The sequence below is a fragment of the Curtobacterium sp. 260 genome (genome assembly GCF_030803485.1).
Taxonomy (GTDB): domain Bacteria; phylum Actinomycetota; class Actinomycetes; order Actinomycetales; family Microbacteriaceae; genus Curtobacterium.
Window position 1 is genome coordinate 1 of record NZ_JAURUY010000018.1, and the last position, 47,918, is coordinate 47,918.

Annotated in this window: 50 protein-coding genes; 17 read left to right on the forward strand and 33 right to left on the reverse strand. The window is 72.7% G+C overall.

Features of this window, described 5'->3' with window-relative positions; all coding sequences use genetic code 11:
• Window positions 1-218: 218 nt before the first annotated feature.
• Window positions 219-1,178, forward strand: coding sequence for a helix-turn-helix transcriptional regulator (locus tag J2X59_RS14730; protein ID WP_326497161.1), 960 nt, complete (start codon window positions 219-221; stop codon window positions 1,176-1,178).
• 31 nt (window positions 1,179-1,209) lie between these two features.
• Here J2X59_RS14730 and J2X59_RS14735 read toward each other — a convergent pair whose 3' ends face one another.
• The 4 genes from J2X59_RS14735 to J2X59_RS14750 are packed head-to-tail and all read right to left on the reverse strand — an operon-like array spanning window position 1,210 to window position 5,193.
• Window positions 1,210-2,634, reverse strand: a complete 1,425-nt coding sequence (locus tag J2X59_RS14735) for a hypothetical protein (protein ID WP_326497162.1) — start codon at window positions 2,632-2,634, stop codon at window positions 1,210-1,212.
• Window positions 2,634-3,557 carry a TIGR03943 family putative permease subunit gene (locus J2X59_RS14740; protein ID WP_326497163.1) on the reverse strand — a complete coding sequence of 308 codons (924 nt, stop codon included), beginning with the start codon at window positions 3,555-3,557 and terminating at the stop codon, window positions 2,634-2,636. Before J2X59_RS14740 ends, J2X59_RS14735 begins: the two co-directional genes overlap by 1 nt.
• Window positions 3,544-4,557 (reverse strand): permease, encoded by a 1,014-nt coding sequence (locus J2X59_RS14745; protein WP_326497164.1) that lies wholly within the window; start codon window positions 4,555-4,557, stop codon window positions 3,544-3,546. The genes J2X59_RS14740 and J2X59_RS14745 overlap by 14 nt, the downstream gene beginning before the upstream one ends.
• A 57-nt stretch (window positions 4,558-4,614) precedes the next feature.
• A complete protein-coding gene (locus J2X59_RS14750; RefSeq protein WP_326497165.1) occupies window positions 4,615-5,193 on the reverse strand; it encodes a TetR/AcrR family transcriptional regulator in 579 nt (192 codons plus the stop codon).
• A 94-nt stretch (window positions 5,194-5,287) separates the two neighbouring features.
• Between J2X59_RS14750 and J2X59_RS14755 the strand changes: the two genes are divergently transcribed.
• Both J2X59_RS14755 and J2X59_RS14760 read left to right on the forward strand, forming a co-directional pair.
• Window positions 5,288-5,602, forward strand: a complete 315-nt coding sequence (locus tag J2X59_RS14755; protein WP_326497166.1) for a DMT family transporter — start codon at window positions 5,288-5,290, stop codon at window positions 5,600-5,602.
• Between the two features lies 1 nt (window position 5,603).
• Window positions 5,604-5,978, forward strand: a complete 375-nt coding sequence (locus tag J2X59_RS14760; RefSeq protein WP_326497167.1) for a DMT family transporter — start codon at window positions 5,604-5,606, stop codon at window positions 5,976-5,978.
• 194 nt (window positions 5,979-6,172) lie between these two features.
• On the opposite strand, the gene J2X59_RS14765 is transcribed toward J2X59_RS14760, so the two are convergent.
• Both J2X59_RS14765 and J2X59_RS14770 read right to left on the reverse strand, forming a co-directional pair.
• Window positions 6,173-7,312, reverse strand: coding sequence for a CE1758 family FMN-dependent luciferase-like monooxygenase (locus J2X59_RS14765; RefSeq protein WP_326497168.1), 1,140 nt, complete (start codon window positions 7,310-7,312; stop codon window positions 6,173-6,175).
• Window positions 7,313-7,555: 243 nt separating this feature from the next.
• A complete protein-coding gene (locus J2X59_RS14770; protein ID WP_326497169.1) occupies window positions 7,556-8,452 on the reverse strand; it encodes a phosphatase PAP2 family protein in 897 nt (298 codons plus the stop codon).
• Between the two features lie 238 nt (window positions 8,453-8,690).
• Between J2X59_RS14770 and J2X59_RS14775 the strand changes: the two genes are divergently transcribed.
• Window positions 8,691-9,140: a DUF4383 domain-containing protein gene (locus tag J2X59_RS14775; RefSeq protein ID WP_326497170.1), complete on the forward strand. Its 450-nt coding sequence runs from the start codon at window positions 8,691-8,693 to the stop codon at window positions 9,138-9,140.
• A 272-nt stretch (window positions 9,141-9,412) separates the two neighbouring features.
• On the opposite strand, the gene J2X59_RS14780 is transcribed toward J2X59_RS14775, so the two are convergent.
• The 12 genes from J2X59_RS14780 to J2X59_RS14835 all read right to left on the reverse strand — a co-directional run bounded on the left by J2X59_RS14780 (window position 9,413) and on the right by J2X59_RS14835 (window position 19,869).
• Window positions 9,413-10,720: an ATP-dependent DNA helicase gene (locus J2X59_RS14780; protein WP_326497171.1), complete on the reverse strand. Its 1,308-nt coding sequence runs from the start codon at window positions 10,718-10,720 to the stop codon at window positions 9,413-9,415.
• Window positions 10,717-12,681, reverse strand: coding sequence for a cytochrome c oxidase assembly protein (locus tag J2X59_RS14785; RefSeq protein ID WP_326497172.1), 1,965 nt, complete (start codon window positions 12,679-12,681; stop codon window positions 10,717-10,719). The genes J2X59_RS14780 and J2X59_RS14785 overlap by 4 nt, the downstream gene beginning before the upstream one ends.
• 177 nt (window positions 12,682-12,858) lie before the next feature.
• Window positions 12,859-13,146: an HU family DNA-binding protein gene (locus J2X59_RS14790; RefSeq protein WP_058727660.1), complete on the reverse strand. Its 288-nt coding sequence runs from the start codon at window positions 13,144-13,146 to the stop codon at window positions 12,859-12,861.
• Window positions 13,147-13,436: 290 nt separating this feature from the next.
• Window positions 13,437-13,742, reverse strand: coding sequence for a 30S ribosomal protein S14 (gene rpsN / locus J2X59_RS14795; RefSeq protein WP_022903745.1), 306 nt, complete (start codon window positions 13,740-13,742; stop codon window positions 13,437-13,439).
• Window positions 13,743-13,744: 2 nt separating this feature from the next.
• Window positions 13,745-13,915, reverse strand: a complete 171-nt coding sequence (gene rpmG, locus J2X59_RS14800; RefSeq protein WP_022908193.1) for a 50S ribosomal protein L33 — start codon at window positions 13,913-13,915, stop codon at window positions 13,745-13,747.
• Window positions 13,915-14,151, reverse strand: coding sequence for a 50S ribosomal protein L28 (gene rpmB / locus J2X59_RS14805; RefSeq protein ID WP_022903747.1), 237 nt, complete (start codon window positions 14,149-14,151; stop codon window positions 13,915-13,917). The genes rpmG and rpmB overlap by 1 nt, the downstream gene beginning before the upstream one ends.
• A gap of 477 nt (window positions 14,152-14,628) precedes the next feature.
• Window positions 14,629-15,324 carry an alpha/beta fold hydrolase gene (locus tag J2X59_RS14810; protein ID WP_209684232.1) on the reverse strand — a complete coding sequence of 232 codons (696 nt, stop codon included), beginning with the start codon at window positions 15,322-15,324 and terminating at the stop codon, window positions 14,629-14,631.
• 10 nt (window positions 15,325-15,334) lie between these two features.
• Entirely contained in the window at window positions 15,335-15,748 is a 414-nt protein-coding gene (locus J2X59_RS14815) for a Fur family transcriptional regulator (protein ID WP_081984565.1), read from the reverse strand.
• Entirely contained in the window at window positions 15,745-16,689 is a 945-nt protein-coding gene (locus tag J2X59_RS14820) for a metal ABC transporter permease (protein WP_066651805.1), read from the reverse strand. The genes J2X59_RS14815 and J2X59_RS14820 overlap by 4 nt, the downstream gene beginning before the upstream one ends.
• Complete coding sequence (locus tag J2X59_RS14825) at window positions 16,689-17,519, reverse strand: metal ABC transporter ATP-binding protein (protein ID WP_326497173.1); 831 nt, start codon at window positions 17,517-17,519, stop codon at window positions 16,689-16,691. Before J2X59_RS14825 ends, J2X59_RS14820 begins: the two co-directional genes overlap by 1 nt.
• A gap of 56 nt (window positions 17,520-17,575) precedes the next feature.
• On the reverse strand, window positions 17,576-18,490 hold the full coding sequence (locus J2X59_RS14830) for a metal ABC transporter solute-binding protein, Zn/Mn family (RefSeq protein WP_326497174.1): 915 nt from the start codon (window positions 18,488-18,490) through the stop codon (window positions 17,576-17,578).
• Window positions 18,491-18,603: 113 nt separating this feature from the next.
• A complete protein-coding gene (locus J2X59_RS14835) occupies window positions 18,604-19,869 on the reverse strand; it encodes a PTS transporter subunit EIIC (RefSeq protein ID WP_326497175.1) in 1,266 nt (421 codons plus the stop codon).
• Window positions 19,870-20,030: 161 nt separating this feature from the next.
• Here J2X59_RS14835 and J2X59_RS14840 point away from each other — a divergent pair, with 161 nt between their 5' ends.
• Together J2X59_RS14840 and J2X59_RS14845 are read left to right on the forward strand one after the other, a co-directional pair.
• The gene (locus J2X59_RS14840) at window positions 20,031-20,288 is read left to right on the forward strand and encodes a PTS transporter subunit EIIB (protein WP_268746776.1); all 258 of its coding nucleotides are present in this window, start codon (window positions 20,031-20,033) and stop codon (window positions 20,286-20,288) included.
• Window positions 20,285-20,737: a PTS sugar transporter subunit IIA gene (locus J2X59_RS14845; RefSeq protein WP_326497176.1), complete on the forward strand. Its 453-nt coding sequence runs from the start codon at window positions 20,285-20,287 to the stop codon at window positions 20,735-20,737. Before J2X59_RS14840 ends, J2X59_RS14845 begins: the two co-directional genes overlap by 4 nt.
• Window positions 20,738-20,854: 117 nt before the next feature.
• Here J2X59_RS14845 and J2X59_RS14850 read toward each other — a convergent pair whose 3' ends face one another.
• Window positions 20,855-21,589: a GntR family transcriptional regulator gene (locus J2X59_RS14850; RefSeq protein WP_066651794.1), complete on the reverse strand. Its 735-nt coding sequence runs from the start codon at window positions 21,587-21,589 to the stop codon at window positions 20,855-20,857.
• Between the two features lie 131 nt (window positions 21,590-21,720).
• Between J2X59_RS14850 and J2X59_RS14855 the strand changes: the two genes are divergently transcribed.
• The 4 genes from J2X59_RS14855 (at window position 21,721) to J2X59_RS14870 (ending at window position 26,981) form a co-directional block, all read left to right on the forward strand.
• The gene (locus J2X59_RS14855; RefSeq protein ID WP_326497177.1) at window positions 21,721-22,347 is read left to right on the forward strand and encodes a response regulator transcription factor; all 627 of its coding nucleotides are present in this window, start codon (window positions 21,721-21,723) and stop codon (window positions 22,345-22,347) included.
• Window positions 22,340-23,545, forward strand: a complete 1,206-nt coding sequence (locus J2X59_RS14860; protein ID WP_326497178.1) for a histidine kinase — start codon at window positions 22,340-22,342, stop codon at window positions 23,543-23,545. Before J2X59_RS14855 ends, J2X59_RS14860 begins: the two co-directional genes overlap by 8 nt.
• 128 nt (window positions 23,546-23,673) lie before the next feature.
• Window positions 23,674-25,707, forward strand: a complete 2,034-nt coding sequence (locus tag J2X59_RS14865; RefSeq protein WP_326497179.1) for a bifunctional lysylphosphatidylglycerol flippase/synthetase MprF — start codon at window positions 23,674-23,676, stop codon at window positions 25,705-25,707.
• Complete coding sequence (locus J2X59_RS14870) at window positions 25,704-26,981, forward strand: alpha/beta hydrolase (RefSeq protein WP_326497180.1); 1,278 nt, start codon at window positions 25,704-25,706, stop codon at window positions 26,979-26,981. The genes J2X59_RS14865 and J2X59_RS14870 overlap by 4 nt, the downstream gene beginning before the upstream one ends.
• A 12-nt stretch (window positions 26,982-26,993) precedes the next feature.
• Here the strand turns inward: J2X59_RS14870 and J2X59_RS14875 are convergent, their stop codons facing one another.
• The 5 genes from J2X59_RS14875 to J2X59_RS14895 all read right to left on the reverse strand — a co-directional run bounded on the left by J2X59_RS14875 (window position 26,994) and on the right by J2X59_RS14895 (window position 32,567).
• The gene (locus tag J2X59_RS14875; RefSeq protein ID WP_326497181.1) at window positions 26,994-27,566 is read right to left on the reverse strand and encodes a GNAT family N-acetyltransferase; all 573 of its coding nucleotides are present in this window, start codon (window positions 27,564-27,566) and stop codon (window positions 26,994-26,996) included.
• 120 nt (window positions 27,567-27,686) lie between these two features.
• Window positions 27,687-29,249 (reverse strand): dihydrolipoamide acetyltransferase family protein, encoded by a 1,563-nt coding sequence (locus tag J2X59_RS14880; protein ID WP_326497182.1) that lies wholly within the window; start codon window positions 29,247-29,249, stop codon window positions 27,687-27,689.
• Window positions 29,250-29,281: 32 nt separating this feature from the next.
• Complete coding sequence (locus tag J2X59_RS14885) at window positions 29,282-30,241, reverse strand: alpha-ketoacid dehydrogenase subunit beta (protein ID WP_066657646.1); 960 nt, start codon at window positions 30,239-30,241, stop codon at window positions 29,282-29,284.
• 89 nt (window positions 30,242-30,330) lie between these two features.
• Window positions 30,331-31,464, reverse strand: a complete 1,134-nt coding sequence (locus J2X59_RS14890; RefSeq protein WP_066651770.1) for a thiamine pyrophosphate-dependent enzyme — start codon at window positions 31,462-31,464, stop codon at window positions 30,331-30,333.
• A gap of 23 nt (window positions 31,465-31,487) precedes the next feature.
• Window positions 31,488-32,567 carry a histidinol-phosphate transaminase gene (locus J2X59_RS14895; RefSeq protein WP_326497183.1) on the reverse strand — a complete coding sequence of 360 codons (1,080 nt, stop codon included), beginning with the start codon at window positions 32,565-32,567 and terminating at the stop codon, window positions 31,488-31,490.
• A 50-nt stretch (window positions 32,568-32,617) separates the two neighbouring features.
• Between J2X59_RS14895 and J2X59_RS14900 the strand changes: the two genes are divergently transcribed.
• The 3 genes from J2X59_RS14900 (at window position 32,618) to purB (ending at window position 35,027) form a co-directional block, all read left to right on the forward strand.
• Window positions 32,618-33,016: a phage holin family protein gene (locus J2X59_RS14900; RefSeq protein WP_326497184.1), complete on the forward strand. Its 399-nt coding sequence runs from the start codon at window positions 32,618-32,620 to the stop codon at window positions 33,014-33,016.
• 116 nt (window positions 33,017-33,132) lie between these two features.
• The gene (locus J2X59_RS14905; protein ID WP_066657642.1) at window positions 33,133-33,645 is read left to right on the forward strand and encodes a low molecular weight protein-tyrosine-phosphatase; all 513 of its coding nucleotides are present in this window, start codon (window positions 33,133-33,135) and stop codon (window positions 33,643-33,645) included.
• Complete coding sequence (gene purB, locus J2X59_RS14910; protein WP_251154191.1) at window positions 33,642-35,027, forward strand: adenylosuccinate lyase; 1,386 nt, start codon at window positions 33,642-33,644, stop codon at window positions 35,025-35,027. Before J2X59_RS14905 ends, purB begins: the two co-directional genes overlap by 4 nt.
• 146 nt (window positions 35,028-35,173) lie before the next feature.
• On the opposite strand, the gene J2X59_RS14915 is transcribed toward purB, so the two are convergent.
• A complete protein-coding gene (locus J2X59_RS14915; RefSeq protein WP_326497185.1) occupies window positions 35,174-36,085 on the reverse strand; it encodes a LysR family transcriptional regulator in 912 nt (303 codons plus the stop codon).
• A gap of 71 nt (window positions 36,086-36,156) precedes the next feature.
• Between J2X59_RS14915 and J2X59_RS14920 the strand changes: the two genes are divergently transcribed.
• Window positions 36,157-37,092 (forward strand): EamA family transporter, encoded by a 936-nt coding sequence (locus tag J2X59_RS14920; protein ID WP_326497186.1) that lies wholly within the window; start codon window positions 36,157-36,159, stop codon window positions 37,090-37,092.
• Here the strand turns inward: J2X59_RS14920 and J2X59_RS14925 are convergent.
• Both J2X59_RS14925 and J2X59_RS14930 read right to left on the reverse strand, forming a co-directional pair.
• On the reverse strand, window positions 37,061-38,053 hold the full coding sequence (locus tag J2X59_RS14925) for an epimerase (protein WP_326497187.1): 993 nt from the start codon (window positions 38,051-38,053) through the stop codon (window positions 37,061-37,063). The two genes, J2X59_RS14920 and J2X59_RS14925, sit on opposite strands and share 32 nt — an antisense overlap.
• Window positions 38,050-38,253 (reverse strand): DUF4166 domain-containing protein, encoded by a 204-nt coding sequence (locus J2X59_RS14930; protein WP_326497188.1) that lies wholly within the window; start codon window positions 38,251-38,253, stop codon window positions 38,050-38,052. The genes J2X59_RS14925 and J2X59_RS14930 overlap by 4 nt, the downstream gene beginning before the upstream one ends.
• Window positions 38,254-38,335: 82 nt before the next feature.
• On the opposite strand from J2X59_RS14930, the gene J2X59_RS14935 reads away from it, so the two are divergent.
• Window positions 38,336-39,250, forward strand: coding sequence for a cation diffusion facilitator family transporter (locus J2X59_RS14935; protein ID WP_326497189.1), 915 nt, complete (start codon window positions 38,336-38,338; stop codon window positions 39,248-39,250).
• A gap of 66 nt (window positions 39,251-39,316) precedes the next feature.
• Here J2X59_RS14935 and J2X59_RS14940 read toward each other — a convergent pair whose 3' ends face one another.
• Window positions 39,317-39,928, reverse strand: coding sequence for a hypothetical protein (locus J2X59_RS14940; RefSeq protein ID WP_326497190.1), 612 nt, complete (start codon window positions 39,926-39,928; stop codon window positions 39,317-39,319).
• 58 nt (window positions 39,929-39,986) lie between these two features.
• Window positions 39,987-41,255: an MFS transporter gene (locus tag J2X59_RS14945; protein WP_311205800.1), complete on the reverse strand. Its 1,269-nt coding sequence runs from the start codon at window positions 41,253-41,255 to the stop codon at window positions 39,987-39,989.
• Between the two features lie 48 nt (window positions 41,256-41,303).
• Between J2X59_RS14945 and J2X59_RS14950 the strand changes: the two genes are divergently transcribed.
• Window positions 41,304-42,215, forward strand: coding sequence for a LysR family transcriptional regulator (locus tag J2X59_RS14950; RefSeq protein ID WP_326497191.1), 912 nt, complete (start codon window positions 41,304-41,306; stop codon window positions 42,213-42,215).
• Between the two features lie 236 nt (window positions 42,216-42,451).
• Here the strand turns inward: J2X59_RS14950 and J2X59_RS14955 are convergent, their stop codons facing one another.
• The 4 genes from J2X59_RS14955 to J2X59_RS14970 form a co-directional block, all read right to left on the reverse strand.
• Window positions 42,452-42,718 (reverse strand): hypothetical protein, encoded by a 267-nt coding sequence (locus tag J2X59_RS14955; RefSeq protein ID WP_326497192.1) that lies wholly within the window; start codon window positions 42,716-42,718, stop codon window positions 42,452-42,454.
• Window positions 42,715-43,356 carry a DUF308 domain-containing protein gene (locus tag J2X59_RS14960; protein ID WP_326497193.1) on the reverse strand — a complete coding sequence of 214 codons (642 nt, stop codon included), beginning with the start codon at window positions 43,354-43,356 and terminating at the stop codon, window positions 42,715-42,717. Before J2X59_RS14960 ends, J2X59_RS14955 begins: the two co-directional genes overlap by 4 nt.
• A gap of 138 nt (window positions 43,357-43,494) precedes the next feature.
• Window positions 43,495-45,357: a lectin-like domain-containing protein gene (locus tag J2X59_RS14965; protein ID WP_326497194.1), complete on the reverse strand. Its 1,863-nt coding sequence runs from the start codon at window positions 45,355-45,357 to the stop codon at window positions 43,495-43,497.
• A 92-nt stretch (window positions 45,358-45,449) separates the two neighbouring features.
• On the reverse strand, window positions 45,450-47,093 hold the full coding sequence (locus J2X59_RS14970; RefSeq protein ID WP_326497195.1) for a glycoside hydrolase family 13 protein: 1,644 nt from the start codon (window positions 47,091-47,093) through the stop codon (window positions 45,450-45,452).
• 123 nt (window positions 47,094-47,216) lie between these two features.
• Here J2X59_RS14970 and J2X59_RS14975 point away from each other — a divergent pair, with 123 nt between their 5' ends.
• Window positions 47,217-47,774, forward strand: coding sequence for an NADPH-dependent FMN reductase (locus J2X59_RS14975; RefSeq protein ID WP_209684271.1), 558 nt, complete (start codon window positions 47,217-47,219; stop codon window positions 47,772-47,774).
• Window positions 47,775-47,918: the final 144 nt, after the last annotated feature.

A 47,918-nucleotide genomic window follows, 5' to 3' on the forward strand; every position in this document is an offset into this window, starting at 1 on the left:
GGCCGGGGCCCCGCCCCCCCCCCCGCCGGGGCCGGGGGGGGGGGGGCCCGGGGGGGGGGGGGGGGGGGCCCGGGGGGGGGGGGGGGGGGGCGGCCCGCCCCCGCGCCTCCCGTCCGCCATCCGGAGTGGCGCCACCCTCCTTGTCCGCAGAACGCGAGCCAGCAGTCCGGGCTGCGCGACGCGCCCGCTGCGCCGACACGAGGAGGGAGGCTGGTTCGATGGACGACACGACGAACGAGGGACTCCGCTCCCTGGTGTCGGTGTCCGGCAGTGACACCGACGGCGCGATCGCCGACCTCGCCGGGATGTACGCCGGCAAGGCCTGGCACTCGGCGCACGTCGACGACGACTACTGGTACCGCTACGTCGCCGTCGGCGACGAGCGCATGAGCATCCGCCGGTCGCAGATGCACGGCTCACTGCGCGGCGACGTCGCCGTCGAGGGCGAGGTCGTCGTCCAGTGGCTCGACTCCGGCACCGCGACCGTCGACACCGGCCGGAACGCCGTCCGCATGCAGCCGGGCGTCCCCGTGCTCTTCCCGATCGAGCAGCGCTTCGAGATGGAGTACCGCGACTGGGACCAGCGACTGGTGCACCTCGACCGCGACCTCGTGCTCGACGTGGCCTCGGAGCGCCACCTCGTCGACGGCACGCTCGCCTTCGACCGGTTCACGCCACCCACGACGGCGGCCGTCGAGCGGTGGCGCGCGTCGGTCGCATCGGCGGTGCGGGCGCTGCGCGACGGGGGCGCGGGATCGCTCGCGTGGCACGAGTCCCAGCGCGAGGTCGTCCGCTCCCTGCTCGACCTGTACCGGTTCCACGGGGAGCCCGCTCCCGTCGGCTGGGGTGAGCACCGCAACGCCCGCGTCCGCTCCGCCGTCGACACCGTCCACGCACGGGCCCACGAGCCGCTGACGGTGTCCGACATCGCCATCGCTGCCGGTCTGAGCGTGCGCGGACTGCAGGAGTCCTTCCAGCGGACCCTCGACCGCACGCCGATGCAGTACCTGCGCGAGGTGCGGCTGCGTCGGGCGCACGACGACCTGCTCCGTGCCGAGCCCGGCTCCGTCGCCGTCGCCGCGATCGCGGCCCGCTGGGGCTTCACCCACATGGGACGGTTCTCGGGCGAGTACCTGCGGCGGTTCGGCGAGTACCCGAAGCAGACGCTGCGGCGCTGACCCCGGGCCGCTGCTCGTCGCTCGTCGCCGGTCAGCCGACCTCGTCGCCGGACGGCAGCGCGCCGCACCAGTCGACCGACGACGCCTGCACGCTGGCCTCGAGGGCGCCGGAGGAGGCGTCCACGACGCTCACCAGGTCCCCCGACGCGGACCGCGTGGTGACCGCGAGGAACTGACTGTTCGGGGACGGGCAGACCGCGGTGACGCTCGCGTCCTCCGGCACCGTCACGGGCAGCCGGGAGGCACGGCTGCCGTCCACGCGCACGATCCGCTGGGCGAGGGTGCCGTCGGCCCGCACCTCGCCCACCACGCGCACGTACGTGTCGTCCGTGAGCGGGGCGATCCGACCGAGGTACGGCGCATCGGTGCTGCCCCGCGGTGCAGGCAGCTCCTGGCGCTGCCCGTCGGTCAGGTCGAGCCGGACGATCCCCGTGCCGGTCTCGACGACCGCCGTGGTGCCGCTGCCGACGTAGCCGTGCAGGTACGTCGCGCTGCCGAGCCGGACCGGGTCGTTCCGCCCGCTCATGTCGACGAGCACCAGGTCGTCGGAGCCGGTCCGCACCAGGGCGCTCTCGGTGCGGGGCACGTACGCCCACTGCCCGACGGTCATCGGTTCGGCACCGGCGGTCGGCTTCCCGTCGGCCGCGATCGCCGTCGGCAGGTGCGTGCCGGTCATGTCGACCACGTACAGCCCGACGTCCCGCGACTGGCCGGTCGACGTGTCGGCGTACTCGAACCCGAAGGACGCCCCGTCGTCGGCGACGTGCAGCGCGGTCACCCGGCCCGCCGCGGTCGGGAGCGTCAGCCGCTCGACGGGGGTGCTGTCGTCCTGCACGCCGCCGGCCAGGGGCACGATCTCGACCGACGAGCGACCGTCGGCACCGCGGACGACCACGAGCGAGCGGCCGAGGCGGGCGTACTCGGTGATGCCCGTGGCCTCGAAGACCGTGGTGGCGCCGCCGGCGTCGAGGGAGCGCCGGACGATCCGGTCCTTCCCGCCGGACGGTGCGGGCACGAGGGCGAGCACGTCGGTGCTGCCCGTCGTGATCGTCGTGCGGAGCTCGGACGCGGCGGGCTGCCCCGGGGCGCGGACGTCACGCACGGCGATCTCGTACGTGCGGTCGTAGGCGAGCGGCCCGGCGAACTCGACCGCGATCGTGTTGCCGCTCGAGGTGACGGTGTGCGGGGCGGACGGGGTCACGGTGACGGCGTCGGCCGGCACCTGCTGCAGGGCCTGGTTCGCGGTGAGGATGACGCGCTGCGCCGGCCGGGACACGAGACCGGTGGCGTCGTAGGTGACGTCACGGAGCCGGGGGCCCTGCTGCGAGCCGACGACCGCGGCGACGGCGCCGACGAGCACGAACACCGTGATCGACGCCACCAGTCGGCGACGGAACCGGTCGCGCGGGCGGCGGCGGAGCGGTGCGGTGTCGTCGGTGTCGGTGCTCGTGCGCATCAGTACTCGTAGGGGTCCGTCGGCTGGTCGATGTCGCGGACCTCGGCGGCACGGATGACGATCCGTGCGTCGGCGGACTGGTCCGGGTTCGCCGCGAGCTTGCCCGTGACGCGCACCCACTGGTCGGCGTCGGGCACGGGGCCGTCGACGACCACGCCGAGGCCGACCGGCTGGGCGTCGACGGCGCAGCAGCTGATCACGAAGCGCGTCAGCGTGAAGGACCCGTCCGCGCCCGGGACGACGAAGCCGGAGAGCTCGACCGGCTTGCCGACCAGCGCGCTCGTGTCCGTGGTCTGACGGATGAGCGCCGCCCAGTCCTTCACGCCGTACTCCGAGGTGTCGACGCCCTCGCTGCCCAGCAGGGCGACGTCCTGCGTGCCGGTGGCGTTCGACAGGGTCGGGGTGTCGACGCTCCGCTGCTGGGCGGTGCGGGCGGACAGGGTGGTCGGCGGGAGCACGAGCATGGCGACCGTGACCCCGACGGTGGCAGCGGCCGCGATGCCGCCGAGGACACCGCGGGTGACCCGTGCGGCTCCGGGGGCGCGGCGGCGGACCGCCCGGGCGGCGTCGGAGCCGTGCTCGTAGGCGGTCCCGTCGTCGGGTGTGCGCGCGTGGCCGCCACCGTGCGCGTGGTCGCCCCCGTCGGCGTGGGCGGCGTGCGCGTGGTCGCCCCCGTCGGCGTGGGCGGCGTGCGCGTGGTCGTGCTCGTCGTCGTGGGCGTGCCCGTGCCCGCGCGCCACGGCGACGAGCCCCGCCACCGAGGCCGGCACGGCGACCGCGGCGAGGATGATCGTGAACAGGTCGTACCGCGGGTTGATGTACAGGTCGAGGTGTCCGACCAGGGCGAGCCACAGCGTGCACAGCGCCACCGCGAGCACCGACCCGAGCCCGAGGTACGCGGGAGCCTTCTCAGACGAGGACATTCATCACCAACCCGACCGCCGCGGTGAACAGGACGCAGACGACGGCGAGCAGCACCAGGAAGCGCGCGCGGAACGTCGTCCGGAGCAGGGCGATCATCTTGACGTCGATGATCGGCCCGATGAGCAGGAACGCCGTGATCGACCCCGGCAGGAACGTCGAGGCGAACGACAGCGCGAAGAACGCGTCGACGTTCGAGCAGAGCGAGATCGTCATCGCCAGGAGCATCATCGCGGCGACCGACAGCACCGGATTGGCGCCCACCGCGACGAGCGTCGACCGGGGCACCGCGACCTGGATCGCGGCCGCGAGCCCGGCACCGACGAAGAGCGCGGGCATCATCGTCGCGGTCTCGCCGCCGAACTGCGACGCGCTCTCGCGCCAGCGGTTGCGGGAACGCGGCGCCCCGACGGCCGCACGGCACCGGGCCTCGAACGCGGGCAGGAGCAGCTCGGCCGGGCAATGGTGCGCGGCGACGATCCACCCGACCAGGTTCGCCAGCACGAACCCCCCGACGATGCGGACGACGAGGATCCACCCGGACCACCCGAACGCCTGCGCGGTGCTGATGATCACGAGCGGGTTGAGGATCGGCGCGGCGACCAGGAACGTGACGGCCTCGGCGGGGGTGAACCCGCGCATCATGAGCCCCCGGGCGAGCGGCACGTTCCCGCACTCGCACACCGGGAAGAGCATCCCGATGAGCGAGATGACCGCCCGTCGGGGCAGCGGCCGCTCGGGCAGGATCCGCTCGAGCACGCCGGCGGGCACCCAGACCTCGACGACGATCGAGAGCACGATGCCGAGCACGACGAACGGCAGCGACTCGACGACGACGCTGATGGCGAGCGTCAGGAAGTCCTGCACGACGTCGGGCAGCCCGGCCGTGCCCACGCTCGGCGACACCACGCGCACGCCGAGCAGCACCACGACGGCGCCGAGCACCAGGCCGGGGCCGGTGAGCGTGCGGGTGGGGGCGGGGCGAGTGGGAGCGCTCGTCACCGGGACAGGATAGGCGAGGAGCGCGCCGGCTCCCTCCGAGCCGCGCGGGGACGGGTGTCAGTCGGAGGGGAGGCCGGCCAGGTGTCGGTCGAGCAGGTCGATCGCCCACTCGGCGGACTCCCCCGGGGCGAGGCGTGTGACGTGCACCGCGAGACCGTCGACGAGCGCGTGGAGTCGGCACGCCTCGTCGACCCGCTGGTCCTCCGGTACCCCGACGAGTGCGACGATCCGGTCGCACCACGTGCGCATCTCGGCGACCACCCGGTCCAGGGCCGGTCGGAGCGCAGCGTCGGTGAGCGCGGCGTTGCCGAGCGCCAGGTACACGTCGAGCTCGACCACCCGCTCGTCGTCCAGCGGCAGCAGCTCGAGCAGGATCCGGCGCGCGGTCTCGCGGTCGGGCAGCCTCTCGGGGATCGCGTCGATCCGTTCCCGGGTCCGGTCGAACACGAGCGTGATGGTGTGCTCGCGCATCGCGGCCTGCGTCGGGAACACGTAGCGCACGGTGCTCGGTGGCAACCCGGCCTCGGCGGCGACGCCGCGGACGCTCAGGGCGCCCAGTCCGTCGCGGGCGAGGACGCGGCACGCGGCGTCGGACACGTCGAGACGGCGCTGTTCGAGGTCCTCGCTGGTGGTCACCAGCACATCGTCGCACGCTCGTACGACTCGTGCTAGCGTCGGTCCGGCAGGAGTCGTACAGTCGTGCGACTCGTGACGAGGAAGGGAGACCGCCATGGCATGGGTCGTGCTCGTCCTGTCCGGTGTGCTCGAAGCGGTGTGGGCCACCGCGCTGAGCGCGTCGAACGGGTTCAAGAAGGTGGTGCCGACGATCGTGTTCGTCGCCGGCATGGTGCTCAGCATGGTGGGACTCGCGTTCGCCATGAAGGCGATCCCGGTCGGAACGGCCTACGCCGTGTGGGTCGGCATCGGGGCGTCGCTGACGGTCGTGGTCGCGATCCTCCGCCGTCAGGAGGCCGCTTCGGTCGCCCGTGTCGCCCTCGTCCTCGGCCTGGTCGCCTGCGTGGTCGGCCTCAAGGTGGTGAGCTGACGTGGCGTGGCTCGTCCTGTTCGTCAGCGCGGCGCTCGAGACCGTCTGGGCCACGGCCCTCGGCGCGAGCGACGGCTTCACCGTCCCCGGCCCGACCGCCCTCTTCGCGGTCACCATCGTCGTGAGCCTGGTCGCGTTCGGGTACGTGCTGCAGCACATCCCGATCAGCACCGCCTACGCGGTGTGGACGGGCACCGGCGCGGCCCTCACCGTCCTGTGGGGCATGGCGACCGGCGCCGAGCCCGTCACGTTCCTGCGCCTGCTCTTCATCGCCGGCATCGTCGGGTGCGTCGTCGGCCTCAAGCTGGTGCCCGCTCGCCCGGTCACCCCGGAGCCCGGGGTCAGCACCGCTCCGCAGCAGACGCCCCGCGCGTAGGAGACCGTTCCGCGCGTAGGAGACCTTTCCGCGCGCAGGAGGCCTTTCCGCGCGCAGCGGGTCGGAAGTTCCGACCTCCTTCGCGCGGAACGGCATCCCAGGTCGGGTGCGATGGGTCGGAACGCGCGTGGCGACGGACGGGAGGCGCGGTGCCAGCCGGCACCGCGCCTCCCGTCCGTCAGGGGGTCACGTGATCAGACGGACGCACCCGTCCACTCGTCCGCGGCCGCGACGTGGTCGCTCGTCGCGGTCCCCGCGGCGAGCGCCGCGGCCACGCGGTCGGCGTGCGAGGGCGGGTCGGACGGCACGTGCGCCGGACGGTCCGCCTCGTTGATCCTCCGGAGCTCGGGGACGATGTCCTCGGCCAGGATGTCGATCTGCTCGAGCACCGTCTTGAGCGGCAGCCCGGCGTGGTCGATGAGGAACATCTGGCGCTGGTAGTGCCCGACGTGGTCCTTCATCGTGGCGTAGCGGTCGATGACCTGCTGCGGCGAGCCGACGGTGAGCGGGGTCTGGGCAGTGAAGTCCTCCATCGACGGGCCGTGGCCGTACACCGGGGCGTTGTCGAAGTAGGGGCGGAACTCGTCCCAGGCGTCCTGCGAGTTCTTCCGGGCGAAGAACTGCCCGCCGAGGCCGACGATCGCCTGGTCGGCCGTGCCGTGCCCGTAGTGCTCGAAGCGCTGGCGGTACAGACCGACCATCTGCTCGGTGTGCTGGATCGGCCAGAAGATGTTGTTGTGCAGGAAGCCGTCGCCGTAGTACGCGGCCTGCTCGGCGATCTCCGGCGTGCGGATCGAGCCGTGCCACACGAAGGGCGCGACCCCGTCGAGCGGACGCGGGGTCGAGGTGAAGCCCTGCAGCGGGGTGCGGAACTTCCCCTGCCAGTTCACGACGTCGTTCTCCCACAGCTGGCGGATGAGCGCGTAGTTCTCGATCGCCAGGTTCACGCCCTGGCGGATGTCCTGCCCGAACCACGGGTACACCGGACCGGTGTTGCCGCGGCCCATCATGAGGTCCATGCGGCCGTCGCTGATGACCTGGAGCATCGCGTACTCCTCGGCGATGCGGACCGGGTCGTTCGTGGTGACGAGGGTCGTGCTCGTGGACAGGGTGATGTGCTCCGTCCGACCGGCCAGGTAGCCGAGCATCGTCGTCGGACTCGAGGCGACGAACGGCGGGTTGTGGTGCTCGCCGGTGGCGAAGACGTCGAGGCCGGCCTGGTCCGCGTGCTCGGCGATCGTCAGGATGTCCCGGACGCGCTGGGTGTCGTCCGGCGTGGTGCCGGTCGTGGGGTCCGTCGTGACGTCGCTGACGGTGAAGATCCCGAACTGCATGGTGCCCGCCTCCTGTTGCTGGCTGCTGGTGCTGCTTGTTCGATGCGTTTGCATCGACTTGCCGGGTACAACGTACCGCAGCCCCGGGCATTCCCGCCAGCGCCGGGTGCGTCCGGAGGCACACAGCGCAAGGTGCACCCGGAGGCGATCAGCGCCGGGTGTGCCCGGAGGCGTTCAGCGGCGACGCCTCCCGGTCGTCGAGGCGTCCACTCGTTCTGGGGGGCAGTCCGCCTGGACTGCAGCTCAGCGGCGGGGCGGCAGGGCGCGTTCGTCCGTCTGCGCGGCGTGGTGGAGCCCGTCCGCGAGCCACACGGCCGTGACGACCGCCAGCACGCTCACGCTCGACGCCATGCGGCCCGCGACCAGGACCGCATCGTGCAGGTCGGCGACCCCGGCCAGGCCCGCGACCACGGCGACCACCCCGACGAGCAGACCGACGCCCGTCGCGACCAGGAGCAACGCGGTCACCAGGCGACGGGGTCCCCGACGTCCGTCCCGGTCACCGCGCTCCCCGCGGTCGACCCGCGGTCCGACGGCACGGACGAGCCCGAGCCAGAACAGGGCGATCGCGCAGGCCCCGACGATGTCACTCACCCGGTGCCAGCCGTACACGACCGTCTGGTTCGCCACGAACACGGCATAGGCAGCCCCCACGATCGTCACCACCGGTCGCCAGCGCCGGGGCGTCACGAGGAGCACGGCGAACAGTGCCGCGAGCGCGATCGTCGCGTGTCCGGAAGGGTACGAGTTGGGCGTCTCCGACTGGGCGATCTCCGGGCGCTCGGCGATACGCTTCACGAGAGTCGAGGTGGCTGCCGACGCGAGCACCACGACGCCCGCTCCGAGTCCGACCGCGAGCCGGCGCCGGGCGAACGCGACGGCGGCGATCACGACCACCAGCAACAGGATGACCGGCACCGAGATGACGTTCAGTGCAGTGTCCGACCCGAACAGGTCGGACTCCCGGACCCCGCCGAGCGCGGCGTCCTCGACCCGCTGCCCGACCGGCGTCAGCACGGCGACGGCGTAGACGAGAGGCACGATCACGAACCCCAGAGCCGCCAGCAGCCCCCACCGCAAGCGCCGCGAGACCAACGGTCCGCGCGACTCGGGCGCGGTGCGTTCGGGCGTGCGGGTCACCGGCGTGGTCCTCCTCGGTGTGGCGATCATCGGTCTCCTCGTCCGGCTGGTGCCGCGCGTGCGATTCGGACGGTCGGGGTCCGACACGATACCGTTGGTCCGCCGGTCCGCGCCTGTGAACCAGGGGTCAGCCACCTCAGGATCCGACGGCCGCACCACCCGTGCACCGCGGGCAGGTGCTCCGGCTCCCGCCGCCGGTCCGTCCGGTGCGACCACCCTGTACCAGGAGGAGACCGAAGTGGCCATCAAGGAACCCAGCATCACGGCGTCGCCGAACCGGGGCCTCGCCCTGACGGTGGGGTCGCTCCTGGCGCTCTGGGGCTTCCTCGGCTTCTTCTTCGCCGCCGACGGCGACCCGGGCTTCTTCAGCCGCGAGGGCGGGATGCTCTGGAACGCGTTCGGCGTCAACCCGGCGATGTGCCTGCTCTGGATCCTGCTGGCCGTCGTGCTGCTCATCACGAGCCTCGGCACCACCATCGGTGCGCGGAACGGCAACCGTCTGGTCGGCGTCGTGCTCGTCGTCATGGCGGTGTACGGCTTCGCGCTCGGTGGCACCTCGGTGAACGTCTTCGCGCTGACCTTCGCGGACAACCTGTTCCACGCGATCATCGGCGTCGTCCTGCTCCTCACCGCCTTCGGTGCGGACCGCGAGAACGTCCGCGCGATCCGGGCGGCCCAGCGCGCCTGACGCGCCCGTCGTACGTCCTCGACGCCCCGTCCACCGGCTGGTGGGCGGGGCGTCGTCGTCGTCGGGGCTCGGCCGGGCTCGCCGAGCGGGCAGGGTCCACCACGGGTGCTCCACCGAGCGGGCAGGACCCACCACGGGTGCTCCACCGAGCGGGCAGGACACGCCAGGGCCGTCCGCCGAGCGGGCACGACTCGTCGACACTTCCTGCCGACCGTGACGGATCTGGCCCGACCGGCGGGCGTCCGACACCGGGGGGCGGAGGGGCCGGTGCGTCAGTCGCCGTCGGGGTCGGGCGCTGCCTCGAGCTCGGTCGCCACGACCCGCGGTGCCTCGGACATGAAGCGTCGGACGTCGAGGTCCACGATGATGTCCTGCGGCCGCAGCGGACGGGTCAGGTAGAGCCCCTCGAGCGACGTCAGCCGCGACAGCGCCACGTACGTCTGCCCGGCGCTGAAGACCCGGTTGCCGAGGTCGACCACCGCGCGGTCGTACGTCGAGCCCTGGGACTTGTGGATCGTCACGGCCCAGGCCAGGCGCAGGGGGAACTGCTGGAACTCCCCCACGGTGTCCTTCTTCAGTTCCTTCTTGTCCGGGTCGTAGGAGTACTTGAACTTCTCCCACACGGACGGCTGGACCTCGAAGGACTCCCCGTCGACGTCGACCCACACGGTGTCCCGGATGGTGGTCACGACGCCGAGCGTGCCGTTCACCCAGCGCTGGTCGGGGTCGTTGCGGAGGAACATGACGTGCGCGCCGGGCTTCAGCTCGAGCGCCTCGTCCGCCGGGAAGTTCCGCCCGCCGAAGTCGCCGTTGACGTCCGCCCTGGCGGTCTTCACCGTGCCCGGTAGCCGGTCGAGGGCCGCCTTGTTGATGCGCGAGACCGTGTCGTTCCGGGTCGCCAGGGTGATGGCGTCGTCGGGCGCCGGCCGGGCTCCGGCCGTGTTGAGCTGTCCGGCGATGTCGGCCGTGACCCGACCGTGCCGCACCGCGGTGAGCATCGCCGCGAAGGCGTCGTCTCGCTGCCGGTGCACGGTCGCGAGCTCGACGATGTGCAGCTCGGCCTCGAGCCAGACCTTCGCGTCGAAGAACCACATCGACCGGTAGTGGTCCGTGAAGTACGCCCGCTCGTCGCCGTCGCCCGGGACCGGCGGCAGCTGGTACGGGTCACCGAACATGACGACCTGCACCCCGCCGAACGCCTCGAACTGCCGTCCGCGGGCCTTGCGGAGCGACCGGTCCATCGCGTCCAGCAGGTCGGCGTTCACCATCGAGACCTCGTCGATGACCAGGGTGTCGATCGTGTTGAGGAGCTTCCGCGTCTCCGGCCCCTGGCGGAGCTCGGCGTCGGCGATGAGCCCGATCGGCAGCCGGAACAGCGAGTGGATCGTCTGCCCGCCGACGTTGAGCGCGGCGACCCCGGTCGGCGCGCAGATGACCACCTGCTTCTCGGTGTTCCACGACAGGTGGTTGAGGAGCGTCGACTTGCCCGTGCCCGCGCGTCCGGTGATGAAGACGTGGTCGCGGGTGTGCTCGATGTACTCGAACACCGCCCGCTGTTCGGCGCTGAGCTCGACGCTCACCGCTCGGCCGTCCCGGACGCCGGTGCCGGGTCCGGTGCCGTGCTCGCCGACCCGGTGGCGGGCGCACGGTCGGGCGCGGGTCGGTCGCCGCGTAGTCGGAGCACCGTGACGACGACGACCGTCACGAGCAGCGCGATCCCCGCGACGACGAGCACGACTCCGGCCCGGGCCTGGTCGTCGATCGGGGTCGGGCCCCACTCGCGGCCCATCGCGCCGAACCACGACGCCTGGAGCAGGCCGAGGGGCCCCTGCATCGCGATGCCGAGCGAGACGGTGCCCGCCGCCACGACGACCGCACCTGCGATCCGCACGAGCGCCGCGCCGGTGCTCGCAGCCCGGGCACCGGCGGCCACCGGAGTGAGGAGCGTGGGCACGGCGGACAGCCCGACGAGCAGGAGCCCGACGTCGACCAGGGTGCGGCCGGACGGGTCGCTCACCGACCAGCGCAGGACCTGGGTGGCGTAGAGCCCCCACCAGACCGCGGCGAGGAGCACGAAGGACGGGAACGGCTGCGCCAGGTACCGCACCACGCCGTTGTCGACGAGCAGGCCCGTCCACTCGCGGACGCCCGTCGAGCCGTCGTCGCGCGGGTGCACGGCGGACCGGATGAGCTGCACGGGAGCGGCCGCCCAGAGGAGTGCGGGGACGACCAGGCCGAGCAGCACGTGCGCGCCGACGTTGGCGGACACCAGGAAGCGGTCGTAGGTGTGCAGCGACCCCGACGTCGCCAGGACCAGCGTGACGACCGCGATCGCGGCGGCGACGGAGCGGCGCACCGGCCAGGAGACACCACGACGCCGCAGTCGGACCACGCCGGCGGTGTACGCGGCAGCGGCGAGCACGGCGGCCAGCAGCCAGAACAGGTCGATGTTCCAGGCGGTGAGCCAACCCCACGACCCCGGCGCCGCGGGGAGCGGGTCGTCGGTCAGCAGCTCGGCCGGGGTCGGGTTCGTCGTCTTGCTGAGGGCGACCTCGCCGGCCGGCGTCGCGGTCCGTCCGAGCGCTGCGGCGAACCCGCTCGCGATGCCCATCACGGCGAGTTCGACGAGCACGAGGGTCCAGAACGCACCGCGGCGCTCCGGGGCGTCGGAGAGCGACCGGATCGCACGACGACGTTGCACCGCGCCGAGCACGCCGATGCCGACGAGCGCGGCGGTCTTCACGAGCACGAGCACGCCGTACGGGCTGGCGAGGTTCGCCGGGGCGCCGATCCGGATGATCGCCGACGCCGTCCCCGACACCGCGACGAGCACGAAGCAGCCGAGCGCGATGCTCGAGTACCGCGCGACGACGAGCGGCAACCGGTCACCGGGCAGCACGTTCCGCAGGAGCACGACGAGCAGCAGGCCACCGACCCACAGGGCCGCGCCGACCAGGTGCAGTCCGAGCGCGGTCACCGCCGAGTCGTGGCTCGCGGTGCCCGCGGCGTGCCCCTGCTGCGCGAGCGGCACGAGCCCGACCATCGCGACGCCGGCGGTGAGCGCGACCATGCCCCGCCCGCGGACGGCGAAGCAGAGCACCGTCACGGCGGCGGCGATGAGCACGGAGACCAGCCACGCGGTGCCGAGGTCGGTGCCGGTGAGGAAGACCCCCATCGACTGGCCGAACTGCTCGTCGAGGCTGAGGGCCGACCCGGCGACGGACAGGAACGTGAAGAAGGTCGTGGCGGCGGCGGCGACGGTCCAGACCCCGGCGGCACCGGCGGCGACGTCGATCGCGCGGTTCCACTCGGGGCGGGTGCGGGAGAGTCCGACGACGGTGAGCGCGAGCCCGCCGATGGTCGCTGCCGCGGACAGGTCGACGACGAGCCGGGCGATCGGCAGCCCGAAGCGCACGACCGCGCCCGGGTCGGCGATGAGTGCGCGATCCGCCCCGCCGCCGATCACGAGGGCGACGAGGAGGGAGACGAACCCGACGAGCAGCAGCACGGCGGGGCCGGCGATGCGTGCGATCCGGTCCACCCGACAAGCCTAGGCGGTGCCCGACCGACCACGGCACGCCGGGTGGGTCGACCTGTGGGCGGTGCGCCGCGCCTCCAGGCCGTGCAGGACAGGCCGGGACACCGCGGACACGGGAGCCGCCCGGGAACGACGGAAGGGACGGCCGGAGCCGTCCCTTCCCGGTGGTGCTGAGCGGTCCTACTTGACGGCAGCCTTGAGCTTCGAGCCGGCGCTGACCTTGACCGAGTCGCTCGCGGCGATCTCGATGGCGTCACCCGTCTGCGGGTTGCGGCCGGTGCGCGCGGCGCGGTGGGTCTTCTCGAAGGCGATCCAGCCCGGGATCGTGACCTTCGTGCCGTCGGCGACCGACGACGAGACGACGCTGAACAGCGCGTCGACGACGCCGTTGACGGTGGCCTGGCTCTGGCCGGACTCCTGCGCGACGGCAGCGACGAGCTCGGTGCGGTTCAGTGACTTGTCAGCCATGGATGTCCTCCTCGGACTTCTTGCAGTGTCGGTGGGACGTCCGGGACGCCCGCCCGCCCGGAGCGGGGTGCCCTGGACGTGGTGGCCCCGCGGACGAGCACGCCCGGCGGAACCGTCAGCGAACCTACCAGCCGAGCGGGGTCCGGACGACCGACTCGCCCGGATTTCCGGGGTTGTGGAGGGTCTGGAGGGGTCCGAGTGGCGGATGTGACGCCGGTGTACCCCGCACAGCCGGGAACGACGAACGCCCCGTCCCTCTGCAGGGACGGGGCGTTCGGTGGTGCTGGTGCTTACCAGGAGCTCTTCGTGATGCCCGGCAGCTCGCCACGGTGGGCCATGTCGCGGAAGCGGACACGGCTGATGCCGTACTCACCGAGGTGGCCACGGGGGCGACCGTCGATGGCGTCGCGGTTGCGGTAGCGGACCGGCGACGCGTCGCGCGGGAGCTTCTGCAGGCCGACGCGGGCGGCCTCACGCGACTCGTCGGTGCCGTTCGGGTCCACGAGGGCCTTCTTCAGCTCGAGACGACGCTCGGCGTAGCGCGCGATGACCTCGGCGCGCTGGTTGTTCTTCGCGATCTTGCTCTTCTTCGCCATGCTTAGCGCTCCTCACGGAAGTCGACGTGCTTGCGGATCACCGGGTCGTACTTCTTGAGCACGAGGCGGTCCGGGTTGTTGCGACGGTTCTTCTTGGTCACGTAGGTGAACCCGGTCCCCGCGGTGGAGCGGAGCTTGATGATCGGACGGACGTCCTGACCCTTCTTGGCCATCAGATCTTCTCCCCACGGGCGAGGAGATCCTTGACGACGGACTCGATGCCGCGTGCGTCGATCACCTTGATGCCCTTAGCGCTGAGCGTGAGCGTGACGTTACGGCGAAGCGAGGGCACGTAGTACGTCTTCTTCTGCACGTTCGGGTCGAAGCGACGCTTCGTCCGGCGGTGCGAGTGCGAGATGTTGTGTCCGAAGCCGGGGGTGGCTCCGGTCACCTGGCACACTGCTGCCATGGTTTCCTCCTGAGGTACCGAGCGACCGGACGGCCGCTCCCAAGGTCACTTGCCTGGCACGCACGCGCTCGTCACCGTGAGGTGACCGCAGCGAGGGGGTTGTGCGCGCCGCCCAGGCCCGCTGACCCTGTCGAAGGACCCGCAGACACCGCGCGACCGCGGCGTACGCGACGGTCGGAGGGCTTGGAACAACTGGGTCTGCCACGCGGACGCGGCGGACCAGGGGTCAACGTTACGGGACGGCCGCGCGTGTCGCAAGCCGGGCCTCCCGTCCGGGTCGCACCGGTACCGGCCTGGAGGCGCGGCTCGGCCCCGTCACGCCGGTTCCGGTCCGGCCTGTCTCGGCACTTCCGGTCGCATGACTTGCCGTCGGGCGGCTCGGCAGACGGCATGTCGTGCGACCAGGACGGATGCGCGCGGCAAGTCGTGCGACGAGGACGGCCAGGAGGCCCGGACGCGCCCGGACGCGCCCGCGGCCTACGGTCCCGCGGTCGGCCGCGGCGCCAGCGCCTGCACCAGCAGCGCGCCGAGCTCCCGCGGAGCCGTGAACATCGGCCAGTGCCCGGTCTCGAGGCCCACGATCGTCAGGTCCTCGACGGCGACGAGCTCCGTCGTCCACGCGTGGTGCTCCGCCACCATCGCCGCGAGGTCCGTCGCCGGGACCTCGCACGACACCACCGTCGCCGGGATCGCGTGCCGCGCGGGGTCGGTGTAGTGGAAGGGGTCGGACGCCACGGCCGCGGGCTCCGGGACCGCCCGGCGCTCGAGGTCCTCGCGCACCGCGGGTGTCACGTCACGCACGGTCGCGGGCTCCCAGACGTCCCACGACGGCAGCGGTACGACCCCGTCGACCACAGGCAACTCGTCGTTGACGACGGCGCCGTCCGGCCCGGGGAACGTGTCGACGTAGAGCAGGTGCGCCACGAGCGACGGTCGTCGGTCGGCGGCCATGAGCACCATCGGACCCGCACCCGAGTGCCCGGCGAGCGCGACGGGCTCGTCCGGCGTGGCCACGGCGTCGAGGACCGCCACGATCCCGGCGACCTGCTCGTCGAGCGTGTCGCCCGTCCGTGTGATCGCCTGGACGGAGTGCCCGGCCTCCTGCAGCACGGGCGCCACCTCGTCCCACGCGCTCGCGTCGAGCCAGAACCCGGGCACCAGGATGACGTGCATGCGCGGGAGGTTACTCGCCGGTGCGCGCCGCGGTGCAGACCGCACACTCGCCGAAGATGTCGACGACGTGGCTGGCGTTCGTGAAGCCGTTCGCCGCCGCGACCTCCTGCGCCCACCGTTCGACCGGGTCCGCCTCGATCTCGACCGTGCGGCCGCAGTTCCGGCAGATCAGGTGGTGGTGGTGCGCGTCGGTCGTGCACGCGCGGTACAGCGACTCACCGTCCTGCTGCAGCGAGTCGGCGTCGCCCTCGGTCGCCAGGTCGGCGAGCGCCCGGTACACGGTCGCCAGCCCGATCGTGGAACCACCGTCCCGGAGGTGCTGGTGGAGTGCCTGCGCACTGACGAACCCCTCGGTGCCGGAGAGCGCGCTGCGCACGGCCTCCCGCTGCCAGGTGTTCCGCTTCGGCTTCTGCACGGCGTTCACGCGGTGACTCCTTCCCTGCGGGTCGCGTCGGTCGACGCGTCGGTCCCGGTCGGGAGGCGCGGCACGCCTCCGTCGGTCTGCTCACGGTCCGCGATGCGGTCGCGTCCGCGTCTGTCCCTGCGGCTGCCGACGATCCGGCAGACGACCCAGATCACGAACGAGATCGTCGTGACGTAGGGGCTGATCGGCAGTCCGCCGCCGAGTGCGAGCAGGATGCCGCCGACGACCGACACGACCGCGAACACCGTCGAGAGCACCGGGACGACCACGGGGTGCGAGGTCAGGCGGAGCGCGGCGGCAGCGGGGGTGACGAGCAGCGAGAGCACCAGCAGCGCGCCGACGATCTGCACCGACACCGCGGTCGCGAGCCCGAGCGCGAGCATGAACACGATCGCGAGGGTCCGCACGGGCACCCCGGCAGCGGCCGCGACGTCGGGGTCGACCGACGAGAACATCAGCGGGCGCCAGATCACCAGGAGCGTCACGACGACGATCGCGGAGACGACGACGAGCGAGGTCAGCTGCGGGTTGTCGACAGAGACGATCTGCCCGGTCAGCAGCCCGAACTTGTTCGCCGCCCGGCCCTTGTACAGCGCGAGGCAGAGGATACCGAGCCCGAGACCGAACGGCATGAGCACGGCGATGATCGAGTTGCGGTCGCGGGCCCGCGAGCCGAGCAGCCCGATGAGCAGCGCCGCGACGACGGAGCCGACGAGCGACCCGGTGACGACGTTGACGCCGAACAGCAGGGCGGCGCTGGCCCCGGCGAAGGACAGTTCCGAGATGCCGTGCACCGCGAAGGGCATGTTCCGCGCGACGACGAACGGGCCGATGAGCCCGCCGACGATGCCGAGCACGGCGCCGGCCCAGATCGAGTTCTGGACGAGGACCAGGAGCTCGCCGTAGTCCTGGAACGAGAAGACGGTCGACAGCACGTCCATCAGATGCGTCCTTCGTCCGGGGTGGTGGTGTGCGGGTCGGCATCGCAGTGGTGGTGCGCCCCGGTCTGGTCGTGGGCCTCGTTCGCGCCGACGATGACGATCCGTCCCATGGTGCGGACGACGTCGACCGGGGTGCCGTAGAGGTCGCTCAGCACGTCGGCACGCAGGACCTCGTCGGGGGCGCCGATGCGGAAGCGCCCGCCGGCGATGTAGAGGACCCGGTCGACGACGTCGAGGATCGGGTTGACGTCGTGGGTGACGAAGAGCACGGCGGCGTCCTGCTGCCGACGCTGCCGGTCGATGAGCTCGGTGACGCCCCGCTGGTGCCGGAGGTCGAGCGAGATGAGCGGCTCGTCGCAGAGGAGCAGTGCGGGGTCCGCGGCGATGGCCTGCCCGACGCGGGTGCGCTGCTGCTCACCGCCGGACAGCTCGGCCACCGGGGCGTCGGCGAACGCGGTCGCACCGACCTCGTCGAGGATGCGGTCGACCCGAGCGCGCTCGGCCCGGCTGGCGGGCAGGACACCCCACCGGGAGCCGGTGACCCCCTGGGCGATCATGTCCCGTGCGCGCAGGGGCGTGCCGGACTCCATGAGGCGCTGCTGCGGGATGTACCCGATCCTCCGGTGCCCGCGACGGACGGGCTGCCCGAGGAACGACATCGTCCCGCCCGTCAGTCGCTGCTGGCCGAGCACGGTGCGCAGGAGCGAGGTCTTGCCGGCACCGTTCGGCCCGAGCACGGCGACGAACTCGCCCGGCGCCAGGTCGAGGTCGAGGTGCGACCAGAGGGTCCGCGCCCCGTACGAGAGCGCCGCGTCACGGAGGGCGAGCACGGCGGAACCGCCACGGCCGGGGGCCGCAGCGGTTCGCGAGGGGGTCTGGACCGCGGTCACTTCGCGAGCGCCCCCGTGATCTCGTCGATGTTCGCCTGCTGCCACGAGACGTAATCCTCCCCCTTCGGGAGCGTCTCCGTGACACCGACGACCGGGATGTCCGCCTGCTCGGCGGCCTTCTGGACCTGCTCGGTCTCGGGGCTGGAGGTCTGCTCGTTCACGGCGAGGAGCCGCACCTGCTTGCCGGTGAACAGCTTGAGGGTGTCGTTGAGCGCGGCCGGCGGGACGTCGTCGCCCTCCTCGATGGCCTCGGCGAAGGCCTCGGGCGTCACGTTGTCGAGCCCCATCGCGTCGAAGAGGTACCCGGGGACGGGCTCGGTGTACGACACCTTCTCGCCGTCGACCTCCTCCTTGGCCGCGGCCGTCTGCGACTCGAGGTCGTCGAGCTTCGTGGTGAGGGTCTTCGCGTTGCGCTCGAAGGTGTCGGCGTGCGCGGAGTCGAGCTTCGTCAGACGCTGTTCGAGGTCGGCCACGAGCTTCACCATCGTCGGGTAGTCGTAGAACACGTGCTCGTTGAACTCCGCGTCGCCGCCCTGGTCGAGCCCGGAGAGCTCCACGACGTTGATCGTGTCGGCCTTCGTGTTCGAGGCCTTCGCCAGGGTGGTCATGAAGTCGTCGTACCCGCCGCCGTTCTCGATGAGCAGGTCGGCCTTCGACACGGCGAGCTGCGTCTTCGCGCTCGACTCGAACGAGTGCGGGTCCTGCGACGGGTCGTCGAGGATGCTCGTGACCTCGACGTCGTCGCCGCCGATCTCCTGCGCGATCGAGCCGTAGACGTTCGTCGAGGCGACGATCCGGACGGTGCCGTCACCCGAGGCGTCACCGGAGGCGGAGGACGTGGCGCAGCCGCTCAGCGCGAGGGCTGCGGCGCCGGCGACGAGCGGCAGGGCGAGGAGGCGACGGTTCTGCATGGTGCGAGCGTACGGCTTGCTGATAACGGTTGTCAAAATCAGCCGACCGACGGACGGAAGGCGCGGTGCCAGCCGGTACCGCGCCTCCCGTCCGGAGCAGGATCAGCGAGCGATCAGGGCCTGGTGGCCGCGTCGATCGTGTTCTCGGCGATCGTGTCGTCCTCGCGACCCGGTGTCCGCAGGTTCCACTTCCTGATCACGAACGAGAACAGGAAGTAGTAGACGACCGCGTACGCCAGGCCGATCGGGATGAGCCAGATCGCCCCGTCGGCCTTGCCGAAGTTCAGCACGTAGTCGATCGCGCCGGCCGAGAACGAGAAGCCGTCCCGGATCCCGAGCGCGTTGACCAGGGCCAGGGAGGTCCCGGTGAGGACCGCGTGGATGACGTAGAGCGGGAACGCCACGAACATGAACGAGTACTCGAGCGGCTCGGTGATGCCCGTCACGAACGAGGTGAGCGCGGCCGAGATCATGATGCCGCCGACGACCTTGCGGTTCTGCGGCTTGGCGTTCCGCCAGATCGCGAGCGCACCGGCGGGCAGCGCGAACATCATGATCGGGAAGAACCCGGTCTGGAAGATGCCGGCCGTCGGGTCTCCGTTGAGGAAGCGGGCGATGTCGCCGTGCCAGATCGTGGTGCCGTCGTTGAAGCTCCCGAGCTGGAACCACGGGAAGAAGTTGAGCAGCTGGTGCAGACCGATCGGGATGAGCATGCGGTTCGCGAAGCCGAAGATGCCGCCACCGATCACAGCATTGTCCGCGACGGCCTCACCCGCCGCCGTCAGGGCGATGTCGAAGTAGCGGTAGACGAAGGACATCAGGACCGCGATCACGAGACCGGCGGCGGCCGTGAGGATCGGCACCAGGCGGCGACCCGAGAAGAACCCGAGGAAGTCCGGCATCTTCGTCCGGTGGAAGCGCTGCCACATGGTTGCCGCGACCAGACCCATGACGATGCCGCCCAGGACGCCGTAGTTGATCATCTTCTGGTCGCCGTTCGCGTCCTCGACGCCCGCCAGGACGATCGGTGACATGACCTTCCAGACCTCGTACATGACCATGTAGCCGACGACCGCGGCGAGCGCCGTGGTGCCGTCCGACTTCTTCGCCCAGCCGATCGCGATGCCGACCGCGAAGAGCAGCGGTAGCCACGTGAAGATCGCGTTGCCCGCGGCGCCGATGACCGAGGCTCCCTGCTCGAAGCCGGGGATGGCGCCGAGCATGTCGCTCTGGCCGAGGCGGTTGAGGATGCCCGCGGCCGGCATGACCGCGATCGGCAGGAGCAGGCTCCGACCGAGGCGCTGGGCGTTCGCGAAGAGCCTGGACTGCTTCTTCAGGGTCTTCTCGTCCGGCACGTCCGTTGCAGCAGCGGTGCTCATCGGCGTTCCTCTCGTCATCGGGTGGAGCTGGGCGCAGGGGTGAGTTGAGTCATGCGAGGACCCCGGGTAGCCTCGGCGGTACCGCCGGGTCCGGTCCTGTCCGGTCATGACCAGTTCCGTAGTCTGAACCGGTGACCAGATGCGTGTCAACCCGGCACGGAATCCGCAACGAGGAGGAAACGATGGCCGACATCAAGGCAGCCGACATCATCGCCGCACTGGGTGGCGCGGACAACATCGACGAGGTCGAGGGCTGCATCACGCGCCTCCGCGTCGAGGTCGAGGACGGCGACCTCGTGGACAAGGCCGCCCTGCAGGCAGCGGGCGCGCAGGCCGTCGTCGGCGGCGGCACCGGGTGGCAGGTCATCGTCGGTCCGATCGCGGACAACCTCGCGCAGGACATCCAGGACGAACTGTGACCGCGGTCCGGACCCCGTTCGCGGGCCCGGTCGTCGCACTCGCCGACGTGCCCGACCCGGTGTTCGCCGGGCAGCTGGTCGGTGCGGGGGTCGCCGTCGACCCGACGGGTGTCGCGGGTCCGGTGACCGCGGTCGCCCCGGTGGACGGCACGATCGTCAAGCTCCACCCGCACGCCTTCGCCCTGCAGGGCTCCGCCGGGACGGACGTCCTGGTGCACGTCGGCATCGACACCGTGAAGCTGCGGGGCGAGGGCTTCGAGCTGCTCGCGGCCGAGGGTGACACCGTGCACGCCGGCGACCCGGTCGTGCGGTTCACCCCGAGCGTGATCGAGGCCGCCGGCTACTCCCCGGTCTGCCCCGTCGTGGTGCTCGGCAGTGCGCCGGACTCGGTCGAGCAGGGCTCGGTCGGCACCACGGCGCCCGAGGGCGCCACGCTCTACACGGTCTGACCGCGGGGGAACCCCGCCGAGTCTCGGCCCCGCGGACGTCTTCGCGGGCGCACGACCGCGAACCTGTCCGCGGAGCCGAGGCTCGGCTCCGGCCGCGGGGGCGGGCGGCAGCGCGCGCTACGCCCCCGGCCGTCGGGCGGTGACCTCCATCTGCACCCGGTAGCGGTCGGACCGGTACCAGGACCGCGCGTGCTCGACGGGGCGGTCCCCCGAGTACGACACCCGGTCGAACTCGAGCAGGGGCGCCCCGGTCCTGGTCCCGAGCAGCGTCGCGACGTCGTCGGCCGCGGGCTTCGCCGCCACCGTCTGCTGCGCCCGGTCGATCGGCACGCCGTACGTGTCCGCCGCGAGCGAGTACACCGACCCGGACAGGTCCTGGTCGAGCAGACCCGGGTACGCCGTCGCCGAGAGCCAGGCGTCGTCGACGGACACCGGTGCGCCGTCCGCCATCCGCAGGCGCTTCAGGTGGTGGGCCGTGTCGCCCTCGTCGAGGCGCAGCGCCGCCGCGGTGTCGGCCGGCGGGACCCGCTCCTCGCGCACGAGCACGACGGTCGTCGGGACGTGGCCGAGCGCGCGCATCTCCTCGGTGAAGGACGCCAGGTGCAGTGTCGACTGCACGGGACGGTGCGCCACGAAGGTGCCCTTGCCGCGCACGCGCTCCAGGTAGCCCTCGTTGACGAGCTGTCCGAGGGCCTCGCGTACCGTGATCCGGGACACCCCGTACTCGGCGATGAGCTGCCGCTCCGAGGGGATCGCCGCGCCGGGCGCGAGTCGGGCGGTCGCGAGGTCGAGCAGGATCCGCCGCAGCTGCTGGTGCTTCGGCTCGGCCCCCTCGGTGATGCGGCTCGTCATGCGGTCCTCGTGCTCCGGTGCTCGTCGACTCCGGGCGGTCCTCGCCCAGCTGGTCCTGTGCGGACATGACCAGTCGTCCTCACAGTAGCGATCAGGATGCGAGAAGCCAACGCCGTGACAAGATGACGCCCGTGACCTCGGTGGTGATCGTGGACGACGAGACGCTCGTCCGGTACGGCTTCGAACTCATCCTCGGCGCAGCGGCGGACATCGACGTCGTCGCCACGAGCGGTGACGTCGACGCGGTCGAGACCGTGCGCCGGCACGCCCCCGACGTGGTCCTGCTCGACGTGCGCATGCCCCGGGTGAACGGGCTCGAGGTGCTCGCTGCACTCCGGCAGCTGCCCGAGCCCCCGGCCGTCGCGATGCTCACCACGTTCGACACCGACACCCAGGTGGTCGCCCGGGCGATGGAGTCCGGGGCGGCCGGCTTCCTGCTCAAGGACACCGACCCCGAGTCGCTCGCGGAGTACGTCCGGGCGCTCGCCCGCGGCGGCATCGTCCTGGCGCCGGGCGTGGACCGGACCCGGCTCTTCGCCCACCGGCCGACGACGCCGGCACCGGAGCTGTCCGACCGGGAGCACGCCGTGGTGCGGCTCGTCGCCGAGGGCGCCAGCAACCCCGAGATCGGCCAGCGCATCGGCGTCAGCACCGGCACCGTCAAGGAGGACGTCCGCGCCCTCCTCGCCGCGTTCGGTGTCACCACCCGCGTCCAGCTCGCGCTCCGCGCGGCGGAGGCCGGGCTGCTCGATGGCTGAGCCCGCTCCGTCCGGCCGCGTCCGACGACTGCTGGCGCGGACGGACGGGAGGCTCGACGCACTCGTCGACGTCGGCCTCCGTCGTGCGCGCGCCCACCCGGCCCCGTGGTGGCTGGTCGACGCGCTCTTCCTCGCGGCCGCCGTCGTCGACGCCGTGCTCGACATCGCGGGCGCCACGACGACCGAGATCACCCTGTCGCTCGTCGCGGCGGGTGCGCTCGTCCTCCGTCGGCGACTCCCCGTCCTGACCTTCGCGCTCACGATGCCCGGGCTCTTCATCGGATCCGGTGTCGTCGCGGCGAGCATCGCCCTCTTCACGCTCGGTGAGCGGACGGACCGCCGGTGGCTCATGCTCCTCGCCGCCGTCGTGCAGTTCGTCGGGTTCAGCGGGTTCGTCGTCGGCCCGCCGCAGCAGCTCGACGAGATCGTGGTGTCGATCGTGTACGCGCTCATCTTCGCGCTCGGCCCGCTCTCGATCGGCCTGCTCGTGCGGACCCGCGCGGACCTGGTGGACCGCATCGCCGAGCTCGGGGCCTCCCGCGCCGAGGAACGGCGTCGCGCCGCCGAGGTCGCCCTCTCCCGCGAACGGGCCCTGCTCGCGCGCGAGATGCACGACGTCGTCTCGCACCAGGTGACCCTCATCGCGGTGCAGGCCGGCGGCGTGCAGATGGCCGGGCGCGACGAGCAGGAGCGGGCGTTCGCGCGGACGATCCGGCAGCTGTGCGTCGTGACCCTGCAGGAGCTGCGCGAGATGGTCCAGGTGCTCCGGGCGTCCGGCGGCACCGACCGGGAGATCGCCCCGCAGCCCGTGCTCGCCGACCTGCCCCGGCTCGTCGCCGCGAGCGGGCTCGAGACCGACGCGGCCGTCGACCTGCCCGCGACCCTGCCCCTGCCCGTGCAGCGCGCGGTCTACCGCTTCGTGCAGGAGGGCCTGACGAACGTCCGGAAGCACGCCCCCGGCGCCGTGGTCCGGATCAGCGGCCGTCTGCACGGCGACCAGGTGCTCGTCGACCTCGTGAACGGGCCCGCACGTGCCGACCGGCTCGAACTGCCCGGGTCCGGCCTGGGGCTCATCGGGCTCGGCGAACGCGCGTCGCTCCTCGGCGGCCGCCTCGACTCGGGACCGCAGCCCGGCGACGGGTTCGCGCTGCACCTGCGCCTGCCCGTCGAGCACCGACCGAGCGTTCCCGCCCCCTGACGGCCGGGCGAGCGAGCGGCGGACGACGGGTGACCAGCCCTCCGAGGGACGGTCGGTGGCCGATCGGCCACCCGTGTTCACGCCACCGCCCGATGCGCCGACCCGGCAGGGTCGGCTGTGATGGCAGCGTGGTCCAGTCAGCGCTCGTCGCCAGCATCCGTCGACACCCCGTCTCCGTGGGCGTCGGCGTCGCCTCCGTCCTGCTCGCCGTCACGGCACGCGTCGCGCACGCCGAGCCGGACTTCCCGCACCACCCGCCGGTCGCCTGGGCAGCCCTCGCGGTCGTCGTGGCCGTCACGGTGCTCGCGGAACGCACGCTCGGATCGCTGCGCACCGTCCTGGTCGGCGTCGGCGCCCCGCTCGCGGCCGTCGCCGTCACCTTCCTGGCGGTGACGGTCGGATCGGCGATGGGCGAGGCCCACGCGGAGGCCGCCGCGGGTGAGCCGCTGTTCGCCCCGTCCGCCGTCGCGACCGCCCTGCTCGCCGCGGCCTCCGCCACGATGCCGCCGGCCCGCCGACGTCGTGTCCGCGCCGTCCTGTGGACGGTCGTGCTCACCCTGGTGCTGTTCGCCGGCCACGGTTCCGACACCGCGCGTGCCCTGGCGACTCTGTTCGGGACCGCCGCCGGCGAGCTCGTGGTGCGCCGCGCCTCCCGGCCGGCACCGACCGCGCCGCGCGCCGACCGGACCGTCGTCGCCCACCCGCGCTCGATCGTCGTCGCCACGCTCGTCGCCCTCGGCTCGGGCACCCTGGTGACGCTCGTCGTGCCCGAGCCGGACGGCGTCCTGTCGCCGTTCGCCGATGCCATGAGCGACCGGGCGACCGTGCTCGTCGGGGTGCTCCTGATCGGGGCCGCCTGGCTCGTCCAGCGCGGCCGTCGCACCGGGCTCGTCCTGGCGGCGGGCCTGCTGGTGACGCTGTCCGCCGTGCTCGCCGACGTGTTCCTCATCGAACCACTGCAGGACGGCTTCGTGCAGTGGCAGGGCCTGACGACCGACGAGGTCGAGTGGCAGGTCACGCTGCTCGGGGCCTGGGCCGTCCCCGCCGCCGTGCTCCTGGCGATCGTGGTGCTCCGCGGCCAGCTGGTGCGCGCTCGCTTCCGCGCGACGCCGACCTGCGGCGAGGACTACCTCGGCATGCTCCGCGAGGGGGACGCGGGCACGCTCGGGCACATGGGCACCTGGCGGGGCAACGCGACCTGGACGCACCCGGACGGGCTCGGTGCCGTCGCCTACCGCGTGCACGGCGACGTCGCCCTGACCGTGTCGGACCCGGCGTGCGCCGCCGCGGACCGGGCCGAGGTGGTCGCCGCGTTCGCCCGCGCCTGCGAGCGGAACGGCTGGACCCCCGCGTTCACGAGCGTGCACGAACCGGTGCGGGCGATCCTCGCGGCCGAGGGGTGGGCGTCCTTCCCCGTGGGCGTGGAGTCCGTGCTCGACGTGACGACGTTCGACCTGCGCGGCAAGAAGCGCCAGGACCTGCGCACCGCGTCCAACCGCGCCGACCGCGAGGGGCTCCGCGACGAGTGGACCACGCTCGCCGCCCTCGACGCCGACCAGCGCGCGCAGGTCGAGGCGATCTGCACCCGCTGGGCAGCAGACCGTCGTCTGCCGGAGATGGGCTTCACGCTCGGTGGGTTCCGCGAGCTCGAGGACCCGGACGTCCGACTGCTGCTCGCCGTGACCGCCGAGGGTCGGGTGACCGCGGTCACGAGCTGGCTGCCCGTCTACGAGCACGGTGCCCTGACCGGGTACACGCTCGACGTCATGCGACGCGGCGAGGACGGGATGCCCGGGGTGATGGAGTTCCTGATCGCCCGGACCGCCCTGCGCGCCCGCGAGGCCGGCCTCACCACGATCAGCCTCTCGGGCACGCCGCTCGCACCGCACACCGACGCCGGGTCCTGGGTGGCCCGCGGGTCGGCGCTCCTCGCCCGGGCGCTCGAGCCCGTCTACGGCTTCCGGTCGCTGCAGCGCTTCAAGGAGAAGTTCGGCGCGCGCCACGAGCCGCTCTGGCTCGTCGTCCCGAGCGCGCTGCAGGCCCCCCGGGTGGCTCGAGCGCTCACCAGCGCGTACGTGCCCGGGCTCCGTCCCAAGCACCTGTGGGCGCTCCGCCAGGCCCACGTCGCACCGGTGGCGAAGCAGCCGGCCACCCGCTCGTGAGTCCCTCCGAGTGGCTGCTCGCGACGCAGCTGCAGGCACCCGACAAGCTCGTGCCGGCCGACCTGGCGTTCGCCGTGCTCGCGACCGCCGTCCTGCTGCCCGCCGTGCGGCAGTGGCGATCGCGGCAGGCCTGGCGCCGAGCGGCCCTCCGCGCCGGTATCGCTGCCGCTGCCGCGCTCGTCGTGCTCGCCGCCTGCTGGTTCACCACGCAGGTCGTCGACCTGTTCGGCGTCGCGCTGAGCCCGATCACGCAGATGTGGAGCGCCTTCGCCGGCGCGGCACTCGCCCTCGCGGTCACCGGTCTGGTGCAGGGCGGCGGATGGCGTCGCGCGCTCGCGATCGTCCTGGTGCCGGCGGCGCTCGTCGTGCCCGCGCTCGGCATCAACGTCGAGTTCGCCAAGTACCCGACGCTCGGCACCGTCGTGCAGAGCGACCCGTGGCCCGCCTACGACCGTGACGCCGCTCCCCTCGACACGATGCCCACCGCCGGGATCGTCCGGACCGCGACCATCCCCGGCACGCGCTCGCACTTCGACGCGCGGCCGGCCGTCGTCTGGCTGCCGCCGGCGGCCCTGGTGCGGGACCCGCGACCACTGCCCGTCGTCATCGCCTTCTCGGGGCAGCCGGGTGCGCCCGGGGACCTGTTCACCGCCGGTCGTCTGGCGGAACCCCTGGACGCCTACGCCCGCGCGCACGACGGTCGGGCGCCCATCGTCGTGAGCATCGACCAGCTCTCCGCGCCGGGGAGGAACACGATGTGCGTCGACTCCCGGCTCGGGAACGTCGCGACCTACGTGACGCAGGACGTGCCGACCTGGATCCACGCGAACCTGCCCGCGACGACCGATCGGAAGGCCTGGGGGCTGACCGGGTTCTCGCAGGGCGGCACGTGCACGATGCAGTTCCTCACCGTGCACCCGTCCGCCTTCGGTGCGGCGCTGGCGGTGTCGAGCGAGCTCCAGCCGATCGACCAGGGCCCGCAGCACAGCGCCGACCAGGCGTTCGGCGGATCCGTGGCGGCCTGGCAGGCGGCGGCACCGATCGCGCAGATGCGGGAGCACGGGCTGGACGGCCACGCCCTCTGGCTGACCGCCGGGTCGTCCGACCGGGAGTTCAGCGAGAACGCACGGGAGCTCGGTGCGGCCGCGCGGGAGGCCGGGGCCCGGGTCGAGATCGGGTCAGCGCCGGGCAGCGGTCACGACTGGAACACCGTGCAGTGGTCGTTCCGGACGTACGTCGGGCCGTTCGCGGCCGCGTTGTCCGCAGCGGGGTGACGGGAGCACGCCTCAGGCGTTGCGGACGAGCCAGGCGAACTGGTCGTCGGTGAGTTCGCGGTCGGTCCACACCTGACCGAGCACGCCGTCCGGAGCAGCGACCGACGCCGACCCCTGCCAGACGAGCGACAGCCCCACCTTCCGCAGCACAGCGGCCGACGCCGGGTTGTTCGTCAGCACCCGGCCGGTCACCGGTGCGCACGGAGCTGCGCGGTGCGCTTCGGCCACGGCTGCGCGCGCGAGCTCGCCGGCGTACCCGTTCCCCCAGGCCGCGGGAGCCAACCGGTAGCCGAGGTTCCAGACCCCCGACGTCGTCATGTCGACGCCGCCGACCCCGACGAACGCTCCGTCCGTCGTGCGGACCGTCCACGAACCGAGGCCGTACCGGGCCCGACCGCCGATCTTGCGCTGCACGAGGTCGACCGTCGTCGCACGGTCGGTGTGCCGCCCGGAGGGCAGGTGTCCCCAGGTCCGCGCGTCGGAGAACACCGCGTGCACGTCGTCGATGTCGGCGGGCGTGAGCGGTGTCAGCACCAGGCGATCCGTCCGGATCTCCTGCTGTGGGGTCAGGAGCTGGTGGGCCATGGTCCGATCATCACCCCGACCCCCGACAAGTGGGTGGACACCACGCGACGTCCGCGCGATCCGGCCCCGGACTGCGGCTTCGCGCAGCCCGGGGCCGGACCGGTGACGGGCGTGCAGGCGTCAGTCGAGCAGCAGCGCCGGCTCCTCGAGCACCGAAGCGATGTCGTGCACGAAGCGCGAGGCCACGTCGCCGTCGACGACCCGGTGGTCGAACGATGCACCGATCGTGGTCACCATGCGCGAGCGGACCTCGCCGTCGACGACCCACGGCTTCGGCTTGATCGTGCCCATCGCGACGATGGCGACCTCGCCCGGGTTCAGGATCGGTGTGCCGGTGTCCATGCCGAAGACACCGATGTTCGTGATCGTCACGGTGCCGTCGGCCATCTGCTGCGGCGTGGTCTTGCCGTCGCGGGCGGTGAGCGTCAGGTCCTCGAGCGCCTTCGCGAGCTCGAACAGGGACATGTCCTGCGCGTCCTTGATGTTCGGCACGATGAGCCCACGCGGGGTCGCCGCGGCGATGCCGAGGTTCACGAAGTGGTGGACGATGATCTCCTGGTCGGTCCAGGTCGAGTTCACCGACCGGTTCCGACGGACGGCCCAGATGACCGCCTTGGCGAAGACGAGCAGCGGCGAGACCTTGACGCCGGCGAACGTCGGCGAGGACTTCAGGCGCTTGACGAACTCCATGGTGCGGGTCGCGTCGACGTCGACGAACAGGGACACGTGCGGCGCCGTGAACTTCGACGTGGTCATCGCCTTCGCGATGGCCTTCCGCACGCCCTTGACCGGGATGGTCTCGCGGCGGACGTCGCCCCACTCGGGCGTCTCGATGTTGCGGAAGACGCCGGCCTGCTTCGCGTGCCGGATGACGTCGTCGCGCGTGACCTCGCCGGCGAGACCCGTCGGCACGACCTCGGTCAGGTCGACGTCCAGGTCCTTCGCGAGCTTCCGGATCGGCGGCTTCGCCAGGACGATGCCCGACACGACGGCCTTGCGCGGTCGGGAGCCCTGCTCCCCGACGGCCTGCGAGATGCTGTCCTCGCCCGGGTCCGAGGCGGCCTCGGCCGCGGCGACGGCGTCCGCACTGGAGGCACGGCTCGCCTCGGCGGCGAGCGCTGCGGCCCGGCGGGCGCCCGGCTTCCGGCGGGACGGGGACGTGGTCGCGGAGCCGTAACCGACCAGGACGGCGCCGGACGACTCGTCGGAGCCGACGACGGTCGCGTGGTCAGCGACCGGCTGCGACGGAGCCGCTGCGGGGGCCGGTGCCGGCGGGGCCTGCTGCACGGAGACCTGCTGCACGGGCGCCGGCGGCGTCTGCGCGACGGGAGCCGGAGCGGCCGCTGCGGCAGGCGGGGTGACGGCGACGTCCGGCGAGGCCGGGGCACTGTCGGCGACGGTGGACGGGCCTCCCGGCTGGGCGGACGTCGACGCGACCTGCACGTCCGAGTCGACCCGGATGATCGGCTTGCCGACCTCGACGGTGTCACCCTCGGAGACGAGCAGCCCGGTGACGGTCCCGGCGAACGGCGACGGCAGCTCGACGAGCGACTTCGCGGTCTCGATCTCGACCAGGACCTGGTCGACGGCGACCTCGTCCCCGATCGCGACGCGCCACTGCACGATCTCGGCCTCGGTCAGGCCTTCGCCCACGTCGGGCAGGGGGAATTCGGCGGCGGGCACTGCGGCTCCTTCGAACGTTCTGGTCGGCTCGGTCAGTATGCGAGGGCGCGGTCGACGGCCTCGAGGACACGGTCCGCGTCCGGCAGGTGGAGGTGTTCGAGCTTCGACACCGGGAAGGGGACGTCGAACCCGGAGACCCGGATCGGCGGCGCCTGCATCGTGTAGAAGCACTGCTCCGCGACGGTCGCGGCGATCTCGCTGCCGACGCTGACGAAGCCGGAGGCCTCCTGCGCGATGACCACCCGGCCGGTCTTGCGGACCGAGGTCAGCAGCGGCTCCCAGTCGATCGGCGAGATCGATCGGAGGTCGATGACCTCGCAGCTGGTGCCCTCGGCCTCGGCGATGTCCGCAGCCTGCATGAGGGTCGCCACCATCGCACCGTGGCCGACGAGGGTGACCTCGGTGCCGGTCCGGGCGACGCGCGTGGTGTGCATCGGGACGTGGCCGTCGACGAGGTCGACCTCGCCCTTCGGCCAGTAGCGCGACTTCGGCTCGAGGAACACGACCGGGTCCTTCGACGCGATCGCCTCCTGGATCATCCAGTACGCGTCGTTCGGCGTGCTCGGGCTGACCACGCGCAGGCCCGGGGTGTGCGCGAAGTACGCCTCCGGGGACTCCTGGTGGTGCTCCACGGCGCCGATGTGCCCGCCGTAGGGGATGCGGATGACGACCGGCAGCGACATGTGCTGCGGCAGGCGGTTCTGCATCTTGGCGAGCTGCGAGGTGATCTGGTCGAAGCCCGGCCAGACGAAGCCGTCGAACTGGATCTCGACCACCGGGCGGTAGCCGCGCAGTGCCAGGCCGATCGCGGTGCCGATGATGCCGGCCTCGGCGAGCGGGGTGTCACGGACGCGCTCGGCACCGAACCGCTCCTGCAGGCCCTCGGTGATGCGGAAGACGCCGCCCAGCTGGCCGATGTCCTCGCCCATGAGCAGGACCTTGTCGTCCGCGGCCATCGCGGCGGCGAGGCCGGCGTTGAGCGCCTTGGCCATCGGCAGGGTCTGCACGGGCTCGCTGGGGACCTCGCCCGCACCGGGGTGGGCGCGGAGCGTGTAGTCGAAGAGCTGCTCGGTCGTGCTCATCAGTGGGAGCCCCCTTCGTACCCGGCCTCGTACTGCTCGAGCCAGGCCTTCTGCGCGGTGGTGACCGGGTGCGGCTCGCGGTACACGTTGTCGAACATGACGTCCACCGACGGCGGGGTCAGGGCCACGGTCGCCCGTCGGACGTCGGCGGCGATGTCCTCGCCCTCCTCGTCGAAGCGCGCGAGCTGCTCGTCGGTGACCCCGCGGCTGCGCAGGTACGCGGCCGAACGGGCGATCGGGTCGCGCTCCACCCACGAGGTCAGCTCGTCGTCGAGGCGGTAGCGGGTCGGGTCGTCGGAGCTCGTGTGCGCACCGATGCGGTAGGTCTCGGCCTCGACGAACGCCGGCCCCTGCCCGGAGCGGGCGTGGTCGGTCGCGACGAGGGACGCCGTGTACGACGCCAGGACGTCGTTGCCGTCGACGCGGACGCTCGGGATCCCGAAGCCGCGCGGGCGGTCGACGAGCGGGGTCGGCGACTGCACCGACACCGGCACCGAGATCGCCCAGTGGTTGTTCTGCAGGAAGAAGACGACGGGGGCCTTCGTCGACGCGGCGAAGACGTACGCCTCGTTCACGTCGCCCTGGCTGGTCGCGCCGTCACCGAAGTAGACGATGGTGCAGGCGTCGCGGTCGGGGTCACCGGTGCCCACGTCGCCGTCGAGCTGCTGACCGAGCGCGTAGCCCGTCGCGTGCAGCGTCTGTGACCCGATCACCAGCGTCGAGATGTGCGTGTTGCCGCGCTCGTCCGGGTCCCAGCCGCCGTGCGTCTGGCCGCGGTACATCGCGATGATCTCCATCGGCTCGACACCGCGGTGCATCGTGACGGCGTGCTCGCGGTACGACGGGAAGACGTGGTCCTGTGCACGGAGGGCGAAGACGGAGCCGACCTGCGCGGCCTCCTGTCCGTGGCTCGGGACCCAGAGGCCGAGCTGACCGGTGCGCTGGAGGTTGTGGCCCGCGTGGTCGAACCGACGCGTGAGCACCATGCGGCGGTGCATCGCCAGCAGGGTCTCGTCCGGGATCGTCCGCGCGACAGCGGCGTACTCGGCGTTCTCGTCGGTCTCCACGAACCGGCCCTCGGGGTCGAGGATCCGGACGGTGGCCGTCGCGGGGGCCGCGGCGTGGAATGACATGTCGGTCAGCGTAACGCCAGGGCCTACCGGGCCGCCTGGAGGTCCCCCACAAGCGACCCCGCCGTTTCGAGGAGCGTTTCCACAGCCTCGTGCTCCCCGACCGACACCCGGATGCCCTCGTTCCCGAAGGCCCGCACGATGATGCCGGCAGCCTCGAAGCGCTCGGCCGCGTGGGCCGTCAGCTCCCCGGTCGGCAGCCACACGAAGTTGCCCTGGGCGTCCGGGACGTCCCAGCCCTGGCCGCGCAACGCGGCGACGATGCGGTCACGACTCGCCGCGAGCTCGGCGACGCGGTCGAGCAGCTCGGTCTCGCGTTCGAGGCTCGCGAGCGCCGCCGCCTGGCCCTGCGCCGTCACCGACAACGGGATCGCGCAGGTACGGACGGCGTCGAGCACGTACGCCGGACCGAACGCGTACCCGACGCGCAGGCCCGCGAGTCCGTACGCCTTGGAGAACGTGCGGAGGACGACGAGGTTCGGGTACCGCTCGAGCAGCGGCGTGCCACGGACCGCGGTGGGCTCCGTGACGAACTCCGTGTAGGCCTCGTCGAGCACGACGAGCACGGTCGACGGCACGCGCGCCATGAACGTCTCGAACTCCGCGCCCGTGACGACGGGACCGGTCGGGTTGTTGGGCGAGCAGACGATGACCATGCGGGTGCGGTCGGTCACGGCGTCGGCCATGGCGTCGAGGTCGTGGCCGCCGTCCGGGCGGTTCGGCACCTGCACGCTCGTGGCACCGGCGACCGTGACGACACCCGGGTAGGCCTCGAAGGAGCGCCACGCGTAGACGACCTCGTCGCCGGGGCCGCTCGTCGCCCGGGCCAGCTCGTGCAGGATCGCGACGCTGCCGGGCGCGACGTGGACCTCGTCGACGGTGAGTCCGGCGCGGTTCGCGAGCACGGCGCGGACGGCCAGGGCGGTGGCGTCCGGGTAGCGGTTGTAGGCCGTCTGCGCCTGCACGGCCTCGACGACGCCCGGCAGCGGCGGGAACGGGTTCTCGTTGCTCGACAGCTTGAAGGCGTCGGGCGCTGCCTGGCGCCCCTGCTTGTACGCGGGGAGGACGGCCACCTCGGGCCGGATGTGCACGCGCTCGTCAGTCACGCGCTCAGGCTACCGGGGACCGTCCGGGGCGCGACGGGCATCATGAGGGCATGCGATTCCTCGTCCGCCTCGTCGTCAACGCCGTTGCGCTCTGGCTCACCACCCTCATCGTGAGCGGCGTCACCGTCACCCCGTTCGGCGACGGGGACACCACCGCCGTGGTGCTCACGTTCCTGCTCGTGGCGTTCGTGTTCGGGCTCGTGAACGCGGTCATCGGCACGATCATCCGGATCGTCGCGTTCCCGCTCTACGTCCTGACGCTCGGCCTGATCTCGCTGATCGTGAACGCCGTGCTGCTGCTCATCGTCGCCGGCATCTCGGACGCGATCGGCTTCGGGCTCGACGTCGAGTCCTTCGGCTGGGGCATCGTCGGCGCCTTCGTGCTCGCCGTGTTCTCGTGGCTGATCGGGCTGTTCGTGCGGCCGGTGCTGAACCGCCCGCGTCCGTGACCGCGGGCCGCACCGAGCCGGCCGCCCGCGCGACGCGTGCCGACGACGAGGGCCGTGCCGCGCCTCCCGGTCGGACCGCCGTCGCGGACGGCACGTCCGTGCGCCATGATGTGCACATGAGCCCGGACGCCGACGCCCCGTTCCGCGTCTCGTTCGTCTGCAGCGGCAACATCTGCCGCTCCCCCATGGCCGGCATCGTCTTCGCACAGGTCGCCGCCGACGCCGGCATGGCCGACCGCTTCGTCGTCGAGTCGGCGGGCACCGGTGACTGGCACGTCGGCGAGCCCGCGGACGAGCGCACGATCGCGGCACTCGCAGCACGCGGATACGATGGCAGCAGGCATCGCGCCCGCCAGTTCGACCCGGACCGGTTCCCGGACCTCGACCTGGTGGTCGCACTCGACCGCTCCCACGAACGCGTCCTGCGCTCGTGGGCACCGACCATGGACGACGCCGCCAAGGTGACGCTCCTGCTGCGGTACGACGACGCCTGGCCCCAGCAGGCCGACGTGCCGGACCCGTACTACGCGGACCGGCACGAGTTCGACCGAGTGCTCTCGACCGTCGAGCGTGCCTGCCGGGCGCTCTTCCGCCAACTCGAACCGGCAGTCCGTCAGGGAGCCCCATGACCCCCCTTCCCCCGCAGCCGATCAGCCCGCTCGACGGGCGGTACTACCCGGTCGTGCACACGGTGGGCGAGCACCTCTCCGAGGCCGGCCTCAACCGCGCACGCATCGTGGTCGAGGTCGAGTGGCTCATCTTCCTGACCGACCACGCGATGTTCACCACCTCGCCGCTGAGCATCGACGACAAGGCAGCGCTGCGCCGGGTCGTCGAGACCTTCGGCCACGACCAGATCGCGGAGCTCGCCGAGATCGAGGCCACGACGCGGCACGACGTCAAGGCCGTCGAGTACTTCGTCCGTCGCCGCCTGTCCGAGCTCGGGCTCGACGCCATCGCCGAGCTGACGCACTTCGCCTGCACCAGCGAGGACGTCAACAACCTGTCGTACGCACTGACGGTGCGGGACACCGTCGACCAGGTGTGGCTGCCCGCCTACCGCTCGGTCCTGGCGACGCTCCGCACCATGGCGGAGCAGCTCCGCGCCGTGCCGATGCTCTCGCACACGCACGGGCAGCCCGCGACGCCGACGACCCTCGGCAAGGAGCTCGCGGTGGTCGTCTACCGCCTCGAGCGCGTCCTGACGCAGATCGAGCACGGCGAGTACCTCGGCAAGTTCTCCGGCGCCACCGGGACCTTCTCGGCGCACCTCGCCGCCGACCCCGAGGCCGACTGGCCCGCGCTGTCGAAGGAGTTCGTCGAGGGCCTCGGCCTGACGTGGAACCCGCTGACGACGCAGATCGAGTCGCACGACTGGCAGGCCGAGCTGTACGACCGGGTGCGCCACGCGAACCGGATCCTGCACAACCTGGCGACCGACGTGTGGACCTACATCTCGATGGGGTACTTCACGCAGATCCCGGTGGCGGGTGCCACGGGGTCGTCGACGATGCCGCACAAGATCAACCCGATCCGGTTCGAGAACGCCGAGGCGAACCTCGAGATCTCGTCGGCGCTGTTCTCGACGCTGTCCGAGACCCTCGTGACGAGCCGCCTGCAGCGTGACCTGACCGACTCGACCACGCAACGGAACATCGGCGTCGCGTTCGGGCACTCGCTGCTCGCGCTCGACAACCTGCGTCGTGGGCTCGGCGAGATCGCGGTGAACGAGACCCGGCTGGCCGAGGACCTCGACCACAACTGGGAGGTGCTCGGCGAGGCGATCCAGACGGTCATCCGCGCCGAGGTCACCGCCGGGCAGTCGAACATCGAGGACCCCTACGCGATGCTCAAGGAGCTCACGCGGGGCAAGCGCATCGGCCAGGACGAGCTCGTCGCGTTCGTGAACGGCCTCGACATCTCGTCGGGTGCCAAGGCACGGCTGACGAACCTCACGCCCGGCACCTACACGGGCCTGGCCGACGAGCTCGTCGACCGCCTGGACGTCTAGTCCGACCCCTTCCGCAAGGCGCAACGACGGCGGTTCCTCGCAGCGGCACACCCCTGCGAGCAGCCGCCGTCGTTGCGTTCCGCGAGACCGCGAGCAGGCGCACCGGACGGGAGGCGCGGGGCGGCCCCGCCGCGCACGTCACCACCTCAGGAGGTGACGGCCCGTGCCTCGGCGACCAACGCCTCCAGGACGGTGCGGACCGCGGGACGGACCGCGCGGTCCGGACGGGTGAGCGCCTCGATCCGCCGGCCCGCCCGCACGTCGGCGAGCGTCGCCAACCGGAACCGTCCCGCCGCACGCGTGCCCGACGTGTACCGGGGCACGAGCGCGATGCCGTGCCCCGCGGCCACCAGGTTCTCGATGACGGGCAGGTGGATCGTGCGGAACGCCACCGACGGCGGGGTGTCGGACGCCGCGGCCATCGCGATCAGCACGCGGTCGATCGGGTAGTCCTCGGGCACGCCGATCCAGGTCTCGTCGACGACGTCCTCGATGCCGACGCGCTCCCGGTCGGCGAGCGGGTGGTCGAGCGGCAGGGCGACGTCGAGCGGTTCCCGGAGCAGCGCGACCGTCTCGACGGCGCCGTCGGGGCGGCGGGCACCGTCCGGGCGGTGCCCGATGACGACGTCGTGGTCGGCGGTGAGCGGCGCGAACTCCCCCTCGCTGACGTCGACGTCCGAGAGCTCGAGGACGATGCCCGGGTGCTCGCGCATGCGGGTGAGGAGCCCCGGCAGCAGCAGCTCGGCCGCCGAGGGGAACACCGCGAGGTCGACCGTCCCGCTCACCCCCGAGAGGTGCTCCGACCACGCCGACTCCACCGTGGCGAGCGCGGTCGCGACACCGGTGGCCATGTCGGCGAGCGCCCGGCCGTCCGCGGTGAGGCGCACGCCGCGTCCGACGCGCTCGACCAGGGGCACGCCGGCCTGGCGCTGCAGCGTGCGGAGCTGTTGCGACACGGCGCTCGGGGTGCGGTGCGTGGCTGCTGCGACCGCGGTGACGGTCCCTCGTTCCGCGAGCTCGCGGAGGACCGGCAGCAGGGCGATGTCGAAGCCGACCATGCAGGGACCCTACAACGATGCTGTCGCACCGTGCGCTGGTGCTACCGCTTCTCGTGCGGGACGATCGACCCGTGCTCTTCCGCGACCGCATCCTGGCCCTCGTCGTCGCCGTGGCGTGGGGTCTGAACTTCCCGGCGACGACGATCGCCCTCGACCACTGGCCCCCGTTCCTGCTCGCCGCCGTCCGGTTCAGCCTGCTGGCCGTCCCGACGCTCCTGTTCGTCCCGCGGCCGAGGGTCCCGTTCCGGTGGATCGTGCTCGTCGGTGCGACGCTCGGCGTCCTGCAGTTCGCGTTCCTGTACCTCGGCATGGCGGCCGGGATGCCGACCGGGCTCGCGTCGCTGGTGATCCAGGCGTCCGCGCCGTTCACGGTCGTGCTCGCCGGGGTCCTGCTGCGCGAGAAGCTCACCGCCCGTCAGGTCGTCGGGGTGTCCGTCGCCGTCGCGGCCCTCGGCGTCATCGCGGTGCACCGGGCGCAGACCGCGGCGCTGCTGCCGGTCGTGCTCGTGCTGTGCGGGGCGCTGGGTTGGGCGCTCGGCAACGTCGCGACACGGCGGACCGGTCCGGTGAACCCGCTGCACCTGACCCTGTGGTGGGCGGTCGTCCCGCCGGTACCGATGTTCGCACTGTCGCTGCTCGTCGAGGGGCCGGAGCGGGTCGGTCGGGCGTTCGGCACGGCGTTCACCGCGTCGGCGTTGCCGGCCGACCTCGGCCTGCTCTACATCGTCGTCGCGGGGAGCCTGGTCGGGTACGGGATCTGGTCGCGCCTGATGGGGAAGTACCCGTCGAGCACCGTCGCACCGTTCTCGATGCTCGTCCCCGTGATCGGGGTGCTCGCGTCGTGGGCGGCGTTCGGCGAGGTGCCGGACGTGGTCGAGGTCGTGGCGGGCGCCGTGGTGGTGGTCGCCGTGCTGTGGTCGTCGCGGACCTCGAGGCTGGTGCCGGCCGCGGCGGTGCCGGCGGTGGCGGTGCCGGTCAGCCCCGGTGCTGCCGGCGCTCGGCGATGATGCCGGCGAGCGCGCCGCGCAGGTGCGGGTACCGGAACTCGTAGCCCGCCTCGAGCAGTCGTGTCGGCACGACCCACCGACTCTTCAGCACGAGCTCGGTCTCCGTGCGGATCGCGAACGACCCGATCTCGAGCATCCACCGCCAGGTCGGCAGTCCGAAGCGCCGTCCGACCGCGTCGCGGATGGTGGCCATCACGGTCAGGTTGTCCGACGGCTCCGGGCTCGAGACGTTCACGGGCCCGTCGATGTCCTCGTGGTCGCGCACGAACCGGATCACCCCGAGGACGTCGGCGATGTGCACCCAGCTGAACCGCTGCCGCCCACGCGTGTGCCGGTCGTGGTGGTACGTACCCGCGCGGAGCCGTGCACGCGTCGGGAACCACGGCCCGTCGAACTGCGGGCCGCCGAGGCCGGCCTGGGCCAGTCGGAGCAGCGGGACGAGCGCACTGCCGTCGCCGAACACGATCGCCATCCGCAGCGCGACCCGACGGGTGTGCGGCAGGTCCGCGCTGAACAGGGCGTCCTCCCACGCCTTCGCGACCGAGACCGAGAAGCCCTCGCCGAGCTCCCCCGTCACCTCGTCCTGCGGTCGGTCGTCGGCGTGCCGGTAGATCGTCGCGGTCGAGGCGTTCAGCCACAGCGGCGGCGGGTGCTCGGCGGTGCGGATCGCCTCGGCCAGCTCGAGCGTGGTGTCCACCCGGGAGCGCACGATCTCCGCCCGGTTCCGACGCCCGTAGCGGCAGTTCACGCTCTTCCCCGCCATGTTCACGACGATCGCGGCACCGTCGACGAGCTCGCGGATGCGGAGCGTGTTGCCCCACACCGCATCGCCGGTGCGTCCGACCGTGACGACCTCGTACCCCTCGTCGAGGAAGGCACGCTGCAGGTACCGTCCGACGAAGCCGCCCGCTCCCGCGATCACGGCGCGGCCCCTCGGCGCGCGGGTAGTGTCGTCGCTCATGGTGTCCCCCGTCCGGTGTCGGGCTCGATCCGGTAGCGGAAGGCGCCCTCGTACCGGTACAGCGTGCCGATCAGCGGCGCCGAGAGCCGCAGGGACACGCGCTGCACGTCGGCATCGTCATCGAATCGTTCCACGAGCGTGACACGCGGAGCGGCGAGGGCCGGGAGGCTCCGGGCACGTCCCAGCACACGGACCGTCACCCGGGTGGAGACCAGAAGCTGGGTGACGGGGTCACGATGCCGATCGTGGCACGGTGTCGGCCTCGTTGCCTACGATCGAGGCATGGGACACGACCACGCGCACGGGCACGCCGTCGCCTCGGAGCGCGCGCTGCTCGTCGCGTTCTGCATCTCGGCGGGCATCCTGCTCGCCGAGGTCGTCGGCGCGATCGTCACCGGCTCCCTCGCGCTGCTCGTCGACGCGGGGCACATGGTCGTCGACACCGGCGGCCTCGGCATCGGGCTGGTCGCCACCCGGCTCGCGCGCCGCTCCCCGACGGCCCAACGGACGTGGGGCTACCAGCGTGCCGAGGTGCTCGGCGCCACGGCGCAGGCAGCCATCCTGCTCGCGGTCGGCGTCTTCGTCGTCGTCTCGGCGATCCAGCGGCTGTTCGTCCCCGCCGAGGTCCACGCCGGCCCGCTGCTCGTGTTCGGTGTGGTCGGACTCGTCGGCAACCTCGTCGCCTACGCGGTGCTCGCCCGGGCGTCGGGCGAGGGCTTCACCTCGCGGGCGGCTCGGCTCGAGGTGCTGAACGACACCCTCGGGTCCGTCGCGGTGATCGCCGCCGCCGTCGTCCTCGCGCTCACCGGGTGGGAGCGGGCCGACTCGATCGCCGCGATCCTGATCGGGCTGCTCATCCTGCCGCGGGCCGTCCGGCTGCTCCGCGAGACCGCGAACGTGCTGCTCGAGTCCACGCCGCCCGGGCTCGACCTCGACGACGTGCGCGCGCACATCCTCGAGCTCGACCACGTGATCGAGGTGCACGACCTGCACGCGACGCTCGTCGCCACCGGCGTGCCGAACCTGACGGCGCACGTCGTCGTCGACGACCACTGCTTCTCGACCGCGCACGCGCCCCGGATCCTCGACGCGCTGCAGCAGTGCGTCGCAGAGCACTTCGACGTCCCCGTCGAGCACTCGACCTTCCAGCTCGAACCGGTCTCGCACCGGCGGCACGAGCACGAGGTGCACGCGTAGGCACGAGGTGCACGCGTCGGGACGGGTTGGTCGGCCGGGCCTGCGCACCGGCCCGGTGCGGTGCGGTCAGCAGCCGCCGTCGTCGGTGGGGAACGCCGTGATCACCCGGTCGGTCGTCTCCGACACGATCACCCGCACGTTCGGCTCCGCCGAGGGACGCGAGCCGTCGTCAAAGCGGACGGGCGCGGCGTAGCAGACCTTGCCGTCCCCGGCGTCCTGCGGGTAGCCGGCGGGCGGTGCCTCGAGCACGGACCGGACGGCGGTGAGCATCGCGTCGTCCCAGTCCCGTGAGCCGTGGCCCCGGACGACGTCCTGCCAGTCGGCGGTGTGCCGGACGCGGATGTGCTCGTAGCCCTGGCCGGACGTGCCGCACTGCAGCTCGACCCGTCCGAGCGCGGCGGTCTCGTACCGGGCGACCACGGCCCGGCGGTCGGCGTCGCAGCGGTCGAGCACGTCGCCGCCGGGCAGGTCAGGGCCCGTCCGCTCGATGGTGACGGTGCCGTCGCGCGTCGCTCCGTCGGCGGCGGTCGCGCTGGGCGTGACGGTGGACGCTCCGCCGCCGATCACCGGGTCCTCGCCGCTGCGCTGCGCCGTCAGGGCGAAGCCGCCGGCGACCAGGCCGGCCGCGATGACCGCGGCGACGACGGTGACGGCCGGACGTCGGCGCTGCTGGGGCATGCGCTCCAGTATGCCGGGAGACGAACGGCTGTCCGCGTGGTCGGCTGGTCGCGGCGGACTACGCCGCGCGGGCGGCCAGGCGCAGGCCGGCGACCAGTGCGAGTGCGACGACGAAGGCCACGTACGCGAGCAGCACCGGGAGCGTCGGCACGACGAGGAGCGCGGCGCCGACCGCCACGACGGGCACGGTCAGTCCCGCGTACGCGACGAGGAACGTCGCCGCGAGCACCCCGCCGCGCTGCTCCGGCCCGACGAGCGACCCCGCGCGGGCGATCGCGGCCCGGAAGAGCAGCCCGACGCCGGCACCCGCCACGACACCGCCGCCGATGAAGCCCGCGACCTGCAGGAGCACGGCGGCGACCGCGAGCACGACGAGACCACCGACGAGCAGCACCAGACCGAGCCGGATCTGCCGACGCTGGGACAGCCTGGCGAAGACGATCTGCGACACCGCACTCGCGGCGAAGACCCCGAACGTCGTGGCGCCCGCGGCGAGCCGGTCGGTGACGTGGAACGTGGTGCCGAGGAAGGTCGGAGCGACCGAGGTGAAGAGTCCCTGCACGGCCAGGGCGGCGAAGGCCGCGGCACCGGCGGCCCAGAACACGCCGGCCTGCCCCTCAGGGGCGGCCATCCGCTGCGGTCGGTACGGCACCGGCTGCTCCGGACGGTCGACGGTCTCCGGCGCGGCGAGGACGACGACGAACGCGACCGCCAGGGCGACGACGAAGACGACGTACGGCACGACGAGCGGCTGCCCGACGAACTCCGCGAGCGCGCCCCCGACGAGGGCGCCGAGCGACAGACCGCCGAGGTTCACGGCGCCGGCCGCGACGCTCGCACCCTGCGCGGACGCGGACGAGCCGGTCGCCCGGACCCGCAGTTCACCGAGGTGCGCGGTCGCCGTCGCGGTGAGGAGCCCGACGCCGAGGCCGGTGACGAACCGCGCAACGACGAGGCCGGCGACGTCGGACCACAGCAGGAACAGCACGGCCGCGACGAGTTCGAGGGCGATCGACACCAGGATCAACGGGCGTCGTCCGTGCACGTCGCTGAGGTGTCCCGCCAGGAAGAGCGAGGCGACGACCCCGACACCGTAGGCGGCGAAGACGACCGTGGTCGTGAACGTCGGGAAGCCGTCGCGCGCCTGGTAGATCACGTAGAGGGGTGCCGGGACGGTCGCGAACGCCATCACCGCCAGGAACGCGAAGGCCACGGCCCAGAAGCCGAAACCGTGCCGGCGACGGGAGTGCGTGCGCCGCCCACGCGGAGCGGGGACGGGACGGGAGCCGGTCGTCGGGGCCGGAGCCGCGTCGGTGGTCGAGGTCATGGTCCGATGGTGCCCCGGCGGCGTCATCGAGTCCAACGGGTGGTCTTGATGGGTGTCATCGATCTGGTCGATACTCGGATGATGGAGACCCGCCTGCTCGAACAGTTCGTGGCGGTCGCCGCCGAGGGGACCGTGACACGCGCCGCGGAACGCCTGTGGGCCGCCCAGTCGACCGTCTCCGCCGGGATCGCCTCCCTCGAACGCTCGCTCGGGGTGCGGTTGTTCGACCGCACCGGTCGGCGATTCGTGCTGACCGCAGCGGGCGAGGACCTCCTCCCGCACGCCCGCGCCGTGCTCGGTTCCCTGGAGCGGATGCGGGACCTGGCGACCGTCGACGACGTCGACCTCCGCGGCCGGGTACGGCTGGGCATCTTCACGAGCATGGACGTCGTCGACCTGACGGGGGTGCTGCGGCGGTTCCGGCGGCGGCACCCGCTCGTGGCCGTCGAGCTGATGACCTCTCCCTCGGGCACCACCGGCCTGGTGCAGGACCTGGTCGCCGGGCGGCTCGACCTGGCGTACACGGGCCTGCCGTCCGTCCCGCCCGGGGTCGTCGTCGAACCGCTGCGCGAGCTGCCCTTCCGCGTCTACACCGCCGCGGACCACCCGCTCGCTGCCCGCCCGTCGGCGTCCCTGGCCGAACTCGCCGGGGAGCCCTTCGTCGACACCGCGCACGGCTTCGGCAACCGCCTGATCCTCGACGCCGCGTTCGAGCGCCTCGGCCTCCGACGCCGGGTCGTGGCGGAGATGAACGACATGCCTGCGGTGATCCGGTTCGCCTCGGCCGGGCTCGGCGTCGGTGTCGTCCCGGACCCGGGCGTCCGGTACGACGGCGCCGTGCTCGAGCTCGAGGACGAGGTCGAGCCGCTCCGCATCGGGCTCGCGATGCGGTCGGACACCGAACCGAACCGCGCCACGCGCACGCTCGCTCGCGACGTCGTGGCCGCACGGGTGGGGTGAGGTCCGGAGGGCCGTGCGGGACGTGTCCCACCGGCGGACGGGAGGCGCGGGACGGTCCCGCACCGCGCCTCCCGGCCGTCAGCCCCCCCCCCCCAGATCTCCCCGACGGCGTTCAGCTGGCCGTGGGGTGGTCACGACGCAGGCGGGTGTCGCGACCGGCGTCGGTGTCGGCGTGATCGGCGCGCGGACCGCTCCGCCCGGACGTGTCGCCAGGGACGACGGTCGCCGGAGCGGGGTCAGTGGAAGTCGTCGCCCTCGGACCGATCGCCCGGAGACCTGTGGCCGCCGAGCATGTCGTTGTCGTCCTGGTCGCTCGACGCCGCGAGCTGGAGCATCGCGAGGACCACCACGACGACGATGAACGCGACACCGAGGAACACCAGGGCGAGTTCGAACTCACGCGTCGAGAAGAGCACGACCGCTCCGGTGAACACCGCGACGACCGCCGAGATCACGAGGAGCTCGGCGGGGCGCAGACGGTCGCGACGGCTGGGGGTGCTCATGCGTGTGGTGCTCCGTCCGGGGCTGCGGCAGGCGCCGTGGTGCCCCACTTGTGCGAGAGTCCGGCGATCACGTGGAAGACCGCCGCGATGGCGAGGTAGGCGCCGAGCAGTCCGACCAGGACGACGGCGGCGTCCAGGGTGCCGGTGACCTGCTCCACGCCCCCGAGCTGCTGGGAGTAGTCCGGCGGTGTCAGCAGGAACGCGACGGCGAGCAGCAGGGTGAGCCCACCGATCGTGGTCCAGTCACGGGCGAACGGCGACCGGCCGCGCGCTCGGAGTCCCTGTGCGAGTTCGAGGGCTCCCGTCAGCACGGCCCACCCGACGACCACCGTGATGAACGCGCCGAGCCCGACGCCGTTGGTCACCAGGGCGGCGACACCGGCGACGAGGGAGACGACCGCCTGCACGAACGTGGTCGGACGCGAGCGCTCGTCGGAGGGCATGCGGCGCAGGGCGGCCCACCCGAGCACGAGGGCGTCGACGATCACGAACCCGCCGAAGAGCAGCAGGCCGTAGCCGGCGGCGTGGTTGGACGAGAAGGTGATGACGAGGGCCACGACCGCGGCTGGGACGGCCCGGAGGACGGGGATCGGCCAGTACCGCGCGCGCTGGCCGGCGTCGTCCACGGAGTCGGACACGGGACCTCTTTCGGGCATGCGGATCGTGGTCCGAGTCTACCGCCGGCGCCCCGGGCGTCGGACCGGAGCCCGTACCGACGGGAGCCACCACCGCCGGCCGGGGTCCGAGCGCCCCGACCGGCGGTGACGCGCTCCCCGTCAGTCGGGGTCGTCGGCCGCGCGCCCACGTCGTGCGACCCACCAGCCCCCGGCGCCGAGCCCGACTGCGGCAGCAGCCAGGGCGGCGAGGAGCCCGAGCCCCTCGGCGCCGGTGTACGCGAGGGCCCCGGCGCCGGCCCCTCCGCCGCCCGTCCGTCCGCCGCGGGCAGCCGTCGGCACCCCCGGGGACGGCGAGGCGCTCGCGGAGACGGCCGGCGTCGGCGCACCCGTGCCGCCATCGTCGCCCTCGCCGCCGTCGCCGTCGCCGTCGCCGGGCCCCGTGACGCCGATCGACACCTCCGGGGACGGGTCGCCCCCGTCCGGATCGGTGGGCGACGTCGCGGTCGCCACGTTGACGACGTCGGATCCGTCGCCGGTGTAGCCGGGGTCGAGCACCGCCCGGACGCGGAAGGAGCGCGTCTCACCCACCGCCAGGTCCCCCTCGGACCGGCACGTCACGTGCTGTCCCTCGGCCGAACAGTCGTCCTCGGACCCCGTGAAGCGCATCGCCGCCGGCAGGTCGTCGACCACGCCCACGTCGTGCGCGGGGTCCGGACCGCGGTTCTTCGCCGTCACGCGGTACTCGACCTCGTCCCCCGGTGCCACGTCGACGGACGGGGACACCGACTTGTCGGTCTCGAGCTGCGCCTCGGGCGCCGGCGCCGCCTCGATCGGACTCGTCACGACGGACCGGTTGTCGGACTCGTCGACGTCGGACAGCGACGCCGGAGGCGCGATGGTGGCGGTGCTCTCGAGCGCCCCCGCGGCATCGTCCGCGACGGTTCCCGACACGGTGACCGTCGCGGCACCGCCCGGGACCAGGTCGAGCCCGGCGTCCACGTCGCCGGTCCCGCTGGCCGTTCCGCAGGCGGATCCGTCGGTCGCGGTGCAGGTCCACGTCACGTCCCGCAGACCGTCCGGGACGTCGACGTGCAACGCGCTGGGATCGGACCGGTTCGGTCCGGCGTCGGACGCGGTCACGGTGTACGTGAACGGCTGTCCGGGCCGACCGGACTCGGGGACCTCCTGGGAGACGCCGAGGTCGACGGGCTGCGAGACCCGGAGGTCGTCGACCTCGTGGACGTCGGCGAAGCTGCCGGTCGCGGCGGAGAAGCCGAGCCGGAGCGTGTCCGGGAGCGGAGCCTGGGCGTCGCCGTGCAGCGGCACGCGGTCGAGGACGGTGCGGAGCAGCCCCCGGTCCTCGAGGCGCACGGTCATGAAGAGCTCACCCGATGCCCCCGGCACGAGACTGACCCGGACCTTCCGCTTCGTCGGCCCGTCGGTCAGGGTGCCGCCGGGAGCCGGTACCCCGTCGACGTACCGGTAGCCGGTGGTGCCGTCACCGGACCCACGGACCACGATCGTGTCCGGCTCGCGGCCCACGCCCGACTGGTTGATGCGCTGGGAGAAGTTCCCGTAGTGGTCGACCGCGACGGCGGCGAAGGCACCCGGGAGGCCGGGCAGGTCGCACGGCTGGCCACCACCCTGGGTCGCACTCGACCGACAGGCGTACCCGAGCGCGGCACCGTACGCTCCGACGCCCTGTGGTGCGCTGCCGTCCGCCAGGAAGAGCAGCAGCCCGTCGGCACCCTGGTCGCCCACCGCGTTGTACATGGCGTACGAGAACTCGATGTCGAGTCCGAGGTCCGAGCGGAACGTGTCGTCCGTCGACCACGCTCCGGCCTGGTCCTTCGTCTGGTCCGTGAGCCGCAGCCGACCGCCGACGACCTGCGCGTCGCCGCTCAGGGTGCCGCCCCCGGCGGAGTCGAAGCCGTTGCGGTAGGGGAACGCGAGGTCGTCCGCCGAGGAGCTGGAGGGCAGGAGCGCCGGCGCCGCCAGGACGGCCGTCGCGAGCGGGACCACCTCGTCAGCGGCCGTCGAGCCCTTCTGGGGAGAACGCTCCCGAGACCAGCCGCTGTGCAGGGATGTGCGCAGCCACCCCGGTCAGACCGGACTCACCCGAGCCACACCGTGGTCTCGCCCGGGAGCATCCCCTCGCCTGCGTCGAGCGGCCTGGACGCCAGCACCACCGAGCCCGACGGCATCGGCACCGGAGACGTCCCGAGGTTCGTCACGGACCGCCAGCCCTCGTGCCGGGCGAACGCCACGACGTCGTCACCGGCGTCCAACCACGTCAGCTCCTCGCCCTGCTGCAGCCGTCGTCGGGCCGCCGTCGCCTGCCGGTAGAGCGACAGCGTCGAAGCGGGGTCGCCGTCCTCGGCCTCGACCGACGAGTCGCCGAAGTCCTCCGGCTGCGGCAGGTGCGGTGCGACGTCGCCGAAGCCGAACGACGGCCCCGTCCGGGTCCAGGGGATCGGGACCCGGCAGCCGTCCCGCCCCTTCACCGTGTGCCCGCTGCGGATCCACTTCGGGTCCTGCAGGAGCTCGTGGGGGATCGCGGGCGCCTCGTGCAGGCCGAGCTCCTCGCCCTGGTACAGGTAGGTGGACCCGGGCAACGCCAGGATCAGCAGCGTCGCCGCACGCGCCCGACGTCCACCGCGCGCACGGTCGAGCTCGGGCTCGGTGCCGTCGGTGAGCAGCCAGGCATCCGTGTCGGTGCCGTCGGGCAGGCCGTAGCGGGTGGCGTGCCGCACGACGTCGTGGTTCGACAGGACCCAGGTCGAGGAAGCGCCGGACTCGGCCGACATGGCGAGGTTCCGCTCGATGATCTCGTGGAAGGCCCGTGCGTCGTACGGTGCCTCGAGCAGGTCGAAGTTGAACGCCTGCCCGAGCTCGGTCGGCCGGGCGTAGAGCACGCGACGCGGGGCCGGCGCCCAGGCCTCGGCGATCGCGGCGCGGGGCGGGTCGTACTCGTCGAGCACGGAGCGCCACGTCGCGAAGATCTCGTGCACCTCGTCGCGGTCGTACAGCGGGTCGGAGCCGTCCAGCGGCAGCGCCTTCTCGTTCGAAGGACGGTACGGCGTCGACAGGTCCTTCGCGAGCCCGTGCGCGACGTCGACCCGGAAGCCGTCCACGCCGCGGTCGGACCAGAACCGCAGGGTGTGCTCGAAGTCGGCGCGCACCTCGGGGTTCGACCAGTCGAGGTCGGGCTGTTCGGGCGCGAACAGGTGCAGGTACCACTGGCCGTCCGGCACCCGCGTCCACGCGCTGCCGCCGAAGTTCGACACCCAGTCGCTCGGCGGGAGCTCGCCCGACTCCCCCGCTCCGTCACGGAACACGTAGCGCGCCCGCTCGGGTGACCCCGGCTCTGCGGCGAGCGCTTGGCGGAACCACGCGTGCTGGTCGGAGGTGTGGTTCGGCACGACGTCGACGATGACGCGCACGTCGTGCTCGTGTGCGGCGCGGACGAACGCGTCGAGGTCGTCGAGCGTGCCGAGGCGCGGGTCGACGTCTCGGTAGTCCGCCACGTCGTACCCGCCGTCGGCGAGCGGCGAGGGGGTGAAGGGCGACAACCACACCGCGTCGACGCCGAGCGACGCCAGGTACGGCACACGGCTCGTGATGCCCGCGATGTCGCCCAGGCCGTCCGCGTCGGTGTCGGCGAAGCTCCGCGGGTACACCTGGTAGACGACGGCCTGACGCCACCAGTCCGGGTCGGTGGTGCGCGGGCTGCTGGCGGGCGTCCGGTGGCTGCTCACCCGGCCACCGTACCCAGCGGGACCCGAGTGGTGGTCCGATCGGGAATGGCGCACCCAGCGAGCACATTGGTTGTCCCTGACACCATTCCGTGACCGAGCGGTCACGGACAGAAGGGATCCACCATGACGAACGTCCTCGCCCTCGTCGGCAGCCTGCGCGCCGGCTCCATCAACCGGAAGCTCGCCGAGGCTGCCGAGCAGCACGCCCCCGAGGGGATCACCCTCACGACGTTCGACGGCATCGTCGACCTGCCCTTCTACAACGAGGACATCGACGGCGACACCCCGCCGGCTGCCGCCGTCGCCTTCCGCGACGCCGTCGCCGCAGCAGACGCGGTCCTGCTCGTCACCCCCGAGTACAACGGCACGATGCCGGCCGTTCTGAAGAACGCGCTCGACTGGGGCTCGCGGCCCTTCGGCTCGTCGCCGCTGTCCGGCAAGCCGCTCGCGGTGATCGGCTCGGCGTTCGGCCAGTACGGCGGCGTGTGGGCACACGACGACGCCCGCAAGTCGGCGGGGATCGCGGGTGCGAAGGTCCTGGAGGACGTCAAGGTCGCCATCCCGCAGTCGGTGGTCCGGTTCGCGGAGACCCACCCGCGCGAAGACGCCGAGGTCGTCGAGCTCGTGCAGGGCGCGCTCCGCGCCCTGGCCGGTGCGGCGGACGAGCGCGTCGCCGCCTGATCCGCCCGGTCGCCGTCGGGCGACCAGGAGACGGTCCGGAGGCGGGGGGGGGGGCGGGCCCCCCCCCCCCCCCCCCCCCGGGGCCCCCCCCCCCCGGGGCCCCCCCCCCCCCCCCCCCCCGGCGCGGGCCGGCACAACACCGGG

Coding starts and splice junctions, on each gene's coding strand:
- J2X59_RS14850 (WP_066651794.1), bottom strand. CDS start 21,589: ATGACGAGCCGCATCACCGAGGGGGCCGAGCCGAAGCACCAGCAGCTG.
- rpmG (WP_022908193.1), bottom strand. CDS start 13,915: ATGGCCAAGAAGGGTCAGGACGTCCGTCCGATCATCAAGCTCCGCTCC.
- J2X59_RS14950 (WP_326497191.1), top strand. CDS start 41,304: ATGGGTGTCATCGATCTGGTCGATACTCGGATGATGGAGACCCGCCTG.
- J2X59_RS14900 (WP_326497184.1), top strand. CDS start 32,618: ATGCGATTCCTCGTCCGCCTCGTCGTCAACGCCGTTGCGCTCTGGCTC.
- J2X59_RS14935 (WP_326497189.1), top strand. CDS start 38,336: ATGGGACACGACCACGCGCACGGGCACGCCGTCGCCTCGGAGCGCGCG.
- J2X59_RS14765 (WP_326497168.1), bottom strand. CDS start 7,312: ATGCAGTTCGGGATCTTCACCGTCAGCGACGTCACGACGGACCCCACG.
- J2X59_RS14955 (WP_326497192.1), bottom strand. CDS start 42,718: ATGAGCACCCCCAGCCGTCGCGACCGTCTGCGCCCCGCCGAGCTCCTC.
- J2X59_RS14905 (WP_066657642.1), top strand. CDS start 33,133: ATGAGCCCGGACGCCGACGCCCCGTTCCGCGTCTCGTTCGTCTGCAGC.
- J2X59_RS14945 (WP_311205800.1), bottom strand. CDS start 41,255: ATGACCTCGACCACCGACGCGGCTCCGGCCCCGACGACCGGCTCCCGT.
- J2X59_RS14820 (WP_066651805.1), bottom strand. CDS start 16,689: ATGGACGTGCTGTCGACCGTCTTCTCGTTCCAGGACTACGGCGAGCTC.
- J2X59_RS14860 (WP_326497178.1), top strand. CDS start 22,340: ATGGCTGAGCCCGCTCCGTCCGGCCGCGTCCGACGACTGCTGGCGCGG.
- J2X59_RS14975 (WP_209684271.1), top strand. CDS start 47,217: ATGACGAACGTCCTCGCCCTCGTCGGCAGCCTGCGCGCCGGCTCCATC.
- J2X59_RS14890 (WP_066651770.1), bottom strand. CDS start 31,464: ATGTCATTCCACGCCGCGGCCCCCGCGACGGCCACCGTCCGGATCCTC.
- J2X59_RS14740 (WP_326497163.1), bottom strand. CDS start 3,557: ATGTCCTCGTCTGAGAAGGCTCCCGCGTACCTCGGGCTCGGGTCGGTG.
- J2X59_RS14790 (WP_058727660.1), bottom strand. CDS start 13,146: ATGGCTGACAAGTCACTGAACCGCACCGAGCTCGTCGCTGCCGTCGCG.
- J2X59_RS14885 (WP_066657646.1), bottom strand. CDS start 30,241: ATGGCCAAGGCGCTCAACGCCGGCCTCGCCGCCGCGATGGCCGCGGAC.
- rpsN (WP_022903745.1), bottom strand. CDS start 13,742: ATGGCGAAGAAGAGCAAGATCGCGAAGAACAACCAGCGCGCCGAGGTC.
- J2X59_RS14810 (WP_209684232.1), bottom strand. CDS start 15,324: ATGCACGTCATCCTGGTGCCCGGGTTCTGGCTCGACGCGAGCGCGTGG.
- rpmB (WP_022903747.1), bottom strand. CDS start 14,151: ATGGCAGCAGTGTGCCAGGTGACCGGAGCCACCCCCGGCTTCGGACAC.
- J2X59_RS14830 (WP_326497174.1), bottom strand. CDS start 18,490: ATGCAGAACCGTCGCCTCCTCGCCCTGCCGCTCGTCGCCGGCGCCGCA.
- J2X59_RS14735 (WP_326497162.1), bottom strand. CDS start 2,634: ATGCGCACGAGCACCGACACCGACGACACCGCACCGCTCCGCCGCCGC.
- J2X59_RS14755 (WP_326497166.1), top strand. CDS start 5,288: ATGGCATGGGTCGTGCTCGTCCTGTCCGGTGTGCTCGAAGCGGTGTGG.
- J2X59_RS14925 (WP_326497187.1), bottom strand. CDS start 38,053: ATGAGCGACGACACTACCCGCGCGCCGAGGGGCCGCGCCGTGATCGCG.
- J2X59_RS14730 (WP_326497161.1), top strand. CDS start 219: ATGGACGACACGACGAACGAGGGACTCCGCTCCCTGGTGTCGGTGTCC.
- J2X59_RS14875 (WP_326497181.1), bottom strand. CDS start 27,566: ATGGCCCACCAGCTCCTGACCCCACAGCAGGAGATCCGGACGGATCGC.
- J2X59_RS14915 (WP_326497185.1), bottom strand. CDS start 36,085: ATGGTCGGCTTCGACATCGCCCTGCTGCCGGTCCTCCGCGAGCTCGCG.
- purB (WP_251154191.1), top strand. CDS start 33,642: ATGACCCCCCTTCCCCCGCAGCCGATCAGCCCGCTCGACGGGCGGTAC.
- J2X59_RS14940 (WP_326497190.1), bottom strand. CDS start 39,928: ATGCCCCAGCAGCGCCGACGTCCGGCCGTCACCGTCGTCGCCGCGGTC.
- J2X59_RS14835 (WP_326497175.1), bottom strand. CDS start 19,869: ATGAGCACCGCTGCTGCAACGGACGTGCCGGACGAGAAGACCCTGAAG.